The following is a 57,671-nucleotide window of genomic DNA, read 5'->3' on the forward strand; positions in this document are numbered from 1 at the left end:
ATAATTTCATCGTGCAATATATATAAAATGAACATGAATATGAAATTCTATTCTTTATAGAGAAGGGAAAATGGCATTTAGAATTAGGTGGATTTCAGCCCATTTAAGCAATCTTGCATTTTGAGCCTACAAGTTATCTTCCCAAAGGAGAAAAGTGAAAATATGAAAGCGAGAGAAATGTCTAAGCAAAAAGTAACGCTCCCATTGTTAGTGGAAGCGTTACCTTTTTTAAATTAAAATATCATAGCTGAACCTCAATATTAAGTTTACCGCCAAGTCCACGCTCTACAATATCAAACAATGTTTTGAGAGTAATATTCTCCCCATCATTTTCGACTTTTGATATAAATGTTCGTTTCTTGTCAATACGACTTGCAAGTTCTGCCTGTGTCAAATCCAATTTCTCTCTGGCACTTCGTATTTTGAAACCGATGCGCAAAGCCACAAGTTCTCGTTCGAGCCGATCCCGTTCCGGCATCCCGACTTTACCGTAATATTCATCTTTAATCTGATCTAATGTCTTTGTATTCATTTGAATGTCTCCTTTCCTTTTTCTTCGTAATAATCAGTCATCAGGCGTTCAGCTCTTTTTATTTCTTCGGAAGGTGTTTTTTGGGTCTTTTTTTGAAAGCCACTTAATAGAACTACCAACTTGTTACCATCGAAGAAACAAAAGATACGAAATATATTATTGCCAAGCTGTACACGAACCTCAAATAACCCATTAGTCCCCTCAATGTATTTTAGGTACGTCAAGGGTATTCGGTCTATCTGCTCGATAATATCTAATACTTTGATGATTTTATCACGAACCTTTTGCGGTTGTTGCTTGAAAAACTCATCAAAATAGCCTTTATATGTTACTACTTCTCTAACTTTCATAGAGCAAAGGTAATTTATAAATTACATGCATGCAAGAAAAACAAGATACTTTTTTAATATTGCATTGTGTTTAACATTCACGCAAAATAGGTAAATTGACAGGAAGGTAAGATTCCTTCCCCCAGTCACAGCAATACATCTGTGTCTTTTCTGCTTCATCTGGTTTTATTACATAGTTTTTAAGTTCTCTTACGTCATGTTGTATCTTTATAGAAAAGTCATAAAAACGGTTTGCATGGGGGAAAGAAAAAGAGGTTGTGCCAGCATTTTGACACAACCTCTTATTGAAATTACTTAGAAGAAATTAGGTTATTACTTAACTGGATCAATTACAATATCCAGGAACTGTACCTTCCTTCTCTAAAGATAATTAGTTACCCATTGTATTAATTACTTTGCAATCAACATAAGAACGGATAGTACCCCAATCGTAAGTAACATCAATAGGAATTCTAACATTGAATTCTTTCACATTGTTACCATTATTCTCATATTTGATTTGTCCGAGTGCAGCAACAATTGCATTGTAAGTTGCTACTGTACCGGATGAAGCTGCATTGTAAGCAGAAAGATTAAATGTCTTACTACCAACTTGAGAGAAGTTTACTTGTGTAGTTACACCACTTAACTTGTCCTTGCTGATATCATGACCGTTCATATCAGTGGTAATTTCGCTGATCTTAACGTCAACACCTTGTACTCCATAATAAGCGAATAACCAAACATTCTTGTAATCGGAAGTTACAAAGTAAACATCACGCCAATCTCTAAAGCTTAACAGATCTGCAATCTTCACTACAGAACCATTTGCTTCTGCATCAGTAAATTGTTTACCTGCAACAGGATCTGCATCAATAGGACGCAAGAAGCGAGCATTCATTTTCCAGTTACCAAGAACAATATCACAATCATTGAACGCCTTAATACCAACCTTGGCATAGTTAGACTCAGAGTTCTTGTATTTCTTGTCATGGCTAATAGCATTCAAGAATAATTTTGAAGTTGTATTATTGCTATAAGTCAATTCACCATTACTTTGTACAAGTGGGAGATAATTCTGACTGATAGTAGCAACATCTACACCATTTACAACTAAAACATTCTGAGTACCTCCATTGCTTCTAGATTGTAATTTGAACTTCGCTCCATTAATAGTCAGTTCACGAGCTGCAGCAGGAACGATTGGTTCGTCGAAGTAATAGATGTACTGGATATAGTCACCATTTTCATTAGCCCAATTACCCTTAAAGAGATCATTGGTATTATTAGTCAAATCAAACTTAATAGCATTAAAATGAAGTAAGCTATTTACCTCGAAAGCATTATCAAGGTCAACAATATAATTTAATGAATTACCATTATCCTTAGGGTAAGGAACATTCAAACGTTGATAAGTACTAGTCTCCTTATTGAAAGCATCAGTATTGTTATCTGAATACCAGTATTCAGCAATCTTCTTTTCAATATTAGCCTGAGGTTTAACAACTTGCAGTGTCAACGGAACATAAATACTTGGCAGGCCACCTTCTTCATTCAAATCAGCAGTTGGCTTGTAACGTAAGTATACAGTTACTTGATGATTGTCATTGGCTGCAAGAATACGATTTCGTTGAGCTAAAGTAAGATTCCAATGAATTTCATCATTGGCTACGCCTTGAATATTACCATACTCTTCGATATATCCATAATAGTAGTTGTCTTTATTAAACTTAGCCAAACCATCCATACGAACAAATTCATCGTTTTCTTTCACATAGATATTTGCATAATAATCATTCGTATATCCGTCGGGTCTGGTTATTTGTTGATATATCTTATCAAGCTCATATTGCTTTTCAAACTCTGCTTTAGATGAAACTGCAGCTAATTCAAGTAATTGATTTGACATCTGTGCCCAAGTTATTGCCTTGCTAGTCCACTCACAAATGTACGCAGCTTTTCCCATATCAAATGGATTAGCAATAATGGGTTCAACAGTCTTAGCTATCAGAATCTTCACAAATCCACCTAATACCACTTTCTTGGTGGTCTTATCAATAATTTCAACTCTTACAACAGGTTTCTTGCCTACAGCAGAGATACCAGTAGTACCATCAGAAGCGATAGAATTACCATTGCTATCAACATAGCGCGGTTCAAAATGACCGGTTGATTCATTTACATTACCATACTTGTGAACTTGGGTATTAGCTATACCTACAGTATATTCAACCAGTGAATATTTGTACTCCAAGTTATAAGTAGCTTCTTCACCATAAGCCCAAACTTTATGCTCGCCAGCGGTTTTTGTATCTGTAAGACCTAACGCTGCATTACTGCGGTTATAATGAATTGCAAGATAATCTTTTAATTCAAGAGCACCATTATATTCTACTTTCAAAGTCGGAGCATTTTCGATAGCGTCTTGCGCAGTCTCATAAACTTGATCAAAATCTGTATTGACACAGTTAACGGCTTTGATATTTTTTTGGCTATATGCAATAGCTTCAGCTGTAATCTTAGCCGGGTAAAGAACTGCATAATCAGAAGTGATAGTAGTGTCTTTTTCAGCTTTCTTTATATCTACTTGAAGTGCCATTGCAGAAACCAAATCTTTATCTGCGCTTATCTTCTTACCAATAGCTGTATATTGTACACCTAACATACCCGGTTTTGTTTTTATATCAAAACCTTGAACTGCCGGTGTTGCTACAGATTCATTACCAGCAGCACGAGTGATAGATTCAATATCTCTGGAAACAAAGCTTAATTGATCTTTACTGTCAATAACAGCACTTGATGGATTCATATGATACCATGCGGTCATAGTTGGGTTAAATTCCCACGCTGCAGTAGTAGGAGAGTATGAAACCACCTGTTTTGCAAGAATACTATAAGGTGTAGTTCCGTCATCGTATTTACCAGTACTGGCAGCGCTCAATGCTTTACTATCTAAATATACGTCCAAAGCAAACGGATATTCAGTAGACTCAATACCGTCAGTATACAAATCTGGATAAAAAACAATACTTCTCAATTCTTTTCCCAAGATTGTAACCAAGTCCTCATTAATAGCAGCAATTTGTGCAGAGATATCTGCCAAACTCTTTTCAACAGCCTTTATGCTTTTGTCTGCTGCATTTAATGTTTCATTGATAGCTGCAATAGCGTCATTAATCTTTCCAATTTCAGAAGAATTGGCATCAATCAATGCTTTGTAGCCTTTAAGAGCATCTAATTGAATTTTCAGTTGCTCCATAGCAGTTTTGACGTCATCTGCTCCAACTAACTTATTCAGTCCTGTTTCAATTGCAGAAATTTTAGAGGCCAAATCAGCTACTGCTTCTGCTGTAGGAGCATTTTTCATCAACTCATTCACCTTGTCGATAGCAGCTTGAATAGCTTCTGCTTTTGCAGTGGCAGCAGCTTCCTTAGCAGCATCAGCAGTAGACTTTGCTGCCGCGGCATCAGCTTTAGCAGCATCCAAAGCTGTCTGCAAAGCGGTAAGCTGTGAGCTCAAGTCACTGCTCTTCTTGTCCAAGCTTTCGATGTCGTCATCATAGTCTTTACAAGACGTAAATGTCCCTACAGAGCCAATCATTAAAGCCCCGAACAGGATTGCACTTAGAAATTTTTTGTTCATAATAAAAAAACTTTAAATTTATAAATTTAAAAAAATAAAGAATAATAAAAATTCATTTGTAAAACCTCACCTTCTTAAAACCGTTACTTTATAGGTAACAGAGTCTAAATCAAATAATTGATTTAACCTTTTCTAAGAAATGTAACTTCTCATAATTTTTAGCCATTAGCTATTGATATATTCTGTAAATTTTGAAGACTGCGATAATGTTGACATTGGCAAAAAAAGAGAAAACAAAGAGGTTTTCAAGCTAAAATACTTGGATAGAATATGCAATTAATTAATATTGAGCAATATGACGCAAAAAAACATTAGAAGAGTAGGGACACAAAAATATGCCCGAAGAATATTATTCCCCGGGGTGAACGTAAAACCGATTATTATTCTAATAAATCTCTAAACAATACTTGCGTATTCTTTCACATAAGAGATAACTTGCGAATTAGCATTATCTATTTTCTCATTTTGGAACGGTTTTAAGTAAGTTTCCGTCACTTTGATAGACGAGTGCCCCATCGCTTCTGATATAATACCTGGATGTATTTCGCAATAATATGCCATTGTTGCCCATGTATGCCTAATAGTATAGGAACTTAGATGGGCGGCAGTTTTAATATATTTTTTTAATCGGGATAATCGATAATTAAACACCCTTAAGGATGATTGATACTCATGATAAGCAGCTTCTGTACCTTCTGGGCTTGATAAAAAGGGAAAAAGATAAGGAGATTCCGGCTTTGTTTTAGCTACTATACGTATAAGTTTCATAGCATCAGGTGTCAACATTACAGTCAATAAACGTCCGGTCTTTCGCCTACGGTATCTTAGAGTATTACCTTGAATATCTGCTTTACGCAAATATGCCAAATCTACAAACGGAATACCGCGTAGTAAGAACATGAGTGCGAATATGTTCTTCGTAGTTTGCAACTCTATAGGTAAAGAACCACACGTGGATGCTTTTTCTGTTTCACAAAGCAGATTCCCTATATCAGAAACCTCTAAGGCCCTCCTTTGATCTGCACACACACTTGTATGCACATGCTTGAAAAGTCGTGGAACATATAAAGCATATCCATTGTCTACTGCTCGGTTATAAATAGCCCTTAATACTTTCATATAAGTAGAAACCGTATTCCAGCTACATTTGCGTTGACGAAGATATATCTCAAAGCTTTTTAATAAGTTAGGATCCAATTTGTAAAATGGTATATCCTTATTATTATTAAATGTAGAAAAAGAATTGCGGGCACTTCGATAAACGTGAGCAGTGCCCCATTGACCATTAGCACGAAGCTCCTGAATGGTGGTGGATAGCATTTCCAATAATAACTTTTGTTTCATAATCGAATGTTTTTTGAATACTATTACTCTTTTTTTAATGAATATCACAAAAAAAACAGCTTTATTTGCACAATTATATAAAATCAATTATATTTGCACGGTATTTTATGCCGTTACCTATAAAGTAACGGCGCTAAAAAGGTGAGGATTTACAAATGAATTTTTATTATTCTTTATTTTTTTAAATTTATAAATTTAAAGTTTTTTTATTATGAACAAAAAATTTCTAAGTGCAATCCTGTTCGGAGCTTTAATGGTAGGTTCTACAGGAACGTTCACGTCTTGTAAGGACTACGATGATGACATCAAGGACCTGCAGGGACAACTGGACAAGAAAGCTTCACTTGATGAATTGAACTCTAAGGTAAGTGCTTTAGAGGCTGCCATCAATGGAGCTAAGACTGATGCGACTGCTGCTAAGACAAAAGCAGAAGAAGCACTGACCAAAGCTCAAGAAGCATTGGACAAAGCTGGACAAGGGGGCTCATCTGCAGAAATCGAAGCTCTGAAAGCAGCTTTGGAAAAAGCACAGTCTGATTTGCAAAAGCAAATCGACAAATTGGCTTCTTTGGATGATGTAACAGCAAAAGTTGCTGCTCTGAAAAAAGAGCTCGAAGCAGACTTTGTTACTGATGAGAAGTTGCAAGCTTTATCTACAAAGGTTCAAACTTTGACTGATGAAGTAGTTAAATTGATCGGTCACCGTTTGACTAGTCTGGCTGTAATACCGACTACTCATATTAATGGTATCGCTGCTATCACTTTCACTACTTTGCAATATACTCCGCAGAAGTATCAAGTAGTAGCTGATCATGAATCAGGTGTACATGTAACTACTCCAGTTCTTGACCATACTGGTAATGGTTCTGCAGTTCGTTATATTTCTACAGAAAAGAACAAAGCTTACTTCCATGTAAGTCCGAGTGTAGGTATTCGTACTCAAGATATCAAATTGCCTTCATTCGACGGTTTGAAGTCTGAAAACATCATAACCAGAGCAGGTGTTGAAATTACTAACAATAAGCCTATCGAAGTTACTGGATATAGTATCAACGAAAAGGGTGTATTGGAAGTTACATTCAAGAAAGAAAAGAGCTTCTTGAATACACAGCTTAAGACTTCTAATCCGACTGGTACTAAGGAATCATTCTATATGGCTTCTTTGAAAGCTCCTATTGCAGAAGCTAACTACACAGAAGACGAAGCTAAGGATCTTGCAGCTGGTAAGATTGATGGTGTTTATGTAAACTCTGAATATGCTCGTATCGAGGAACTTATCAAGTTGCCTTACCTTACTAACATGAGAACTGATTACAGCAAGACAACTACTGGTAACTTTGCTGATGAAACTCAGACTGATGCTAACGGCAAATTCTATGTTCACTATCATGACTCTATCTGTCTGTATAAGTCTGATGCAAACTCTTTGATTGATGTTTATCAGCCCTACGACAAAGCTCTTGATCTGAAGACATTGGTGAAAGTTTGTGTAAGCGATATCAATAACGATCATAGCAAACATGAAGGTTTGGATAACTATGCTGACTATGGTTTGGCATTCCGTTTCCGTCTGGCTAATGCTGCTTACATTCCGCAGAACGATAATACAAACAAAACTGACCAACAGAAGTTTGCTCAAATCGATTCTCCTGAAAATGGTATCATGACATCTAAAGTATATAACATCCCTGAATCAGCTACAGCTGTAGGTCGTGAGCCTATCGTTTGCGTATCTTTGATCGATACTCAAAACGGTAACGCTTTGATCGCTCAACGTTATATCAAGATTAAATGGACTATGGAAGGTAAGACTCTGTCTGTTCCATTCCAGCCTACTCTGTTCAATTGCACTGTTGAAAACCGTGTTAATACAGAAATGATGAATACAATGATCTATGACAAGGCTAAGACTGGTGGTATGACTAAGAATGAATTCCATTCTATCTATACTCAGTTCGTAGATGGTACAGGTGCTGGTACAGCTATAGATATCGCTAATCCTGAAGAAGGTGTTGAATCTCACAATATCTTGTGGACATTGTCTGAAACTGATCTGGGCGTATTCTGGCCTACTCAGCAAGAAAAGACATTCACTAAGACTGTGACTTACAAAGATCCTAAGGGTATCAATGCTGACATTACAGTTGTAATGACAAGAACTATCTACATGCCTGCTCTGAACGTTTGGGGCCATATGGGTACTTACTGGAAGGGTGACAAGGTATATGAAGTATTCAACATCAACCCGATCGTTTACGGTACTAAGGAATCTAACCCGGCATGGAACGTAGTTACAGGTACTAACCCAACATGTAACATCTATACTGACCTGTTGAATGGCTTCTTGGATGACAGATATAAGAAACCGACTGACGGTGCTGCAGGTGTAGTATATTACACTGACAAGAATGTAGCTGGTAAGAAATTCTACTATCCTTCTTTCGGTCCTGCACAAGCTGGTGCTACTATGGGAGCTAACTCTAATGGTATCTATTACAATGATCTGGGTGTAAGATTTGTATTTGACAAGGCAAGAATTGCTAACTACAAGTATACTTGGAAAGACGGTAAAGAATACACAGCTACGTTGAAGAACAATGATACTGAATTGTGGATCAATGGTCAATTGGCTGCAACTATTGTGAACCATGCAGCTAACCTGTTGAACGCAGCTGAACAAACTTACAACATTAAGTTGGAAGAAGCTGTTCCTGCTCATCCTGTTACTGACTTTACTAATCAGCCGACAGAAGCTGCTAAAGCATTGGTTGGTAAGCTTGTTCCTATCAACTTGGTTGCTGACATCTGTGGTAATGGTAAGAATGTAGCTACAGTTAAGCAATATGAAGCTAACATCATCGAACCGTTGCAGGTTAAGAAGGGTGAAATTAAGAACTTCATCGATGCTCAGAACGAAGGTAGTACAATTGATGTAACTGATGCATTCACTTACTATTCTTGGAATGACAACAACCAGGTTGTTGCTAAGACTGGCAAGGGTGACTTAGCAGAAAAACTGTATGAGTTCTACCAAGTAAGAGAAGCAGGTTGGCCGTTGGTAGCTGGTTCTAGCACTTTGGATGTAACTAAGATCAAGACTAACTTGAAACCTGAAGGTGGTAACTTGGAACCTGTTGAAGGTTACACTCAAGGTAGCTTGCCTGCAAACGTTGAGATTAAGTACGAACAGAAACTTGTTGATGGCAAATTGAAAGATGTTCTGACTTATTACAACTATAGCGGTACTCCGGTTAACAAGGCATACAAGCTGTTTATCCCGGTTGAATATGGCTACAAGTGGAAGACTTTGATCAATGTTTATGAAGTAACTGTAGCTCCTAACTCAGGAACTCCTGGTAACTAAATAAAGATTAGATACTAAATAAAAAGAGTATGTCCTTCGGGGCATACTTTTTTTAAATAGAACAACTACTCTGTGAAGAATAGTCCTTTTTTTCACCATCGTGAAAAGTAAAATGTTGTTGTGTGAGGCTGTCCCCAGTGGGAGACAGCCTCACTCTTTTTATAGCCATTCACCCCCAACTACTCAAAAAGAAAAAAGGGTATACGTTATAATAAACAAATACAGAACAAGAAAAAGGCGGTGAAAATGCTTAAGCATTTTCACCGCCTTCCTTATAATAGAACCTAATTACTTTTCCGGTGTCTGTTCCAACGTAGCTACCAAGAAATCATAGAACTTGGAAACTGTAGGAATCAATGCACGTTCATCCGGTGAGTGCGGAGAGCGCAATGTAGGTCCGAAGGAAATCATATCCAATCCCGGACAGTTAGCACCAATAATACCACATTCCAAACCTGCATGAATTACTTTCACTGCCGGTTCTACACCGAATTGTTGCTTATAAGACAACTTCATGGCGTGCAGAATAGGAGAATCCACATTAGGCTGCCAACCCGAATAACCTCCGCTTAATTCCACCTTCATACCAGCCATAGCAAAACAAGCAGTCAGGCTGTCAGCCAGAAATTCTTTCATTGTATCGCAAGAGCTACGTGCCAGGATGCGAACTTCTGCTTTGCCACCACCAATAATAACAATAGCCAGATTAGAAGAAGTTTCCACTGTATCAGGCACAGTAGGAATCATACGCATCACGCCATCCTGACAAGCCATCAATACATTAATCATATTGTCTTGAATTTCCGCAGGAACAATAGCCGCAGGAAGATCAACAGATTCAATAGTCAAAGTGATACCGCTTTCAATCGGAGCGTATTCCGCATTGATCTGTGCTTCATATTCCTTAATATAATCTTCCAGCCCTTCCGTATCTTCAGGATTAAACACCAATACAGCACATGCTTCACGAGGAATAGCATTACGCATATTTCCACCCTCAAAACTTGCCAACTGAGAATCAAACTCAATCAAGACATCATGCACTACGCGAGCTAAGAGCTTATTAGCATTTCCACGACCCTGATTGATCTCCAGACCGGAGTGACCACCACGCAGACCTTTCAAAGTAACCTTACGGGCTACAAGATCGGCAGCAGGTGCTTCTTCTTTATATCCCAATGTAGCAGTCAGATCGATACCACCGGCACAGCCAATATATAATTCGCCTTCATCTTCAGAATCAAGGTTCAACAGGATTTCACCTTTCAGTGTACCCGGCTTCAAGCCGAAAGCACCATACATGCCTGTTTCCTCGTCTTTCGTAATCAAGGCTTCCAGCGGACCATGTTTCAGACTGTTATCTTCGAGCACAGCCATAATAGCTGCAACACCCAGACCATTGTCTGCCCCCAATGTAGTACCTTTAGCTTTCACCCAATCGCCATCGATATAGGTTTCAATAGGATCTTTTGTAAAATCGTGAACAGTATCATTGTTCTTCTGGGGCACCATATCCATGTGTGCCTGAAGAATGACGCCTTTGCGGTTTTCCATACCTGGAGTAGCAGCTTTACGAATGATAACATTGCCTATTTCATCGACAAATGATTCCAGACCTAAGCCTTTTCCAAAGTCTACAAGGAACTCGGTTATCTTCTCCATGTGTCCGGACGGACGGGGAATTTGAGTCAGCGAATAAAAATGCTTCCACACATTCTGTGGAGCTAATTGCAAGATTGTACTCATAACATTTTAAAAGTTAGTTTTCGCAAATATACATTTTTATTCCCAAACTATGCAAGAACCTAAACTTTTTCCTGTGAAAAACTAACATTACAATAAGCGCAAAGAAACACCCGAACCCTACATTAGCGAATCTATTTTGACCGATTTACCAACGACAGATGCAACCATCCATAAATACCCAGTACAATGACCAGCAATGTCTGTATACCATGCACTATCAACGCAAAAACTCCTGCATCGGTAGCATTGACACCATATAACATCATCATGGTAATAACAGCAAAGTGCCAGGGGCCTGCACCATTGGGAGTAGGAACAATAACTGCGAAAGTGCCGCCCACAAACATCACCAAGCCTGCCAGAAAGCTCAGATGCTCAGTAAAAGAGAAGCAATAGAAAGTGATATAGAAGTGATAGAAATAGCATATCCATATAAGTAAGGTATAGAGAATGAAAAGTGGTATATTCTTTACACTCTTCAATGACATCACCCCTTCCCATACATTCAACACCACGCCTTTTACTTTCTCAAAGAAAGAAAGCATGCGCAGAAGAAAATAGAGTAATACCAATACACCAATGATACTAAAAAGAACAACATAAAACCAGGGAGACGTCACCAGATGCACCAGCGAAGGAACTTTGGTACCCGTTTCTTCAAAAAAACGAAGGAAAACAGGCATCTGTATCAGAAAAATAATCCCGGTAATCAAAAGGATGGTCAATGTATCTATCAGACGTTCCGTTACCACTGTTCCAAGCGATTTGGCAAAAGAAACATCATCATATTTGGCAAGTACTCCGCAACGGGAAACCTCTCCTACCCGAGGAAGAATAAGATTAGCTGCATAAGAAACAAAGATAGCATCTACACAATCACCCGACTTGGGATAAGCACCAAGCGGGGCAAGTGTTTGCTTCCACCGCCAGCCACGAAACACATGACTCATCACACCAAAAAATAAAGAAAACAGCATCCATCCCCAGTTCGTTCCATGCAGAAGTACTTCTTTGGCGCGTGCAAAATCAAAATCTCGATACACCCAATACAAGATAAAACCGCCCAAAGCGACCGGCAAAAGGATCTTCAATGTCTTTTTTAATAGTTTATTCATGCAGAATTCGTTATTCTTCGTCGAAAAGGATTACCTTTGCGAGCTGCAAAGATAGTGCAAATAGGAAGCAGAACAAAAGAAGCTTGCTTATTTTTGACGCTAAAGTACGGCCTATATTTGCAAAGCAAAGAGAGTGCAACAGTAATGATTTAGTGGATAAATGAGACTAGTAAAGCCTAAAAAGTTTCTCGGCCAACATTTCCTGAAGGATCTGAAAGTGGCGCAGGACATAGCCGATACCGTAGACGTATGTCCCGGGCTTCCTGTATTGGAAGTGGGTCCGGGCATGGGGGTATTAACCCAGTTCCTGGTAAAAAAAGAACGTCCGGTGAAAGTAGTAGAACTGGATTATGAATCTGTTGCCTATCTACGTGAAGAATACCCGTCCCTGGAAGATAACATCATCGAAGATGACTTCCTGAAGATGAATCTGCAACGCTTGTTCGACGGGCAGCCTTTTGTACTGACAGGAAACTACCCTTATAATATTTCGAGCCAGATTTTCTTCAAGATGCTGGACAATAAGGAACTGATACCTTGTTGCACCGGTATGATACAGAAAGAAGTAGCCGAACGTATTGCTGCCGGCCCCGGAAGCAAAACATACGGCATTCTGAGCATATTAATACAGGCATGGTATCGTGTGGAATATCTTTTCACCGTACATGAGCATGTATTCAACCCACCGCCTAAGGTGAAAAGCGCTGTCATCCGCATGACACGAAACGAGACTCAAGACCTTGGCTGCGATGAAAAACTATTCAAGCAAGTGGTGAAGACCACTTTCAATCAACGCCGCAAAACCCTGAGAAATTCGATAAAACCCATACTTGGCAAAGACTGCCCACTGACGGAAGATGTTTTATTCAATAAACGACCGGAGCAACTATCGGTACAACAATTCATAGATCTGACCAACCGGGTTGAACAGGCTTTGAAAGAGATTAGAGAAAAAAGTAATGAAACCAATGAATGATATTTAGCAGGCAGAGTTCCAGCACTACGCTGATAAATAATCATTAAAGCAAGAGGAGGAAGATTATGGAAATGGACGAAGAATACATTGACAACGTCAAAAACCTCATAGAGCAAAAAGACGCTGAAAACGTCAAAGCGCTCCTGATAGACTTACATCCTGCGGACATTGCAGAACTGTGCAATGATCTGAGCCCGGAGGAAGCACGGTTCGTATACCGTTTGCTGGATAATGAAACCGCAGCAGACGTATTGATGGAAATGGATGAGGATGTCCGTAAGGAATTCCTTGAAATACTTCCTTCTGAAACCATTGCCAAGCGCTTCGTGGACTACATGGACACGGACGACGCCGTAGACCTGATGCGTGAGCTGGATGAAGAGAAACAGGAAGAAATTCTCTCGCACATTGAAGACATTGAACAGGCAGGAGACATCGTAGACTTGTTGAAGTACGATGAAGACACCGCCGGTGGTTTGATGGGTACGGAAATGGTAGTCGTGAATGAGAACTGGAGTATGCCGGAATGTCTGAAAGAGATGCGCCAGCAAGCTGAACAGTTGGATGAAATTTACTACGTCTACGTCATTGACGATGAAAACCGCCTGCAAGGGGTGTTCCCGCTGAAAAAGATGATTACCTCCCCTTCCGTATCAAAGGTGAAGCACGTGATGCGGAAAGACCCGATTTCTGTGCATGTCGACACATCCGTGGATGATGTGGTACAGATTATCGAAAAGTACGACTTAGTAGCTGTTCCCGTTATAGATAGTATCGGACGGTTAGTAGGACAAATCACCGTAGACGACGTCATGGACGAAGTGCGTGAACAATCGGAACGTGATTACCAGTTAGCATCCGGTTTGTCCCAGGATGTAGAAACGGACGATAACGTAATGCGTCAGACGAGTGCCCGCCTGCCATGGCTTATTATTGGTATGCTCGGTGGTATTGGTAACTCCATGATTTTAGGCAACTTCGATTCAACCTTTGCTGCCCATCCCGAAATGGCACTCTACATCCCACTGATCGGTGGTACGGGTGGGAACGTGGGAACCCAGTCTTCGGCTATCATCGTACAAGGCCTTGCCAACAACTCACTGGATGCCAAAGATATTTTCAAACAAGTCACAAAAGAGTCTGTAGTAGCCCTTATCAATGCTACTATTATTTCTCTATTAGTGTATATATATAATTTCGCCCGGTTCGGTGCAACCGCTACCGTCACCTATTCCGTTTCCATCAGTTTGTTTGCCGTAGTTATGTTTGCATCTATCTTCGGCACGCTGGTTCCTATGACTCTGGAAAAGTTGAAGGTAGACCCAGCCATCGCTACCGGTCCGTTTATTGCGATTACCAATGACATCATAGGCATGATGTTATATATGGGAATTACCGTACTTCTCTCCTAAAACAAGAAAAAAGAAAAAAAACTCAGGAAAAAAGTATGAAGTAATTGTTTTATTTCATTAATTTGTGACCTAATGTAACCCGAACGGGTAAAACCGTTTCTTAAAACGTATGTACAATGATGGACACTCATGACACTAATCTCCCCGAAAAGGCGGTAGAATTAGAAGAAGAAAAGAAAGCAGCCGAGGTTTCAGAGCCGGCTCTGACCGAAACTCCGGCTGAAGAAGCAACGCAGGAAGAAAAGCCGGTAGAAGCTATACAGAAGCTAAACAAGGAGGAAATCCTGGCTAAGCTTAAAGAGGTTTCCGCAGATGTGGAAAATGCCGGCAAACAGGAAATAGATGGTCTGAAACAGGCTTTCTATAAGCTGCATAATGCCGAACTGGAAGCAGCGAAGAAACTATTCATCGAAAACGGGGGAACAGCAGAGAATTTCATTCCGACAGCAGATGCTGTTGAAGAGGAATTCAAGAACATCATGTCCGTCATTAAAGAGAAGAGAGGTGCATTGTCAGCCGAACAGGAAAAACAGAAAGAGCTGAACCTGCAAATCAAACTTTCCATAATCGAGGAACTGAAAGAACTGGTAGAATCACCCGATGATGCCAACAAATCCTATACGGAATTCAAGAAGTTGCAACAACAGTGGAATGAAGTAAAACTGATTCCGCAAGCTAAAGTCAACGAACTATGGAAGAGCTACCAGCTCTATGTAGAGAAGTTCTATGACCTGCTGAAGCTGAACAATGAATTCCGCGAATATGATTTCAAGAAGAACCTGGAAATAAAAACGCACTTATGCGAAGCTGCCGAAAAACTGGCAGAAGAACCGGATGTAGTATCAGCATTCCATCAGTTACAGAAACTGCATCAGGAATTCCGTGATACGGGGCCTGTTGCCAAAGAACTGCGTGACGAGGTATGGAACCGCTTCAAAGCAGCTTCCACAGCCGTAAATCGTCGCCACCAGCAACACTTCGAAGCATTGAAAGAGGTGGAGCAACATAACCTCGATCAGAAAACGGTAATTTGTGAAATCATTGAAGCGATAGACTATAGTGAGCTGACCAACTTTGCAGCCTGGGATAATAAGACACAGGAAATCATTGCTTTGCAGAACAAATGGAAAACCATCGGTTTTGCACCGCAAAAGATGAATATAAAGATATTCGAACGTTTCCGTAAAGCATGTGACGAGTTCTTCCGCAAAAAAGGAGATTTCTTTAAATCCCTGAAAGAAGGTATGAACGTGAATCTGGATAAGAAACGTGCCCTTTGCGAAAAAGCCGAAGCTCTGAAAGACAGCACCGACTGGAAAGCAACTGCTGACGAGCTAACCAAACTGCAGAAAGAATGGAAAACGATCGGTCCGGTAGCAAAGAAATATTCCGATGCAATATGGAAGCGCTTCATTTCGGCTTGCGACTACTTCTTTGAGCAAAAAAACAAGGCAACTTCTTCTCAACGTTCCGTTGAAGTAGATAACCTGAACAAGAAGAAAGAAATCATCGAAAAGCTAGGTGCTATTGATGAGAATATGGATACGAATGAAGCCACACAGTTGGTACGCGAATTAATGAAGGAATGGAACAGCATCGGTCATGTGCCTTTCAAGGAAAAAGACCGCTTATACAAGCAATACCACGGACAAGTGGATAAGTTGTTCGACCATTTCAATATCAGCGCTGCCAATAAGAAACTGAGTAACTTCAAGTCTAATATCAGTAATATCCAGGAAGGTAGTCCGCAGTCGCTCTACCGTGAACGTGAGAAACTGGTACGTGCAGCAGATGCCATGAAGAACGAATTGCAGACATACGAGAATAATCTCGGTTTCCTGACGACTTCTTCCAAAAAAGGCAACAGCCTGCTGACGGAATTGAATCGCAAAGTAGAAAAATTGAAAGCAGATATTGAGTTGGTAAAACAGAAAATTAAAGTTATCGACGATTCTATTCGTAGCGCCGAATAATTGAGACCCACATACAAATAGAGGCTGTGTTAGCAATTAACGCAGCCTCTATTGTTTTATCTATATCCAGGTTCTATTAATGATGGAACAAACGGATACCAGTGAACGCCATAGCAATCCCATATTTATCACAGGTTTCAATTACATGGTCATCACGCACCGAACCACCTGCCTGGGCAATATACTCCACACCGGTTTTATGAGCACGCTCAATATTATCGCCAAATGGGAAAAAAGCATCTGAACCAAGGGATACTCCTCTCAGTGTATCCAGCCATTCACGTTTTTCTTCGCGGGTCAGCACTTCCGGCTTCTCTGTAAAGAACTGTTGCCAAACGCCATCAGCCAACACATCTTCATGGTCGTCACTGATATAAATATCAATCGTATTATCACGGTCGGCACGACGGATTTTCTCTACCCAAGGTAAGTTCAATACTTTCGGGTGTTGACGAAGATACCAAATATCGGCTTTATTTCCAGCCAGGCGGGTACAGTGGATACGGCTTTGCTGCCCTGCCCCGATACCGATTGCCTGCCCATCCTTCACATAACATACAGAGTTAGACTGCGTATACTTTAAAGTGATGAGAGCGATCATCAAATCACGCTTTGCAGCATCCGGAAAGCTCTTGTTTTGAGTAGGAATATTAGCAAACAGTTCATCGCCATTCAGTTTTATTTCATTACGGCCCTGTTCAAAAGTGATTCCAAACACATCTTTGCGCTCAATCGGAGCCGGTCTATAATTCGGATCGATCTTAATAACGTTATAAGTACCTTTACGCTTATTTTTCAGGATTTCGAGCGCCTCATCCGTATATCCCGGAGCAATAACACCGTCTGATACTTCCCGATTAATAAAACGGGCGGTTGCTGCATCACAAACATCACTTAAAGCGATGAAATCGCCATAAGACGACATACGGTCAGCACCACGGGCACGTACATATGCATTAGCCAACGGAGAAAGCGGCAGATCATCTGCGAAATAGATCTTTTTCATGATCTCATCCAATTCCAAGCCAATAGCTGCACCTGCAGGACTCACATGTTTAAATGAAGTTGCCGCCGGCATGCCGGTAGCTTCTTTCAGTTCTTTCACCAACTGCCATCCATTTAAGGCATCCATAAAATTAATATATCCCGGACGTCCATTCAGGACTTCAATAGGCAGTTCACCCTCCTGCATAAAAATGCGGGCCGGCTTCTGATTAGGGTTACAGCCGTACTTGAGTTCTAACTCTTTTGCCATAGTTTTAATTATTTGAATAGAATTGCCGCAAAATTACTAAATATAAAGCAAAATCAATCATTATAAATCCACAACAACGCGGATAAGCATGCAGTTGCTTCCTTTCATGGAAATTCCGTTTCCCCAAATGATAACTTTGTTAACCTCACACGGTAACTCCATTTACATGCCGGGGTAAAAGCCGTTACATACCGATGTAAAGCCCGTTACATGCTGGGGTAAAGGCCGTTACATACGGCAGTAAATGCTTTTACATCTTGCAGTAAATCATTGGTAAATGCTATCAATTGATTATCAACAAGCTAACAAAAAAATAGTCATTAGCAATCTTTACCTCATCCCCGTACTGGTCACTTCATTAGCATTCCCTAAGAGATTAGTTCCGCCAATGGGTTCATAATTATCGTTGTATGCAAAAAAATGCGACTCTGTTCTGAAAGTTTAGAGAATCAATACATTATAGTCTCTCTGAAAATCTTTATCTTTGCAAACCGTTTGAAAACAAAAGTGAATAATTAACGATACAATAACTTAAAAATAACCAGAATCAGATGAAGCAGGACATGATTGTTATCCTTGACTTGGGTAGTCATGAAAATACGGTATTGGCTCGCGCCATCCGTGCGTTAGGTGTATATAGTGAGATCTATCCTCATGATATAACCGTTGAAGAACTGAAGAAATTACCCAACGTAAAGGGTATTATTATTAATGGCGGACCGTGCAACATAGTAGACGGTGTTGCCATCGATGTAAATCCGTCCATCTACGAGGCAGGAATCCCTGTGATAGCTGCCGGTCACGACAAAGCAACTTGTGCAGTGAAACTGCCACAGTTCACGGATGATATCGAAGCCATCAAAGCAGCGGTTAAGCCTTTCGTTTTCGAAACGTGCAAGGCCGAAGCTAATTGGAATATGACCAACTTTGTGAACGACCAGGTTGAATTGGTACGTCGTCAGGTAGGCAACAGAAAAGTGTTGCTGGCTCTTTCCGGCGGTGTCGATAGTTCTGTAGTGGCAGCCCTGTTACTGAAAGCAATTGGTGACAACCTGGTATGCGTACATGTAAATCATGGTCTGATGCGTAAAGGTGAATCCGAAGATGTAGTAGAAATGTTCGGTAATCAACTGAAAGCAAACCTCATTTATGTAGACGCTACCGAGCGTTTCCTTACTAAACTGGAAGGTGTGGAAGATCCCGAACAGAAACGTAAAATTATCGGCGGAGAGTTTATCCGCGTATTCGAAGAGGAAGCGCGCAAACTGGACGGAATCGACTTCTTAGGTCAGGGAACTATCTACCCCGACATCGTGGAAAGCGGAACAAAAACAGCCAAGATGGTGAAATCTCACCACAATGTAGGCGGTCTGCCGGAGGATCTTCAGTTCGAACTTGTAGAACCACTTCGCCAACTTTTCAAAGACGAAGTACGTGCTTGTGGAGTCGAACTGGGCTTGCCTTATGAAATGGTTTATCGTCAACCGTTCCCCGGCCCCGGTCTGGGTGTTCGTTGCCTGGGTGCTATCACACGCGATCGTCTGGAAGCTGTACGCGAGGCTGATGCTATCCTTCGTGAAGAGTTCAGAATTGCCGGATTAGATAAGAAAGTATGGCAATATTTTACCGTGGTACCTGACTTCAAGTCAGTTGGTGTACGCGACAATGCCCGTTCCTTCGAATGGCCGGTTATCATCCGTGCTGTCAATACAATTGATGCAATGACCGCTACTATCGAACCGGTGGAATGGCCTATCCTGATGAAAATTACAGATCGTATCCTGAAAGAAGTAAAACATGTGAATCGTGTTTGCTATGATATGTCTCCGAAACCCAACGCTACCATAGAGTGGGAATAAAAAAACTTTTTAGATGATAAATTGATAGCCTCAGCTTCTTGTAAGTTGGGGCTATTTTTATATTTAGAGGAGAGAAATAAGAAAAGCTGTGAACTTATTATATTCACAGCTTTTCTTGAATGGTTGGGCTACCTGGATTCGAACCAGGAATGACAGGACCAGAATCTGTAGTGTTACCATTACACCATAGCCCAATAACAGGTCGTTCCCGTTTTGCGGTTGCAAAGATACAAAGAATTTGATAATCCAAAACAATTTCGCGTATTTTTTTATCTAAATTCTGCTAAGATGCCGTATGCCAAAGAAATATATACCTAAAAAAAATCAAAAATTAAAAGACTTTTCCTCTTTTAGGTGTTTCATACAAGAATTCAGCGTATATTTGTCAACTGTTTAATTTTAATAATAAGTAATGAACGAAACAAAGAAACTCATTCAACAAATAACCGAAGGTATACAAGATAAAAAAGGAAAAAATATAGTTATAGCAGATCTTTCTAAAATTGGCGATACTATCTGCAATTATCTCGTCATTTGCCAAGGAAACTCCCCAAGCCAGGTGACCGCCATTGTAGAATCCGTAAGGGAATTTACACGCAAAGGTGCCAACAGTAAACCATTTGCGATAGACGGATTGCGCAATGCCGAATGGGTAGCAATGGACTATTCGGACATACTGGTTCACGTTTTTCTGCCCGAAACGAGAGACTTCTACAACCTGGAGCATCTCTGGGCCGACGCCAAATTAACCAAAATACCTGATATTGATTAATAAGCCCTATGGACAATAATAATAACGCTAACAAAAAGCCCAATAAGGTTAATATGCCCAAGTTCAACCTGAACTGGTTGTATATGATCATAGCCATGATGCTTCTGGGCTTGTACCTGACCAACGAGAATAGTACAGGTACGAAAAACATATCTTATGACGAATTCCAGCAATATGTACGCAACGGCTATATGAGTAAAATCATCGGTTACGATGATAACTCGGTAGAAGCGTACATTAAGCCGCAATATGTAAAGAATGTATTCCAGGCAGACTCCAGCCGGGTAGGTAAGAATCCGATGATTACTACCGAAGCCCCCTCTCGTGAGAGTCTGGGAGACTTTCTGCAAAAGGAAAGAGACGAACAGCATTTCGACGGTTCCATCAATTACGAAAAGAAGCGGAACTACTTCGGCGTAGTGCTGTGGCAGATTCTGCCTATTGCTTTCCTAATTGGTTTCTGGATTTTCATGTCACGCCGCCTGAGCGGTGGTGGCGGTGGCGGCGGTGGCGGCATATTCAATGTCGGTAAGTCACGCGCCCAACTGTTTGAAAAAGGAACTCCTGTTAAAGTTACTTTCAAGGATGTAGCAGGACTTGCCGAAGCCAAACAAGAGGTGGAAGAAATTGTAGAGTTCCTGAAAGAACCGCAGAAATATACAGACCTGGGTGGTAAGATTCCTAAAGGTGCACTGCTTGTAGGCCCTCCGGGAACAGGTAAAACCCTGCTTGCCAAAGCTGTGGCAGGTGAAGCCAATGTACCGTTCTTCTCACTGGCCGGCTCCGACTTCGTAGAAATGTTTGTCGGTGTAGGTGCATCCCGTGTGCGCGACTTGTTCCGTCAGGCAAAGGAAAAAGCACCCTGTATCGTGTTTATCGATGAAATTGACGCCGTAGGACGTGCCCGTGCCAAAGCTGCCGCAATGGGTGGTAACGACGAACGCGAAAACACTTTGAACCAGTTATTAACTGAAATGGACGGTTTCGGCTCCAACAGTGGTGTAATCATCCTGGCTGCTACCAACCGTGTAGATGTACTGGACAAGGCTTTATTGCGTGCCGGACGTTTTGACCGTCAGATACATGTAGACCTCCCCGACCTCAACGAACGTAAAGAAGTATTCGGTGTACACTTGCGTCCTATCAAAATAGACAATACGGTAGACGTAGACTTGTTGGCACGCCAGACTCCGGGCTTCTCCGGTGCTGATATCGCCAATGTCTGCAACGAAGCAGCACTTATCGCTGCCCGTCATGGCAAAAAATTCGTAGGTAAGCAAGATTTCCTCGATGCCGTAGACCGTATCGTAGGTGGTTTGGAAAAGAAAACGAAAATTACCACTGAGGCAGAACGCCGTTCCATTGCTATCCATGAGGCGGGACATGCTTCCATCTCCTGGTTATTGGAATATGCCAACCCACTGATCAAGGTGACCATCGTTCCGCGTGGCCGTGCACTGGGTGCCGCCTGGTATCTGCCCGAAGAGCGCCAGATCACTACCAAAGAGCAAATGCTCGACGAAATGTGTGCCACACTGGGTGGTCGTGCTGCCGAGGACTTATTCCTGGGACGTATCTCAACCGGTGCCATGAACGACTTGGAACGCGTAACGAAGCAGGCTTTCGGCATGATTGCCTACCTCGGTATGAGCGAGAAACTGCCTAATCTTTGTTATTACAATAACGAAGAATATTCTTTCAATCGTCCGTACAGTGAAAAGACTGCCGAACTGATTGACGAGGAAGTTAAGAACATGGTGAATGAACAGTACGAGCGTGCCAAAAAGATACTCTCCGATCATAAAGACGGACACCAGAGACTTTCACAGTTACTGATAGACAGAGAAGTGATCTTCGCAGAGGATGTGGAAGAGATCTTTGGAAAACGTCCTTGGGCTTCCCGTTCAGAGGAGATCAGTGCCAATAAGATATCAGAAGACCTGAAGAAAGCCGAAGAAGCAGCTGCAAAAGAAGCTGCGAAGAGCGAAAAAGAAGTAAAAGCGGAAGAGGAAAACAATGTTGAAAGCGGAAATGAAACCGGTAATACCAAGATTTCCGCAGAAGGAACCAAAGTTTCTGTAGAGCGACCCGGACCCGCAAAAGAATAAAGAACTTAAAAACGGAATTACCGTGAAAAGCAATTTCTTACAACGCGCCATCACAGGTGTGTTATTCGTAGTAGTATTGGTGGGCTGTATCCTATACAGCCCCCTTTCATTCGGTATCCTGTTCACCATTATCGGTGCACTGAGCGTACACGAATTTGGGCACTTGATAAACCAAAGCGGTGAAGTACAAATCAATAAGACGATCACCGCCCTCGGAGGTGCTTATCTCTTCCTGGCCGTAATGGGGTTCTGCCAGTCAACCATCGGAGCGCAGGTATTCCTGCCTTATCTGGCTTTACTGCTTTACCTGATGATTACGGAACTCTATCTAAAAAAGAAGAATCCTATCGGCAATTGGGCCTTTTCTATGCTGAGCCAGTTATATGTGGCACTGCCGTTTGCATTACTCAATGTATTAGCTTTCCAGTATAGCCCTACAGAAAGCAGTGTGACCTATAACCCTATCCTGCCGCTTTCCATCTTCGTATTTATATGGCTGAGCGATACAGGTGCTTACTGTGTAGGTTCCCTGATTGGCAAGCATCGCTTGTTCGAGCGTATTTCCCCTAAGAAATCCTGGGAAGGAAGCATCGGTGGCGGTGTGTTCTCTATAGCTTCTTCATTTGTATTTGCACACTACTTCCCATTCATGCCTGTTTGGCAATGGGCAGGACTGGCATTGATCGTTGTTATATTCGGCACATGGGGAGACCTGACAGAATCACTGATGAAACGCCAGTTAGGTATTAAAGACTCGGGACATATCCTGCCCGGACACGGAGGAATGCTCGACCGCTTCGACAGCGCTTTACTGGCAATCCCCGCGGCAGTGGTCTACCTCTATGTATTGACCTTGTTATAAAATAAAAAAAGCCGGAGGAATTCACATTCACCCGGCTTCACACAAAACACTTTACTCTACTTCAATTGCATCTTTGAGAAATCTAAGTTCGAAGCTTCTTCAGCATTATTTGATTGTTTTTCAAATACTATTTCTATTTCTTTGTTCACTTCCGAATTAAGTTTCAGCTTGATACCCTTCATCTCAGAAGTCAATACTTCTTTCAGATTGAAAGATACTAATCCGGCAGCACGGCGTCCACTTACATCACCGTAATTATTATAGCGAAGTTCGAGATGGAGATATCCGTCATCTTCACTCACAGCATCTGCTGTAGCTTCAGCAGGTTGCACCAGACTGATACGATGTTTCGTATCCGGATCCTTCGGCAAGTTCTGCATAAAAACAATATTCATATAACCACCACTGACCGTCAGATCTCCTTTATAAATCAGTACCGGATCATTACCATACTCTTCCTCGTTCTCAGCAGTCAACGGTTCCACTACTTTCGTCAGGGCATGCTCTAGACGTAATATCTTCACAGCATGATCATATCCTTCATAATTATCATAAATAGGATTGAACACCGTAACCACACGTTGCCCGTCTACCGGCTGATACCAACCCATATCCGTATTGATAGGCCAAAGTGTTCCCCAAGTATCACTCTCCATATAGAAAGTATTCCCCTTTACACGTATAGTAGCCCAGTTCGGATAAGAAAAGTCCCCGATTGAGTATCCGCTGTCGAGATCATCGCATGACTGCAAGGCAGGTAGCACCGCCAGACACATCATCATAAATAACCAATGTAATTTCTTCATAATTAAAGTCCTCTTGTTTGTTACCGTAATAATTATTAGTTCATATCGCATGTTCTGACTATAAAATACGAAAGCCGGGCTATTACTGCACCGGCTTTATCTCTTTTAACAATTTTATAGTCTTTTGAAACCCAAGAGGTTTCATTATGTAAGAAGAATCACTTTCGTAGCAAACGGACCATCTCTTGTGCCGCCCGCTTCGGAGCACCTGCATCACCCAGGCGTGCCGCCATGTATTCATATCCATCAAGCATTCGCTGCCGATAATCTTTATCATATAGAATACGTTCCAGTTCGGCACGTGCTTGTTCAACTGTCATTGTATCAGCTACCAGCTCCTTCACTACTTCACGGTTCGCAATCAGATTTACCAGCGAAATGTACTTCACCGTCAGTATATGGCGGCGCAGGAAAGAGACGACTTTTCCTATCGGCGTATGATAACAGACAGCTTGCGGCACCCGGAATAAAGCGGCCTCCAATGTAGCAGTCCCCGAAGTCACTAACGCCGCCTCAGCTTGTTGTAGCAGGCGGTAGGTCTGACCGAAAAGGATCTTCACCTTCGCATCACCTATATATTCGTGATAATAATCGGGAGAAATACCGGGTGCACCAGCCAAAACCAACTGGTATTCCGGGAAAGCAGAAGCTGCCCGAAGCATATCGGGCAGATTATCCTTTATTTCCTGCTTCCGGCTACCTGCCAGCAAAGCAATGATTGGCTTAGAATCCAAGTTGTTTTCACGAACAAAGCCGTCAAAGGTTTCAGGGTACTCTGCACGGAAGAGGGTCACCTCATCTACCGTAGGATTACCTACATAATGTATCGGGTAGTGATGTTTGTCTTCAAAGAATTCCACCTCGAACGGTAGAATAGAAAATAATTCATCCACATCCCGTTTGATATTCTTGATACGGTATTCCTTCCAAGCCCATATCTTCGGAGAGATATAGTAATAGACAGGGATATGTGTCTTCGCCCGCAAGAACTTGGCTATACTCAGGTTGAAACCGGGGTAATCCACCAATATCACCACATCGGGCTGCCAAGCAACGATATCTTCCTTGCATCGCTTCATATTGGCAAAGATGGTACGCAGGTGCAACAACACAGGGATAAATCCCATATATGCCAACTCCTTATAATGCTTCACCATCGTTCCGCCAACCGCAGCCATCAGGTCTCCCCCGAAGAAGCGGAATTCCGCTTGTGGGTCTTCTACCTTCAAAGCAGCCATCAGGTGAGACGCGTGCAGGTCACCGGAAGCTTCACCGACAATCAAGTAATACTTCATAAAATTAAAATTTTATGAAGTTGAGAGTTGAGAGTTGAGAATTGAGAGTTACTATGCAGCGTCATAATACAACTAACTCTCAATTCTCAACTCTCAATTCTCAACTTCTCTAAAACCAAGATTGTAACTCATCAATAAGATTGTAAGCCGTAACATCCACCGTAGTCGGAGTGATGGCTACATAGCCGTTATCGAGTGCCCAATGGTCGTTCTTCTCATTATCGGGGTCCGTATTCTGGAATTCACCGGTCAACCAATAATAATGAGTATCGCCACGATGTGCAAAGTTTTCCCATTCATTCGTCCATTGTCCTTTGGATTGCTCACATACTTTGACACCTTTCAGCTCTTTTACATTAGGGAAGTTCACATTGAGACAAGTCAACGGTGGCAGTCCTTTTTCCAGAACCTGACGGGCAATCTCACGGATATAAGGGCCCGAAGGTTCAAAATCAGGGTTCGGATCGTGACAGCAAAGAGAGTAACCAATAGAGGGAACTCCTTTGAGGCAACCTTCAATTACCACTCCCATCGTACCGGAATAGTGTACATTCACGGCAGAATTATCTCCATGATTGATACCGCCGACTACCAAATCCGGTTTACGGTCGAGCACTGTATGGAAAGCAAGCTTCACACAGTCTACCGGAGAGCCGGAACATTTGTAAATCGTAAGTCCTACGTCTTTACGTACCAACTGATAATGAATAGGTTCAGTCACTGTCAGCGCACTTGCATTGCCCGAACGCGGTGCATCCGGCGCCATTACTACGATTTCTCCCAACGGACGGAGAAACTTTATCAACTCACTAATACCTTTCGCAATGACTCCATCGTCATTGGATATTAATATCAAAGGTCTCTGATTTTCCATATTTATCCTAATTTTCAGTGCAAAAATAGCAAAAGAGAACCGGATATCAAGCTTTGAAGACTTAATATATTAAACAGGAGTAAAGAAGAGATGAAGGAAAGAATGAGGATTAGTGATGTCCATCATCTCCTCCCGTTGTACTCAACACTATGTTGCGTGCAACATGAGCTTCATTTCCGGCAGCATCCGTACAATAAACCATCAGATGATAATCTCCCGGAGTAGCATTAGCGGGTATCACGATATCATGGTGATGAATATGCGCCGTTCTTTGTTCCGACACATCATACGACCTGTTAAAAGTGAAATCCACGGTAGTCCCCGTAACCCGGGTATCATGCGAATGATGATCGAAATTATTATGAATCTCTATCTTATACGATTTTAGCATAACATCATCCGATAGCTCCATCTCAAAATGCACACCGTGCTCACTACCTATTGCCAGCACCTGACCTTCGGTGGGTGAATTAAGATCAATTACCGGCTTTGTAGTATCACTAAGCGGATTATCACTATCACTACAAGCCGTAAACAACGACATAACCATCACTAAAAGGGAAAGAATCATCGGAAAATAAAATTTTGTTTTCATTTGAATCGTTTTTTAAAAGGTACTTTAATTAATAATTGAAAGTTTCGTCCCGGTTCAGGGATCTCCACTTTGCGGTAAAAACTGAGATGATTGTAATAACGCGTATTGAATATGTTCCGGACGGCCAGAGTGACCTCCACCTTATTTCCGGCAACAGGTAAATCAAGAGAGCCACCTATATGGAAAAGGTTCGCACCCGGAGTACGATCTTCGTTACGGTCCACCCGATTTTGACGGGCTATGTTTTGCCATTCGGCATACAGCATATAACGTTTCTTCTGCCAGGTCAGCGTATTGTGCAAAGTGGCAGGCGGAGAAAAGCTCAAAGGAATATGTTCATCACAATTATAGGTATAGACATACTCACCGGATATGCGATAACTGAAAGCAGAAGAAATACGAACCTCTGCACCTGCCTCTGCTCCTGCAAACAACGCCTCCGTCTGTGTATATCGATAAATCTGTCCTGTATGGGGTAATACGGACCATTCCCCCGTAGGGCGTAGAAAGATATAATTGCTGAACCAATTGACGAACGGAGAAACATACAGGGATAATCGTCCGTACTTCAACTGATAAGAAACATCCATTTGCCAGCCTTGCTCGGAAGAAAGTGTGGCGTCCCCTTGTTCGTGGCGGAATGTGCCATGATGTACCCCATTCGAAGCCAGTTCATTCGCACCCGGCAGACGGAAGCTCCGCCCAACGTTTACCTTCAGCTGATGCCGTACAGAAGGTGTCCACACCACTCCCAGTGACAGAGAATAGTCTCCGAAGTTTCTGTTTACACGACGGCTGTTCCAGCGATAGGATTCCACCTGCTCATCACTATATCCCTGCTCCTGCAGGTAAGTTGCCAGATACGGATCATCGTGAGCGAAAACACGCATACGCCCATAATCATACCGTATGCCTCCACTAACAGCAAGTACATTGTGCGGACGATACGTTGTAAGCCAGGATACCCCGGTAGTGAAACGCTCATATTCCGGCAGCAGAAAAGAATAGCCTGAAATTGTGTTTCTTTGAAACTGAGAATCCCATCCCATCCGATGTTCCCAGGAAGAAGAACCGATAAGCCGCCCTTTCGCAGAAAAGCTGAAAGTATTCAGATTAAACCCCAGTTCCTTATCCGGATTTGTTTCCGGCAAAGGCTGGCTGCCGTAATGGGTATGGAATGCACTCCATTCTTCACGATGATTATTCTGATACCCCATATCACCCGACAGGATAAACTTCTCCCAGGCATATTGCTGATGAGTAGTCACTTTCAGATGGTTCACTTTACTATAGGGAAGCTCTATGTTCCGGCTATCACCGTCATCTTCCAGACGCGACACATCGGGAATTCCATGTGCACCGGGAAAGAAACCTGTCTTCTGAAATACATTGGACACGGCATAATTCGACTTATACCCTTTCTTTTGGTATTGGGTAAAGAAATTGATATTACGCTCCCACCCTGCCGTATTCTTCAGCCGACGACCATGGACCGGCATCTTCTGAGTCAGGTAGATTATCGTATCCGCCGGGATACGGTAATCCCCGAATCGCTGTTCGGAATAACGCAGCTTCGTATACCAGGCATTCTTTTTGATGCCCAACATCAGCGAAGCGCCGAAAGTCTCGTTGACAGACTTTCCCAGAAGCGTTACATCACCAAACAGCATATTCTCTGCCGGAACCTGTACGGGAGCAATGTCAATCACTCCGCCCATGGCATCGCTGCCATAAAGCAACGAAGCAGGGCCTTTCATCACATTCACGGCATCTACATTGAAAGCATCGAGTTCCAGACCATGATCTGCTCCCCACTGCTGCCCTTCTTGTTTGATACCATTCTCCAATACGGCAACCCGGTTGAAGCCCATTCCACGGATCATCGGTTTAGAAAATCCCGAACCGATATCCATAGCTTGCACGCCCGGAATATTCTCCATCGCCTGCATAAAGTTACCTGTAAAATGTTTCCGCAAGAAATCCCGGTCAGCCACTTCAAGGGTAAGTGCAGTCTTCTTATTCTGAAGTTGTTGGTAAGTTTCCGCCACCACTACTTCAGGCAAAGCTACATTACGGACTGAATCGGATTCTTGCGCATGGGCGGAAAGAGCTGTACACAACACCCCTAACACGCCCGGAATAATTCCTATACGCATTGATTACAATCTTTTAGAATAAAACAATGAGAGGCAGGCTGTCAAGAAAGCCCGTCTCCACACGAGAACCACTATGTAATCAAGCTGTGGGAGGTGCGCGCAGGTGATGTGAATAAGACAGTGCATAAACTATCTCATCCTGGTGAACAACCTGCTCAAAAGGTATGGGCGTTAAGATACAATGGAAGTCAACAAATTGCGCTTCCGTGAAAAGGGAAAGAGAGAAGTGACAAATAGCACAATCATCGGGCGAATGACGCGGATGATCGGCATGAGAACAAGAAGCAGCATGTTCTTCCTCGTGATGGTGAAAGGCTTTCACCACGAAGAACGGCATAAGTGCCATCATCAGCACCCACGCTATAACTACCCTCTTCTTCTTACTGTTATTCACTTCTTATTGCAAATAGTTGAATTGGGCACGAAGATATGTATCTCAAACAGAAAACACAAATTCCGGTACTTAATATGTGTTATGGCACCGGATTTTACTTATATATAGGTATATGGGTTCATTATCTATAGGGTTTTGAGGGAAAGTTGACGAGTTAACAAGTTGACAAGGGGACAAGGTTCCATGCGGCACAGAAGCATTGCGCAGCCCCTTGTTCCCTTGTCAACTCGTCAACTGGTTTCCTTCCTTTCTTTTTCGTCTTGATTCAAACAAAGCCTCTCTATCTCATCTATTATAAACTCTTGCCTACGTTTTCAACCCAGAGAAGATTGGTTTACAAATCTTAATCTTCTGCAAGCGAGACAAAAAAGGTGTTTCATTTCAAGATAATTACGTATATTTGCGAGCTAAACAAGAGAACGAAAAGCGCCGAAACGAGTCGGAATGAAATAAAACGACCCGGAGTTATTAACAAAAAGGGCGACTTATCAACAGATTTTGCAATCTTTCTCTTTTTTAGTAGGTGCAATACGGAATTATCACTTATTTCGCTGCCAATAAACACTAAGATTATGGGAAAAATTATTGCTTTGGCAAATCAAAAAGGCGGTGTAGGGAAGACTACGACTACGATTAATCTCGCAGCTTCACTCGCTACCCTGGAAAAGAAAGTGCTCGTTGTGGACGCAGACCCGCAGGCAAATGCCTCTTCCGGTTTGGGTGTCGACATCAAGCAGGCGGAATGCACTATATACGAATGCATTATCGACCGGGCCGATGTTCGCGAAGCTATCCATGACACGGAGATTGAGACACTGAAAGTGATATCCTCACACATAAACTTGGTGGGCGCCGAGATAGAAATGCTCAATCTGAAAAACAGGGAAAAGATACTGAAAGAAGTACTTGCCCCATTGAAGGAAGAGTTTGATTATATCTTGATAGACTGCTCGCCCTCTTTGGGACTGATTACCATCAATGCACTGACGGCAGCCGACTCCGTGATTATCCCCGTACAAGCGGAATACTTTGCACTGGAAGGTATCAGCAAATTATTGAATACCATCAAAATTATCAAGTCTAAACTGAATCCGGCACTTGAAATTGAAGGTTTCCTACTGACTATGTACGACTCGCGTCTGCGCCAAGCCAACCAGATTTACGACGAAGTGAAACGCCACTTCCAGGAACTGGTGTTCGACACTGTCGTTCAACGTAACGTCAAGCTGAGTGAAGCTCCCAGCTACGGTCTGCCTACCATCTTATATGATGCAGACTCTACAGGAGCCAAGAATCATATGGCACTTGCCAAAGAACTGATCAGCCGTAATAATTAATTCAAAACGAAGAACCATGGCACAAAAAAGAAATGCATTAGGACGCGGGCTGGACGCCCTGCTTTCAATGGACGAAGTGCAGACCGAAGGCTCTTCTTCCATCAACGAAATAGAGTTGTCGAAGATTGTCGTCAACCCGAACCAGCCCCGTCATGAATTTGACGAGACAGCGCTTCAGGAACTTGCCGACTCAATCTCTGAAATAGGTATCATTCAGCCCATTACCCTACGCAAGCTGTCGGACGATGAATATCAGATCATCGCAGGCGAACGCCGTTTCCGTGCTTCACAACTCGCCGGACTGAAAAGTATTCCCGCCTATATCCGCACTGCCGATGACGAGAACGTTATGGAAATGGCGCTTATCGAGAATATACAACGTGAAGACCTGAACTCTGTGGAAATAGCCCTTGCCTACCAGCATCTGTTGGAGCAGTACGGGCTCACACAGGAACGCCTTAGCGAACGTGTCGGTAAAAAGCGTACAACAATTGCCAACTACCTGCGTTTATTGAAACTGCCCGCCCCCATTCAGATGGCGTTGCAGAACAAGCAGATAGACATGGGACATGCCCGTGCGCTTGTAACACTGGGTGATCCGAAGTTGCAAGTGAAGATATTCGAAGAAATCATCGAGCATGGATATTCCGTACGTAAGGTGGAAGAAATAGTAAAATCCCTGAGCGAAGGCGAAGCCGTGAAAAGCGGCGGACGAAAAATAGCTCCCAAACGAGGAAAACTGCCGGAAGAATTCAACATGCTGAAACAACAGTTATCAGGCTTCTTCAGTACCAAAGTGCAGTTGACCTGTTCGGATAAAGGAAAAGGTAAAATCAGTATCCCGTTCAATAACGAAGAAGAATTGGAACGTATTATCGGCATACTCGATACTCTAAAAAAATAAATGACGAAAGGAACAAGAACATATCAATGGTGTATCGCCCTGCTGCTTTGCTTCGTGCAGACGGCAGGGATTGCTATGTATGGGCAGAACCGTCCGCGTGCCGCTGCCAAACGGCAGCAATTGGAACATGCAGACTCACTGAAAAGACTGCCGCAAGTAGCTCTGGACAGCCTGAATGCACAAACAGAATCTGCCCTGCAACGGGTTTCGGCTGCTGACAGCCTTGCCTTAGCCGACAGCATTGCTGCCGAAAATAAAAAGCGTCTGCTGGAAATGACTTCCAGTACTACCCCACAAGTGTCTCCTACACCAACAGACAGTATAAACGGGGCACTTAACAAGAAAGTATTTATCCCCAACCCGACCAAGGCAACATGGCTCGCCCTGGTTATCCCCGGTGGTGGACAAATCTATAACCGTAAATTCTGGAAGTTACCTATTATATATGGTGGATTTGCAGGATGTGCTTATGCACTAACCTGGAACAACAAGATGTATAAAGACTACATGCAGGCCTATAAAGATGCCGCTCTTGGCAACTGGGAAGCCAACAGTATTCATGACCTTTTGCCACCCGGATATTTGGACAGAACCCCAAAAACGCAGATAACAGAAACCCTCCGAAAGCAAAAGGATACGTACAGGCGCTATCGTGACCTGAGTATTTTCGCTTTCATAGGTGTTTACCTGATATCGGTTATTGATGCCTATGTAGATGCGGAACTATCCAATTTTGATATAACCCCCGACCTAAGTATGCGGGTAGAACCTGCCGTAATCAACAGTCAATACAGCATAGGCAGTTCCAACAAATCTGTCGGAGTGCAATGTAGTTTCCGTTTTTAATGAATTAAGCTATACCAAAGAATAATCACACATGAAGAATAAATCTGTAAATATGAAGAAGTTTATCGCTACTCCGTTTCTGTTTTGTCTATCACTTTTCGCTTTCCAGGCGCAAGCTCAGGAAAGTGTAGAAGTAGTGATCCGTGACAACGGAACAGAACGTCAGGAAAGCATTGAACTTCCCCAAAGTATGACTTATCCGCTGGACAGCCTGCTCAATGACTGGAAAGCCAAGAATTACATTGATTTAGGTAAAGATTGCAGTACCTCCACAGAGAACCCGCTCTTTAGTGACTCTGTTTATATCGACCGTCTCAGCCGTATTCCTGCTGTAATGGAAATGCCTTATAATGAGATTGTACGTAAATTCATCGACATGTACACAGGACGTTTACGCAATAACGTATCATTCATGTTGAGCGCCTGCAACTTTTATATGCCCATCTTCGAAGAAGCACTCGATGCCTATGGATTACCGCTCGAGCTCAGATACTTACCTATCATTGAATCAGCACTGAATCCTTCTGCCAGATCCCGTGTAGGTGCTTCCGGTTTGTGGCAGTTCATGCTGGCTACCGGAAAGATGTACGGATTGGAAAGCAACAGTCTTATCGACGAACGTTGTGATCCTATCAAGGCCACGTGGGCAGCTGCCCGCTACCTGAAAGACCTGTACGCCATTTATCAAGACTGGAATCTGGTGATCGCCGCTTACAATTGCGGACCAGGCACTATAAACAAAGCAATCCGCCGTGCCGGAGGTAAAACTGATTATTGGGAAATTTATAATTTCCTGCCCAAAGAGACCCGTGGATATGTGCCTGCATTCATTGCCGCCAATTATGTGATGACTTACTATTGTAAGCACAACATCTGTCCCATGGAAACTAATATCCCCGATGCTACAGATACCATACAAGTAACAAAAAACTTACATTTCGAACAACTTGCCGACATTTGTGGCGTTAGCATGGAAGAAGTTAAAAGCCTTAATCCTCAGTATAAGAAGAATATAATTCCCGGTGACAGCAAGACGCAAACTCTTCGTCTGCCTATGAATTACATCAGTACATTTATCGACAGCCAAGATACTATTTATGCCCACCGTGCGAATGAATTATTCAAAAACCGTAGAACTGTAGCCATCTCCGAACCCCGTTCTACAGCAAGACGCGCTACAACCGGCAGTGGGAATCTGACTTATCATAAAATACGAAATGGCGAAACATTGGGTACTATTGCACGCCGCTATGGAGTCACCGTAAAACAACTTCAAAGTTGGAATGGGTTGCATAACACCAAGATTTCCGCCGGAAAGCAATTGAAGATATATAAATAAGAGCACAAACGCTTGCACGGTGTTGAAATTTGCTTATTTTTGCAGCAATAGAAGAAAGGAGACAGGGATATGGAAGAGAATGTGAGCCAGAAAGATAAAGAAAAAGTCGAAGAGGAAATGATTGAACAGGCTTTCCAGCAACTGTTAAACGACTATTTGGCAACCAAGCACCGTAAGCGCATTGAAATTATAACAAAGGCATTCAACTTTGCCAACCAGGCACATAAGGGCATCAAACGCCGCTCAGGCGAGCCCTACATTATGCATCCCCTGGCCGTGGCACAGATTGTTTGCACCGAAATAGGTCTGGGGTCTACATCCATTTGTGCCGCATTACTGCACGATGTGGTAGAAGATACAGACTATACCGTAGAGGATATAGAGAATATATTCGGTCCGAAAATCGCCCAGATTGTAGACGGACTGACTAAAATATCCGGTGGTATCTTTGGTGACCGGGCTTCGGCACAGGCAGAAAACTTCAAAAAGTTGCTGTTGACGATGTCCGACGATATACGTGTGATCCTTATCAAGATAGCGGACCGTCTGCATAATATGCGTACATTGGGGTCCATGCTTCCGAACAAGCAATTCAAAATTGCAGGTGAGACCTTATACATATATGCTCCTCTTGCCAACCGTTTAGGACTTTATAAGATAAAAACCGAACTGGAGAACCTGAGTTTCAGATACGAACACCCTGAGGAATATCACGAAATAGAAGAAAAACTGGCAGCTACGGCTACCGAGCGCGATAAAGTATTCAAAGAGTTCACTGCTCCGATAGGCGCACAGATGGACAAGATGGGACTGAAGTATCGCATCCTGGCACGCGTCAAATCCATTTATTCCATATGGAACAAAATGCAAACCAAGCATGTTCCATTCGAAGAAATTTATGACCTGCTTGCCGTACGTATTATTTTTGAGCCACGTAACGCGGACGAAGAATTGAACGACTGTTTCGATATCTACGTCTCTATTTCTAAAATATACAAGCCCCACCCCGACCGCCTGCGCGACTGGGTGAGCCACCCCAAAGCAAACGGCTATCAAGCTCTACACGTTACCCTCATGGGCAACAATGGACAGTGGATCGAAGTACAAATCCGCAGTGAGCGCATGAATGACGTAGCCGAACAAGGTTTTGCCGCACACTGGAAATACAAAGAAGGCGGTGGTAGCGAGGATGAAGGTGAGTTAGATAAATGGCTGCGCACCATCAAGGAAATTCTCGATGATCCGCAACCGGATGCCATTGACTTCCTCGACACTATCAAATTGAACCTGTTTGCATCGGAAATCTTTGTATTCACTCCGAAAGGTGAAATCAAGACCATGCCACAGAACTCTACCGCACTGGATTTTGCATTTTCCCTACATACAGATATAGGTAGCCATTGTATCGGCGCAAAAGTAAACCATAAACTTGTACCACTCAGCCATAAATTGCAAAGTGGTGATCAGGTGGAAGTTCTGACATCCAAATCACAACGGGTACAGCCGGAATGGGAAGTATTTGCCACTACAGCCCGTGCCCGCGCAAAGATAGCTGCCATCCTGCGCAAAGAACAAAGAACAAACCAAAAAGAAGGTGAAACCCTTCTGAACGAATTCTTCAAAAAAGAAGAGTTACGATTGGACGATGTGCTGGTTGACAAACTAGTGAAAGCTCATAACATGAAGAGCAGGGATGAGTTGCTCATAGCTATCGGCAATGGAAAAATCGTCTTAGGTGATCTGGATAAAAATGCTTTAAAAGAAAAACAAGGAACCAACTGGAAGAAATTCCTCACATTTTCATTCGGTAGCAATAAAGACAGCAAAGAACCTGTTGAAGAAAAGATACCGCAGGAAAAGGAGAAGATCAACACTAAGCAAATTCTGAAACTGACGGAAGAGAATATCCAGAAAAATTACATCATGGCAGAATGTTGTCACCCTATTCCGGGTGATGATGTATTGGGATATATCGACGAAAACGACCGGATTATTATCCATAAACGCCAGTGTCCTATTGCTGCGAGACTGAAGAGCAGCTACGGCAACCGTATTCTTGCCACACAATGGGATACACACAAAGAGTTATCTTTCCTGGTGAATATCTATATCAAAGGCATAGACGCCATGGGATTACTGAACGAAGTGACACAAGTCATCTCCCGCCAGTTGAACGTAAACATCCGTAAACTATCCATCGAAACAACGGACGGCATCTTTGAAGGAAATATCCAGCTGTATGTGCATGATGTGGATGATGTGAAGACTATCAGCACTAACTTGAAACAAATACAGAACATCAAACAAGTAACCCGAGTAGAAGCATAAAACTATAAAAGTACATTTCATATGTTTAATTCGAAAAAAGGAATTGACGACAAGGTAAGTAATAAATTAACTACACTTTCCTGTCAAAGTTTAATAAAAGGTGATTGTTCTATCGATGGAGATATGCGCATCGACGGAATCGTAGAAGGAAATATTCAATGTACAGGTAAAATTGTTATTGGCCCCGAAGGAAGAATACACGGAAATCTTTCTTGTACACATGCCTGTCTACATGGAACTATCATCGGTGATGCTTATATAAAGGAAGAACTCACTCTGAAAGCTAATTGCGTGATGCAAGGTAATATTTATACCAGTAAATTGGAGATAGAATCACAAGCTAAATTCAATGGAACCTGTAACACGAATGATACCAATAATGAGATAAAATTATTGGAAGCAGTTACTGAATAACATTATTTACAATAGATTCAATTTAACAAAACCACCTTTCTGAAAAAAGTTTTATCTTATATAGGCGTTCATTATTAATATAAAATAGCTACTTTTGCAGTATATATCAATGAAGTATACTATGATAGTCGGCAAATATATAAATTTGGGAACGCTCCAGAAACTACTGTTTAATGGTGAGAAGGTGATTATTTCTGATGAATGTATTCAAGAAGTAGATAAGAGTTTCCGTTTTTTGAAGGATTTTTCAAGTGATAAAATTATTTACGGAATAAATACAGGATTCGGGCCTATGGCTCAATATAGAATTGAGGATAAATCATTAACAGAACTACAATATAATATCATCAGAAGCCACTCTACCGGAGCAGGTAAACCATTACCTCCTCTTTATGTAAAAGCAGCAATGATTGCCCGACTATTCACCTTTTTACAAGGAAAATCAGGTATACATACAGAATTGGTAGAACTACTTGTTAAATTCATTAACCTGGATATTTTTCCGTATATACCGGAACACGGCAGTGTAGGTGCCAGTGGCGATTTAGTGCAATTGGCCCATATAGCATTGACTTTGATCGGCGAAGGAGAAGTGTTCTATCAAGGACAACTACAACCTACCGCCCAGGTGCTTGAGAAGAATCATCTCAAACCTTTCTCTATCCACATTCGTGAGGGACTTTCAGTAACAAACGGTACTTCCGTCATGACGGGTATCGGCATTGTTAATCTGATTTATGCACGCCAATTACTAAACTGGTCCGTATGCGCCTCAGTAATGATGAATGAGATTGCCGCATCCTATGATGATTTTGTTTCTCAGCCGCTAAACGATGCCAAGCTTCATAAAGGACAGCAGAAAATAGCTGAAGCTATGAGAGCCTGGATGTCGGGCAGCCAATGCACACGCAAGAGAGAAAATGAACTGTATGGACAGAAACACGAGGAAAAGATCTTCGAACATAAAGTACAGCCTTATTATTCGCTAAGATGTACTCCACAGATACTGGGACCGGTTTATGACACATTGATAAATACGGAAGAAGTCTTAATCAACGAAATCAACTCAGCCTGTGACAACCCGATTGTTGATCCGGAAACCCAAAATGTATATCATGGTGGAAACTTTCATGGTGATTATATCTCTTTCGAGATGGATAAATTAAAAATTGCCATTACTAAATTGACAATGCTAAGTGAACGCCAGTTGAACTATCTGTTCCATGATCGTATCAACGGAATACTTCCCCCATTTGTCAATCTGGGAGTGCTGGGACTAAACTATGGATTGCAAGCTTCGCAATTCACGGCAACTTCCACTACTGCAGAGTGTCAGACACTATCCAACCCAATGTATGTGCATAGTATCCCTAACAACAATGACAATCAAGACATTGTGAGCATGGGAACGAATTCTGCATTAATAGCCAAAACAGTTATTGAGAATTCTTATCAAGTCATGAGCATTCTGTTTATGGGGATTGTACAGGCGGTGGATTATTTAAAGATACAAGATCAATTGAGCACGGAATCACGCAATGTGTACAATGAAATCCGGGCATTCTTCCCTGTATTTTCCCAAGATACTCCTAAGTATAAGGAAATAGAGGCTATGAATGAATACTTGAAAAATAAGAAATTCAATTTATAAATGAAATACGCATTAATTACAGGCGGAAGCCGGGGCATAGGACGTGCTGTCAGCATCAAACTGGCAGAAAAAGGATATACCGTGCTGATTAATTATCAAAGCAATGATAAGGAAGCGGCTAATACCCTGCAACTCGTTCGAGAGCAAGGAGGAGATGGAGAACTACTAAAGTTCGATGTAAGCAGCCCGGCAGCAGTATCCGAAGCGTTAAACACCTGGAGTGCCCAACATCCGGATGAATATATTGAAGTACTGATTAACAATGCAGGAATTCGCAAAGACAATTTAATGCTCTGGATGACCGAACCTGAATGGAACGGAGTACTGAATACCAGCTTGAATGGATTCTTTTATGTCACCCAGGCATTGCTTAAAAACATGTTAGTCAAACGTTTCGGCCGCATTGTCAATATAGTTTCGCTATCAGGTATCAAAGGTATGCCCGGACAAACAAATTATTCTGCTGCTAAAGGGGGTGTCATTGCCGCTACCAAAGCATTAGCCCAGGAAGTGGCAAAGAAGCATGTAACAGTCAATGCTGTGGCCCCCGGATTCATCCGTACGGAAATGACCGAAGACATCAACGAGAACGAATGGAAAAAGCACATCCCTGCCGGGCGCTTCGGTGAACCGGAAGAAGTGGCTGATCTTGTAAGTTTCTTAGTTTCCCCCAACGCCTCTTATATCACAGGTGAAGTTATTTCAATCAATGGAGGACTGCATACATGAGAAGAGTTGTCATTACAGGAATGGGAATTTACTCGTGCATCGGCAAGAATCTGAGCGAAGTAACATACTCATTATATAACGGTAAATCGGGAATCGGCATCGATCCCCACCGGAAAGAAATGGGGTATATTTCTGCACTGACTGGTCTGCTGGAACGCCCTGATCTTAAAAAAATGCTGGACAGACGGAAACGTCTCTGTTTGCCTGAACAGGGAGAATATGCCTATCTGGCAAGTGTAGAAGCTTTCAAAAATGCAGGCATTGATGGAGCATTCCTGGAAGCAAATGAAGTAGGAATACTGTATGGAAATGACAGTAGTACTGCACCGATTATTAATGCCGTAGATATTATCCGGGAAAAGAAGAATACCGTTCTGGTAGGTTCCGGTTCTATTTTCCAGTCGATGAATTCGACTGTATCTATGAACCTGTCGGTCATCTTCAAACTCAGAGGAGTAAACTTCACAATCTCCGGTGCTTGTGCAAGCGGTTCACACGCCATTGGCATGGGTTATCTGCTTATCAGGTCAGGATTGCAAGAGTGTATTCTTTGTGGCGGTGCACAAGAAGTAAATCCATTCTCAGTAGGTAGTTTCGACGGATTAAGTGCATTCTCTACCCGGGAAGATGAGCCTCAGCAAGCATCCAGACCCTTTGATAAAAGCAGGGACGGACTTGTGCCCAGCGGAGGTGGCGCCAGCCTGGTACTGGAAAGTTATGAATCAGCAGTTAAGCGAGGAGCACCCATATTGGCAGAAATTATCGGCTACGGTTTTTCATCCAATGGAGATCACATATCTGTTCCTAATATAGACGGACCCAAGCGTTCACTGAAAATGGCTATCCGGAATGCTGGAATCGCATTGGATGAAATTAAATACATTAATGCGCACGCCACTTCTACTCCGATAGGTGATTTGAATGAAGCAAAAGCCATAGCAGAAGTATTTGAAGGACACCACCCGTATGTGGCTTCCACCAAGTCTATGACCGGTCACGAAATGTGGATGGCGGGTGCCAGCGAGGTTATCTATTCTACTTTAATGATGCAGAATAACTTCATTGCTCCCAACCTGAATTTCGAAGAGCCGGATGAAGCCTCTGCCCAACTTAAGATCCCCGCCCAACGAGTAAATATGGAATTTGATACATTCCTGTCGAACTCATTCGGATTCGGAGGGACCAATTCTACATTAATTATTAAAAAAGTAAAGTAATATAAGTATGACCCACGAAGAAATCATTGAAAAGATAAGAGAAACCTTATCCGAGGAATTTGAAGTAGATATCGATCTTATCCAGCCTGATGCTCCGCTCATGCAAACCCTTGAGTTAGACAGTCTGGACCTGGTAGATATGGTAGTGTTGATTGAAAAGAACTTCGGTTTTAACGTAACCGGACAAGATTTTGTCGGAATAAAAACGTTCCAGGACTTCTATAATCTCGTCATTACACGTATGGCCGAAAACAAAAACGAATAGACAAGATGTGGAAAGGTAAAACCCGTGGCGGCGTATCCGGATACCTGTTTTTCATTTATATGATCAGGTATTGTGGAGTAAAGGCTGCTTATGGTTTTCTGTCTCTGATTGTTCTTTATTTTATCCCTTTCGCTCCTAAAGCAACAAAGAGTATTTGGCAATATGCCCGCCGTATCTTAAAACGGAACCGCATACAATCGGTGGGTTTATTGCTAAACAACTATTATCGTTTGGGACAGATACTCATAGACAAGGTAGCCATTGGAAATGGAATGATCGACAAGTATCATTTCAAGTTCAATCACTATCAGGAGTTTCTAAATGTATTGGATGGAGATCAGGGAGTAATTATGATCGGCGCACACGTTGGTAACTGGGAAATCGGAACACCTTTTTTCAATGACTACAGTAAGAAGATGAATGTGGTGATGTACGATGCCGAACATCAAAAGATTAAAGAAATACTGAAGAAGAACGGACAGCAGCAACCTTACAAGATTATACCGGTCAACGAAGATAATCTGGCACATATATTTAAAATTACAGAAGCGCTGGATCATAAAGAATACGTCTGTTTTCAGGGAGACCGTTATCTGAATGCAGACAAACTGCTGACCTGTAAATTTATGGGACACGAAGCTTGTTTTCCAATCGGCCCTTTCCTATTGGCATCACGGATGAAAGTTCCTGTAGTTTTCTATTTTGCAATGAGAGAGGCTAAGCAAACCTATCATTTTCATTTTATACTGGCAGAAAAGGTATCCGGCTCAAAAGAGAAAAGGGCAGAGCAATTACTATTAGAACAATATGTGAACGCTCTGGAAAAAGTAATCAGCCAGTATCCCGAACAATGGTTCAACTATTATCCTTTCTGGAAGTCGCTTGAATAAACTAAAATCAACAAAATGAAACTATTTCCTTCTTTACAAAAGAGATACACCAAAGAACGATTCACCGCTGTGCAAGCACAGCGGTTGGCACAAGAAATCGCTTTTGGTCCCATTGTATTCCAAGTTTCACGCCTGATGCTGAAATTCGGTATTTTCCGCTTGCTTTCCGACAACCGGGAAGGTCTGTCACTGGAACAGATCAGCCAGAACACCGGATTGTCAAAGTATACCGCACAAGTTTTACTGGAAGCCTCACTCACCATAGGTACTGTATTGGTAAAAGACGATCAATATATACTGGCAAAGGCCGGATGGTTCCTGTTGAATGATGAGATGGCACAAGTGAACATGGATTTTAATCAGGACGTCAACTACAAAGGTCTGTTCCATCTGGAAGAAGCATTGCTAAATGGTCGCCCCGAAGGTTTGAAAGAATTGGGAAACTGGCCCACGATTTACGAAGGATTATCCAGTTTACCCGAGCAAGTGCAGAAAAGCTGGTTCGGCTTCGACCATTTTTATTCAGACAATTCTTTCGACCAGGCACTCGAAATCGTATTCAGCCACTCTCCCCGGACTCTGCTCGATGTAGGAGGTAATACAGGTAGATGGGCTACTAAATGTGTGCAATACAACGAGAAAGTAGAAGTTACCATTATGGATTTACCCCAACAACTGGAAATGATGAAACAAAAGACGGAAAATATTTCCGGGCACGAGCGTATTCATGGACATGGTGTAAATCTTCTCGATGAAAATGTACCTTTCCCGAAAGGTTTTGATGCAATCTGGATGAGCCAGTTTCTGGATTGTTTTTCCGAGAAAGAAGTTATCAGTATACTCTCACGGGCTGCTCAGTCCATGTCTACAGAAGGACGACTTTACATTATGGAAACATTCTGGGACCGACAGAAGTTCGAAACTGCTGCCTACTGCCTGACACAGATCAGTATATACTTTACTGCTATGGCAAATGGTAACAGCAAAATGTATCACTCCGACGATATGGCACGGTGCATTCAAGAATCAGGGTTGGAAATAGAGGAAATATATGACAACTTGGGATTGGGACACAGTATTGTAAAATGTAAGCTGAAATGAAAAAAGCTCCTATCATATCCGGTGAAGGAATCCTGAACCTGATACCACAACGACCGCCAATCGTTATGGTAGATTCATTCTGTGGCATTGAAGATAATTGTTCCTATTCAGGTCTCACAGTCACTGACGATAATATCTTCTGCCAGGAAGGCAAATTGCAGGAAGCAGGTCTTGTTGAACACATAGCCCAATCGGCGGCGGCACGGATTGGATATATCTATTTACAGAAAAATGAACCGGTGCCCTTAGGTTTTATTGGTTCGGTAGATAAATTAGCCCTTCATCGTTTGCCGGAGATAGGACAGGAATTATTCACTGAAATTACAGTTATTCAGGAGGTATTCGATATTACTTTAGTATCTGCTTGTGTTAGTACTACGGAAGGAGTGATTGCAGAATGCCGGATGAAAATATTTTTAGATAAGAAATGAGGCAAAAAACGAATCTGCATACACCTGCACTCATTGACCGCACCACAATAAAGGTACGTTTCAGTGAAATAGACTCCATGCAAATCGTATGGCATGGTGAATATGTACGCTATTTTGAGGATGGAAGGGAGTCTTTCGGGAAACATTATGGCTTAGGATATATGGATATCTACAGTGAAGGATATATGGTACCCATCGTTGAGTTAAACTGCCAATTTAAGCAATCCTTATCCTTCGGTGAAGAAGTTATCATTGAAACCCGATACATCTCTTGTGAAGCTGCCAAGATTAAATTCGAATATGTACTATACCGGGCTACAGACAACAATATCGTTGCTACCGGAAGTACGACTCAGGTTTTTCTAAATACTAACAGGGAGCTGGAGTTAGCAACTCCGGCTTTTTATCAGGAGTGGAAAAAGAAATGGAACATCCTATAACTGTATATATCACAGCTGATACTCTGATCAGTTCCTTAGGAGCAAATACCCGGGAGAATATAAAAGCAATCCGGGAATATCGAAGCGGAATCACCAGGCATGAAGCAGGAATCATATCTGATACCTCTATATTAGCTGCCACGATTCAACCGGAACAATGGGAAAGAGCAAAGAATTTGGGTACGTACACACGTCTGGAACAACTATTCATACTTGCCATTCAGGATATTCTGTCCCATTCCGAAATGAATCTGGCGGATGAAGATTGTGGCCTCATCCTATCCACTACTAAAGGTAATATCGACCTGTTGGCCAATCATCCCGACGACCTTGATATCAGAGTTCATCTATGGGAAATGGGAAGAAGAATAAGCGAATATTTTCAGGCCGGCAACCGGGTAGAAGTTATTTCTAATGCCTGCATATCAGGAGTATCCGCTTTGATTGTAGCAAAGCGATGGATCGAATCCGGCAGATACAAAAAAGTCATAGTAGTGGGAGGTGATATCCTCTCCCACTTCATTACCAGCGGATTTCTATCTTTCAGATCCATCAGTCCCGAAAGATGCTGCCCTTATGATGCCCGGAGAGACGGACTCAATTTAGGAGAGGCTTGTGGTGCTATCCTGCTGAGTTCGGAAGGAAACGATACGGATATCATCCTGTCCGGAGGAGCCATTAGCAATGATGCCAATCATATTTCAGGCCCGTCACGTACAGGAGACGGACTTTACCTCGCCATACGGCAGGCTATGGAAGAAGCCGCAGTCCTTGCCGAAGACGTTAGTTTCATGAACACACATGGAACGGCTACTGTCTATAACGATGAAATGGAATCGAAAGCTATTCATTTAGCCGGATTGGAAACCGTTCCGGTTCATAGTTTGAAATCTTATTTCGGTCATACTTTAGGGGCATCGGGAGTGATTGAATCTATTATCTGTATTCACGAACTAAAGGAAAACGTACTATTCGGTACATTAGGCTATGAAAAGCCCGGTGTCAGCATGCCTATTCTGGTGCAAGCTGACCATCAGGAAATACCCATGAAGCATTGTATCAAAACAGCATCCGGTTTCGGAGGTTGTAATGCTGCTATCGTATTGACACTTCCCGCATATCAGAAACAGCCCTCAAGCGTACAATCACCGGTGACAGTTCATACAACCGCAACTGTTTCCATTGAGTATAGCTGTTTAAGTATGAATGGAGAGACCGTTTTTTCATCATCTGCCTCAAACTTTGCACAATTTATCCGCGAAGCATACAAAAATACAGGTGGAAGTAATATGAAATTCTACAAAATGGACGACCTTTGCAAACTGGGATATACTGCTGTTGAATATCTGTTGAAGGAGAAAAACTTTCAACCGGAAGAAATAGGGATATTGCTGGTTAATGCTGCTGCCTCGCTGAATACGGATATTCGTCATCAGATGATTATCAATCAGGAAGGTGACCATGCAGCCAGTCCGACGGTATTTGTATACACTCTGCCTAACGTTGTAGCAGGTGAGATATGTATCCGTCATAAAATACAAGGAGAAAATACTTTCTTCATAGAAAAAGAATTCGATGCGGACAAATTGGAAGAATATGCACGAATTATAATGAAGAAAGGTAATTTGAAAGCTTGCATCACCGGATGGTGCAACCTTTTAATGGAAGAGTATAAAGCTGATTTTAAACTAATAGAAGTACAACATTGATATGGAAGAATTAATAGAAAAACTAAAAAGAGAATTAATAGAAGAACTGAATCTTGAAGAAGTCACACCCGAAGAGATTAATCCTGATGAACCTCTGTTTGGTGACGGTGGTTTAGGACTCGATTCTATTGACGCACTTGAGATTATTCTTATTTTAGAGCGTAACTATGGAATCAAAATAAAGAATCCTGCAGAAGGGAAACAGATATTCTACTCAATACGTACATTAGCGAACTATATTTCTGAAAATCAGAAACAATGAAGATATATGTAACCGGTTTAGGTGTTGTTTCAGGTATTGGTCTGAGTGTTGCAGAAAATATAGCTTCACTCAGGAAACATCAGCATGGTATGAGGAAAGTCACTCTTTTCCCTACGGAACTGAATGTACCCGTATCAGAGGTAAAATACAGCAATGAAGAACTAAAACGGTTACTCTCTTTAGATATACAAAAAACGTTTTCACGAACAGCCTTATTAGGCATGTTAGCTGCCCGGGAAGCAGTTGATGACGCCCGATTAGATTTGAATTCTTTGCGTATAGGTCTCATATCTTCCACCTCTGTAGGTGGCATGGATTTGAGTGAACATTTCTACAATGCCTTTAAAAAGGACAATAGAAAAGGAAGATTACGGGAAGTCATCTCTCATGACTGCGGTGCAAGTACTGAAATGATAGCGGATTATCTGAAAGTAAATGACTTTGTAACCACTATCAGTACAGCCTGCTCATCAGCAGCTAATGCTATCATGTTAGGAGCCCGCATGATCAGGAATGGACAACTGGATGCTGCCATTGTAGGAGGTACGGACGCCTTGTGCAAGTTTACCCTCAACGGCTTCAACTCACTTATGATTTTGGATAAGGAGCACTGCCGCCCTTTTGACGTATCCCGTGCAGGCCTCAACTTAGGAGAAGGAGCCGGATATATTGTGCTTCAATCAGAGAAACTACTCCGGAAAGAGCCTTATTGCTTATTAAGCGGATATTCGAATGTGAATGAAGCTTTTCATCAGACCGGCAGTTCACCCGAAGGAAATGGACCATTCTGGTCCATGACAGAAGCCATAGCTAAAAGTGAAATTCTTCCCGAAGAGATTGATTATATCAATGTACATGGCACAGGAACTCCAAGTAATGATCTTTCAGAAGGACTTGCTATCCAACGGATTTTTGGCGATAAGATTCCTCCGTTCAGCTCTGTCAAAGCGTTTATCGGTCATACATTAGGGGCTTCGGAAGGAATTGAAGCGGTTTATTCTGTTCTCTCCGTATATCATGGTTTCATCTATCCCAATCTGAACTTCAAAGAACCTATAGAAGAAAACATATTGATGCCTGAAACCTCATTCCGCGAGGGACTACCTATTCGTAATGTACTATCGAATTCTTTTGGATTCGGTGGAAATGATTCTTCGATCCTGTTTTCCACATTAAAAGAGAAATGATGCAACCTGTCTATATCAATCATATTGCTTCTATTCACGCGGATACTGCTTCCGGAGAATCCCCTTATTTATCCGCTAACGAACCGGATTACAAGAGTATTATCACAAATGCCGCACTACGGAGGCGTATGAGCCGGATCATCAAAATGGGAGTTGCCTGCGGACTGGAATGTATCAGTACCCTACCTTCCGAAAAAGTACATGCGATCATCACTGCAACCGGACTCGGATGCCTGGCAGATACAGAGAAGTTCCTGAATACAATCATTGAGAATGAAGAACAACTACTGAACCCAACACCCTTTATCCAGTCAACCTTCAACACCATCGGAGCGCAAATAGCATTACTCCGCCAGATACATGCTTACAACATGACGTATGTACACCGGGGATTGAGTTTCGAAAGTGCACTATTGGACGGTATGATGAGAATCTGGGAAGGTGATGAAAATGTCCTCGTAGGAGCTATTGATGAGATTACCCCTAACAGTCACGCTATACAACAACGCCTGGGACTGCTAAGGGGCATACAAGCAGGCGAAGGTGCCCAGTTTTTCCTGCTGGGACGAGAAACCACCGAATCCACATTAGCAGAACTTGCCGGTATATCAACTTTTATTCATGCGAACAGTACACAGGAAGTAGCCGAAAAGATTCATTGCTTTTTGCAAAGTAACCGATTAACAGCCGGACAAATCGATTGGTTTGTTACCGGTAAGAATGGAAACCTGAAAGAAGATGTCCTGTATACTGATTTAGAAAACAGCCTGTTTCCCACAGCAACATATACCACCTTTAAGAATGAATGTGGTGAATATCCTACGGCATCTTCCTTTGCTTTATGGAAAGTGGCTAAAACTTTTGAAGATAATCTAAATCCGGGACAGACGGCTCTGATATATAATCATTATCACTCCATTAACCATTCACTTATTTTAATCCGGAAAAGACAATGATAGTGGAAATCCTGATCATATTAATAATTATCTTTCTCGTCTACGCATCTTGCAGTATCCGTTCTAACATCTATCTCAAGGTATTTTGCAAGAAACAGACTGAGGAGAAAATTGTAGCTATCACCTTTGATGATGGACCGGACGCGATACAAACTCCCAAAGTATTGCAAGTACTCAGAGAACAACAAATACCGGCTTGTTTTTTCTGCATCGGTCATAAAGTGCAAGAAAACGAAGAGTTGATCCGGCAAATCATCAACGAAGGACATCTGATTGGTAATCATTCTTTTACCCATACCAATCATTTTCCCTTGTACAGCCTGTCGCGGATGAAAAAAGACTTGCAAGCTTGCCAGTTTGCATTAGAACGAGTAACTTCGCAGAAAATCAAGTTATTCCGCCCACCGTTTGGAGTCACGAATCCTACTATAGCAAAAGCTGTCCGTATATTGGGATACACTCCTGTTGGCTGGAATATCAGAACACTCGATACACTACAACCTTCGAAAGAGAAGGTTTTGAAGCGTATTCAGAAAAGGTTACGCCCCGGTTCTATCATCCTTCTACACGATCGGATGCCGGACAGTGACCTGTTATTAAAAGAGATACTTAACTTAATTAAAGAACAGGGATATACAGTTGTCCGTCTGGACAGCATGTTGTAAAAGCATTATGAGAACCATACTAATAATATTATCAATCATATTGGGCATTTCCTATACCCATGCCCAGACAATGAAGAAGCTAATCCATACCCAGGATTTTGAAAACCGTCTGGCAAAGGAAGCACAAACCATGCAGTCCATTGAAAGTGACTTTACACAAGTGAAGTACCTGGATATTCTGGATGAGAAAGTAACCTCCAAAGGAAAGTTCTATTATCAAAAGAGCGGCAAAATACGTATGGAATACGCCCAACCCGTCAACTACCTAATAGTGATAAACGACTCCCGGCTTAAAATCGTATCGGACGGTAAAAAGAGCGTTATGAGCCTAACTGCCAATAAGATGATGAATCAAATGCAAGATATGCTCACAGCCTGCATGATAGGCGATCTCTCAAAAATGTCTTCCGACTACAAACTGGAATATTTTGAAAATGATTCCTATTATATAGTGAAGATTAAGCCGGTCAATAAAGCCATACAAGCCTACATTTCGGAAATTGAAATATACCTGGATAAGAAAGATATGTCGGTTTACAAATTGCGTCTTTCCGAAACAGCCACCAATTATACGGAATATGAGTTCTACAACAAGAGATTTAATGCTTTGAAAGATGAAACAAAGTTTTCTATTCGCTAATCTGATCTTTATTCTGTATCTATTCACTTCCTGCGGCTCCTCAAAAACAATAGCAGGAGATGCCACATCTCATGTGACACCTATTATTTGCGCTGAAGAATATTCGCAAAAATACAATATGCAGTTAGACTTCATGAAGCATCACTTCAGCGGTCTATTAATTGTACGGAAATTGCCGGATAATGAAATAAGAATATTGGCATCTACTTACTTTGGACTCAGTCTTTTTGATTTTTCACTCCGGAAAAATGAATTTCACGTCAACAGCTGCATAGAGCCCATGAAGAAAAAGAAAATGCTGCTATTACTGGAAACAGACTTTAAGAATCTATTTTTAAGTGGAAAGAATATCCGCATCAAAAAGAAAAGCGGTACCTTTGAAAAAAGAGTCACAGGCAGAGGATTCGGAAAATCAGTATTCTATCTATCGGAGTTCAATTTAGGACATCCCGAACAGATAAAAATCAAACATCCCTGGTTGCGGCTAAGTATACAGTTGGACAAATTAAAAGAAAACCCAAACTAATATGGCTGAACTTCTTCACAATTTCTATAAGATTACGTACTCTGAGCATATCAATGAAACAGACTGGGCAGTGCAAGTCATGCTCAACCCACAACATGCTATTTATAACGGACACTTTCCACAACAACCCGTAGTTCCGGGCGTTTGTATGCTGCAAATAATAAAAGAGTGCATAGAGAAAATACAACAAGCTCCCCTGCAATACAAGCATATAGCATCATGCAAGTTTCTTTCTGTTATTAATCCGAATGAAACACCGGAATTAAAGCTCTCATTGACTATCAAGAATAACGAAACGGATACATTCCAGATTCTGGTTGAAGGAGCATCTTCAAAAGATATCTGTATCAAATTAAAAGCACAACTAATCGGCAAATAAACATGGAAGAACGTAGCGAGGAACTATGGCATGAGAAAGCCAGGCAACTTGGTATTGTAGTTATTATACCTACCTACAATAATGAGAAGACGCTGACTACCGTAATTGAAGATGTACTCTTCTATGTAGAAGATATCATCGTTGTCAATGACGGCTCTACCGATAGCACCCCTACCCTTCTGGAAAACTATCCGAACCTGCATATCATCACCCATCCTACCAATAAAGGAAAAGGAACTGCCTTAAAGAACGGATTGAAGCAGGCCAAAGCAGCCGGCTACCGATATGCCATCACTATAGATTCCGATGGACAGCATTTTGCTTCGGACATTCCTATTTTCATGGAAGAAATAGAAAAAGAACCGGATACGTTGCTGGTAGGTGCCCGTAATCTGACTTCGGACAATATGCCAGGCAAGAATACTTTTGCCAATAAGTTCTCCAACTTCTGGTTTAAACTTGAAACCGGAGTCAAGCTTCAGGATACCCAATCGGGTTACCGGCTCTATCCATTACATAAAATCAATGTGCAGAGATTCTACTATACCGCTAAATATGAATTTGAGCTTGAAGCACTGGTCTTTGCAGTATGGGGAGGAACCACGGTCCGCAATATACCCATACATGTCTATTATCCGCCCCAGGAAGAACGTGTCTCACACTTCCGTCCTTTCCGGGATTTCACCCGCATCAGTATATTGAATACCTTCTTAGTGTTCATCACTTTCCTTTGGATTTATCCGCGTAACTTCTTCCGGAAACTAACCTGGAGCAATTGCCGGAAATTCTTCCGAACTCACATTACACAGTCCGAAGAATCGAATCTGAAGATTACCTATGCCATTATGTTAGGTGTATTTATGGGAATAGTCCCGATTTGGGGATACCAGATGCTTGCCACTTTATTTTTGGCTCATGTGCTTAAACTCAACAAAGTAATAGCCATTGTAGCAGCTAATATCAGTATTCCTCCCATGATTCCTTTCCTATTATATGGCAGTTACCTGACAGGGTGTAAAGTACTGAACAGACCGGTTGAACTTCATCTTACCAATATTTCATTTGAAAATGTGAAATCGGTTTTAGAGCAATATTTAATTGGAAGTGTTATCTTTGCAACCGCTTGTAGTATACTGGCAGGTATTATAACGATCAGCCTGCTTACTATATACAGAAGGCCGAAAACAACATGACTCAGTTCTTTATCAGACTATATAATTATTTTCAAAGACACAAAGTTCTCTTCTACTTGTCACTCTGTGTTTGTGTCCTTTTTATGGGGTACTTCGCCTGGCAAGTCAGGTTTGAAGAGAATGTGACCCGTTTCTTTCCTGATACGAAGAACAGCCAGAACATCACCAAGGTATTTGATAACCTAAAAATAAAGGATAAGATTATCATCTTAATCTCTCCTGCCGACTCTACAGTAACTCCGGATCTAATGATAGAGGCCGGAGACCAACTGAAACAAAACTTATTAGAAGAGTCTAACCAAACCTGGATTAAAGATATCTTTTCGGAAGTAGATGAAACAACCATTGAAAAAGCAACAGATTTTGTTTATGAAAATCTTCCGCTGTTCCTGACGGAAAAAGACTATCAGCACTTCGACTCACTTTTAACGCAGGAAGGCATAGAAGCCATTATGCGAAAGAACTATACCAACCTTCTTTCTCCCGCAGGTATAGCATTGAGAGGTTATATACAAAGAGACCCGTTAGGACTTGGAAATAACGTCTTAAAGCATTTGCAGGATTTTCAATTGGAAACCAATTATGAAATAAACAACGGACACATCTTTTCGAAAGATGGAAACACATTGCTGATGTTTATGACTCCGGTATTCGGAACAGGAAGTACCGGTGAGAATGAAAATCTGATCCGGATACTTGAAAACGAGCTACAACAGATTCAGAAAGAGTATCCTTTCATTCACGCATCTTACTTTGGAGGTCCCTCGGTCAGCGTCTATAATGCGCGACAGATTAAAAAGGATACCATTATTACTTCTTCGATTGCACTGCTGATTATCATTGTTTTCATCTCGCTGGTGTTTAAGCACAAGAAATCAATCCCTCTCATTGTCACTCCCGTTTTATTCGGGGGATTGTTCGCTTTATGCCTGATCTATTTCATCCAGGGATATATTTCTGCAATCGCCGTAGGTGCCGGATCGGCTATTCTGGGTATTGCACTGAGTTATTCCATACACATGCTGGCCCATCAAAATCATGTTTCTACTGTCCAGCAATTGATTAAAGAAATAACTTATCCGCTTACAGTAGGCAGCTTCACTACAATAGGTGCATTCTTCGGACTTACTTTTACCACGTCCGAATTGCTACGCGATTTCGGTTTGTTTGCTTCTCTGGCACTTATCGGTACTACTCTTTTCTGTCTTATTTACCTTCCACATTTTCTGAAAGGACAAGCTGATGTGAAGCAAGGCAGGGTCTTATGCTTTATTGAAAAAATCAATGCCTATCCTTATGAAAAGAACAAATGGCTAGTAGGCATCATCGTTATTATTACCCTCATCGGCTTATTTACTTCACAGAAAGTCAAGTTTAACGAAGACATGATGAGCCTCAACTATGAACCTCAGCACTTAAAACAAGCAGAGGCTAAACTGGAACAGCTTTTCAATGCCCAAGAGAAAACCGTACTTTTTGTCAGTGTAGGTAAGAACATGACAGAAGCACTCGAAAGCTATGCAAATACCAATCAGCACTTATCCGCTTTTAAAGAGCAGGGACTTATTAAAGCGTATGCATCTGCCGAGCAATTCTTAATTTCACCGGAAGAACAGCAAAAGCGTCTGGAACAATGGAACCAGTATTGGGGAGAGTCGGGAAAGATATCAACTATTCGCAAATACATAGAAGACGCCGCCCGTACCTATCACTTCCGGGAAGGTAGTCTCGATACATTTTACCAATGGTTGGAACACCCATTCCAGCCCTATAATTATCAGGACGATACAAATAGTATCGCCACTACCCTACTGAACGAATGGCAAACAAGTGCTGACTCCATCACGATGCTCGTTACCCAGGTACGCATCACTGATGATAATAAGGAAGAAGTCTATCAACAATTCAAGGATAATACGGATGTTGTAGTCTTCGACCGGAGTTATTTCACTAATCAATGGGTCTCTGCCATCAATAACGACTTTTACCTGATACTTTATATTTCTTCATTCCTTATATTCCTGGCCCTATTGATTTCGTACGGGCGTTTAGAATTAACCCTGATCAGTTTCCTGCCTATGCTTATCAGCTGGACCATTATTTTGGGCCTGATGGGGATTCTGGGTATCGAATTCAACATTATCAATATTATCCTCTCTACTTTCATTTTCGGTATCGGAGACGACTTCAGTATCTTCATCATGGATGGACTCCAAAACAAATACCGGACAGGAAAAGCGATCCTGAATTCCCATAAGACAGCTATTTTCTTCTCTGCATTCACAGCCGTTGTGGGAATGGGAACTTTAGTATTTGCCAAACATCCCGCCCTGCAATCCATTTCACTGATTTCCATCCTTGGAATGGCAGCGGTGGTATTAGTAGCCTATACCATACAACCTATTATTTTCCAGTTCTTTATTGCTAAACCGGCTTCTAAGGGACTGCCCCCGTATACCTTGATAGGCTTACTCCGCACGATCATCCTTTTCATGCTCTTCGTTACAGGATGCATCATTCTGAGAATTTTCATTATCTTATTATACCTCATTCCGGTACGCCGCAGTTATAAGCAGCAGCTTGTTTGCCGGATTATCAACATTACTTGCAAAGGTATATTGGTAGTGGCAACATTTGTACGTAAAGAACACGTCAACGTAACCAATGAGACATTCAAAAAGCCGGCTATCATAATAGCCAATCACCAGTCTTTCATTGATATCCTGGAGTTATTATCTTTTTCCCCGAAGATTATCATGATAACCAATCACTGGGTATGGAACTCTCCGGTATTTGGAAAAATTATTCAATATGCAGGCTTCTTCCATGTAGACGAAGGATATGAACTTTGTGTGGAACGGATGCGGGAAAAAGTAAGAGAAGGATACTCCATCGCCATTTTCCCCGAAGGTACCCGGACCTATGACGGCAAGATGAAACGTTTTCATAAAGGCGCTTTCTATTTATCAGAAACTCTACAATTGGATATTATTCCTATTCTGCTATACGGCAATGGAGAGATTATAGCCAAGGCACAACCTTTCTATGTCCGCAAAGGCATTATTTACTCTAAAATATTGCCTCGCATACTTTATAACGATGCTTCATTCGGAACGACCTATCAGGAACGTACCAAGCGTATTTCTTCCTATATGAAAGAAGAATATGCACGTATTTGCCTGGAAAAGAATACACCGGCGAATCCGGCATTTTATGAGGCGTTGGTACTGAACTATATCTATAAAAGTCCTGTCATCGAGTGGTACATCCGCATCAAAGTAAAGATGGAACACAATTACCAGTTATTCAATCAACTGATTCCGATGAAAGGACAGATTACGGATATCGGTTGTGGTCTGGGTCCTCTGTGTTATATGCTGTCTATGATATCCAAAGAAAGGCAAATATTAGGAATCGATTATGACGAAGATAAAATAGCTATAGCTCAACACGGCTGGCTTCGTGGCGAAAACCTTCGTTTTGAACATGCTGACGCATCGGTTTATGAGTTCCCGGAAAGTGATGTCTTCATCCTGAATGACGTATTACATTACATGAATTATGAACATCAACATGACTTGTTAGTGAGATGCGCCAATCTTCTTCGTCCTGAAGGAATGATTATCGTACGTGATGGAAATTCCGCTGAGACCCATAAACATCGGCTAACCCGCCTCACTGAAGTTCTCTCTACCCAAGTTGTCAAGTTCAATCGCACTACGGATGAGCTCTGCTTCACTTCCGAAACTCAAATTCAAAGCATAGCCCGGGAGTGTGGAATGGAAGTAAAGACTATCCGCAACGATAAATATACATCGAATACCATCTATATACTTAAAAAGCAATTGCCATGAGTAAGTATGACATCATCATCATCGGAAGCGGATTAGGTGGCCTTGAATGTGGAGCCATACTTAGTAAAGAAGGGTATAACATATGTGTGCTCGAAAAGAACGAACTGTTTGGAGGATGCTTTCAGACCTATCGCCGGAAAGGGCATTTGTTGGATACAGGAATTCATTATATAGGTAGTCTGGACAAAGGACAAGTCATGAATCAGTTTTTCCGGTATATAGGAATCATGGATCACCTCAAAGTCCGGAAACTGGATGAAAATGCTTTTGATAAGATTTTCTATAAGAATCGCGTATATGATTACGCAATGGGATACGAACGTTTTATCGATACCCTTTGCCAATCATTTCCTCACGAAAAAGAAAATCTCCGGCAATATACAACGTTACTGAAAGAAGTAGGTAATCTGATCAGTGTGGACAATCTGAAGAAAGGCATTATTTCTACTGAAGGAATGAAGTTCTTCAATACCTCAGCGGCAGGAATGATAGATAAGATTACCACCAATCCTGATTTGCAATCGGTATTGGCCGGCTCGGCACTTCTGTATGGTGGTTTAAGAGAACATTCCAACTTCTATGAACACGCCATGATTAACAACTCCTACATACAAGGAGCCTATCGGTTCATTGACGGAAGTATGCAAGTGGCCTCTGAGATGATCAATGTGATTCGCACTCATGGCGGAACAGTTTTGAACAACAGTGAAGTCACCCGTATCATTGTAGAGAACAACCAGGCAGCAGGGGTAGAGATAAACCATGCAGAACGAATAGAAAGCAAATACATCATCTCTAACGTACACCCCAAACAAACATTAACCTTGCTGGACAAAACCCGCTGTATCAAAAATGCCTATATCTCCCGTATTAATTCTTTAGAAAACACATACGGCATTTTCACTCTTTATCTGATTATGAAAGAGAAAAGTTATCCGTATCAGAATCAGAACCTCTATCTGCATGGAGACAATGATGTATGGTATGATAAGAAAGTCAATATGGGATATACCACCAATTGCATGATCTCCACACAAGCATCTTCCCGCAACAGTAATTATGCAGACGTCATATCCATTCTGACTCCCATGTATATAGATGAACTGTCTGCTTGGCAGGATACACTTCCCGAACAACGAGGTGAAGACTATAAAGCCTTCAAAATAGAAAAAGCCAGGCAATTGTTGGAGTTCATCAAAAGTCACGGAATCGATTTTACTGATCATATAGAGACAATGTATACCACTACTCCACTTAGCTACAGAGACTTTACGGGTACTTGCGACGGTTCCGCCTATGGGATTATCAAAGATTACAAATGTCCGCAAATCGGCTTTGTTTCCACCCGAACCAAATTGGGAAACTTATTTCTCACAGGACAGAACCTAAATGTCCACGGTGCTTTAGGAGTAACATTAACCTCCATCATCACTTGTGGCGAATTACTCGGACATGAATATTTAGCTAAACGAATAGGCCATGCATAAGATATTAAAGAAAACAATTAAATATACGGCATGTGGCATAGGGGTGCTTCTCCTTGCCATTATCCTCTTTGTTAGCATCCTCTATTTCTCTGCGGATATGCTGACTCCCGACTACACCCCCAAGGCCAACGGAGAATTGGTACAGACAGATAGCCTTCGGGAATATGCAGGCAATTATCTGCGGCAAAGCAACAGTGGCCTGTGGGAATTGAAAGTGAGTGGCGACGCATTCCAGCGCGGTGAAGCCATAGGCAAACTTTCTTCTGATTTACTATATTATCAGGAGAAAGTCTTTGTTGACCAGATACGCGAAATCGTACCTTCTGACAATTATCTTAAGTTTCTCCGCTTCTTCATCGTACTTTTCAACCGTAATTTAGGAAAGAATGTCCCGGAAGAGTTCAGAGATGAAATTTACGGCATTTCGCTCTCCTGTACCCATGAGTACGACTTTATCGGTACTCCCTACGAGCGCCAGCTCAATTATCATTCGGCTCACGATCTGGGACATGCCATGCAAGATTACATGTTGGTAGGTTGCAGTTCCTTTGCCACCTGGGGAGAAAACAGTGCCGACTCTTCCCTCATCATCGGACGCAATTTTGATTTTTACATGGGGGATAAGTTTGCACACAACAAACTGGTATCTTTTTATCAGCTCGAGCAAGGCTATAAATTTGCATCCGTGGGTTGGCCAGGTATGATCGGTGTACTTTCGGGCATGAATGAAACCGGACTCACGGTGACTATCAATGCTGCAAAATCGGATATGCCGACTGCTTCCGCCACTCCCATCTCTATCCTGACCAGAGAGATACTGCAATATGCCTCAACAATTGATGAAGCTTATGCCATCGCTTTGAAGCGGAAAACATTTGTTTCCGAATCCATACTGATTGGTTCTGCACAGGATGGCAGAGCCGCTATCATTGAAAAGTCACCGGAGAAGACGGCACTTTTTACAAGTAGCGGTAATCAGATTATTTGTACCAACCATTATCAATCAGATACTTTCCGCAACGATGAACGCAACCTGGAAAACATTGCGACTTCCGATAGTCCCTATCGTTTTGCCTGTCTGCAAGAACTGTTGAAAGAGAATAAGCCTATCGACCCGATGAAAGCTGCTTCCATACTCCGCAACCAAAAAGGATTGGACAATATTGATTTGGGTATGGGTAATGAAATGGCTATCAATCAACTCATAGCCCATCACTCTGTTATTTTCCTACCGAAGAAACAAATCATGTATGTATCCACTTCTCCCTGGCAATGCGGCAAGTACATGGCATACGATCTAAACAAAATATTCAGCGATACTGTAGATTTCCATCACGAAATCGCCACTTTGAGTCTGACTATTCCCGAAGACAACTTTATCAGGCAAGCAAACTACAAACAGTTCATGGCTTATAAACAGCTAACGAAGCTCATTCGGGAAAAGACCCAGCGAAAAGAAACAATAGAAACAAAGGTCCTGAATCTTTATGAGGTATCCAATCCTTCATTCT

The 57,671-nt window shown here is 41.9% G+C and carries 47 protein-coding genes and 1 tRNA gene (1 of these 48 running past the window's edge); 34 read left to right on the forward strand and 14 right to left on the reverse strand.

All coding sequences use genetic code 11. From position 1 onward, the window contains the following. Nucleotides 1-241: 241 nt before the first annotated feature. The 4 genes from DWW10_RS19685 to DWW10_RS19700 all read right to left on the reverse strand — a co-directional run bounded on the left by DWW10_RS19685 (nucleotide 242) and on the right by DWW10_RS19700 (nucleotide 5,848). Nucleotides 242-532, reverse strand: a complete 291-nt coding sequence (locus DWW10_RS19685) for a helix-turn-helix domain-containing protein (protein ID WP_118422437.1) — start codon at nucleotides 530-532, stop codon at nucleotides 242-244. Continuing rightward, nucleotides 529-882 carry a type II toxin-antitoxin system RelE/ParE family toxin gene (locus tag DWW10_RS19690; RefSeq protein WP_007667031.1) on the reverse strand — a complete coding sequence of 118 codons (354 nt, stop codon included), beginning with the start codon at nucleotides 880-882 and terminating at the stop codon, nucleotides 529-531. The genes DWW10_RS19685 and DWW10_RS19690 overlap by 4 nt, the downstream gene beginning before the upstream one ends. A 370-nt stretch (nucleotides 883-1,252) precedes the next feature. Continuing rightward, entirely contained in the window at nucleotides 1,253-4,504 is a 3,252-nt protein-coding gene (locus DWW10_RS19695; protein ID WP_118487246.1) for a hypothetical protein, read from the reverse strand. A 396-nt stretch (nucleotides 4,505-4,900) separates the two neighbouring features. Next, nucleotides 4,901-5,848: a tyrosine-type recombinase/integrase gene (locus DWW10_RS19700; protein ID WP_022392913.1), complete on the reverse strand. Its 948-nt coding sequence runs from the start codon at nucleotides 5,846-5,848 to the stop codon at nucleotides 4,901-4,903. 211 nt (nucleotides 5,849-6,059) lie between these two features. Here DWW10_RS19700 and DWW10_RS19705 point away from each other — a divergent pair, with 211 nt between their 5' ends. Beyond that, nucleotides 6,060-9,212 (forward strand): hypothetical protein, encoded by a 3,153-nt coding sequence (locus DWW10_RS19705; RefSeq protein WP_022392912.1) that lies wholly within the window; start codon nucleotides 6,060-6,062, stop codon nucleotides 9,210-9,212. Nucleotides 9,213-9,500: 288 nt separating this feature from the next. On the opposite strand, the gene DWW10_RS19710 is transcribed toward DWW10_RS19705, so the two are convergent. Then, nucleotides 9,501-10,958: an aminoacyl-histidine dipeptidase gene (locus DWW10_RS19710; protein ID WP_022392705.1), complete on the reverse strand. Its 1,458-nt coding sequence runs from the start codon at nucleotides 10,956-10,958 to the stop codon at nucleotides 9,501-9,503. Nucleotides 10,959-11,089: 131 nt separating this feature from the next. Further along, nucleotides 11,090-12,073, reverse strand: coding sequence for a lysylphosphatidylglycerol synthase transmembrane domain-containing protein (locus tag DWW10_RS19715; RefSeq protein ID WP_022392706.1), 984 nt, complete (start codon nucleotides 12,071-12,073; stop codon nucleotides 11,090-11,092). A gap of 160 nt (nucleotides 12,074-12,233) precedes the next feature. Here DWW10_RS19715 and rsmA point away from each other — a divergent pair, with 160 nt between their 5' ends. The 3 genes from rsmA to DWW10_RS19730 all read left to right on the forward strand — a co-directional run bounded on the left by rsmA (nucleotide 12,234) and on the right by DWW10_RS19730 (nucleotide 16,434). Beyond that, complete coding sequence (rsmA, locus tag DWW10_RS19720; RefSeq protein WP_022392707.1) at nucleotides 12,234-13,049, forward strand: 16S rRNA (adenine(1518)-N(6)/adenine(1519)-N(6))-dimethyltransferase RsmA; 816 nt, start codon at nucleotides 12,234-12,236, stop codon at nucleotides 13,047-13,049. Nucleotides 13,050-13,120: 71 nt separating this feature from the next. Beyond that, nucleotides 13,121-14,461 carry a magnesium transporter gene (gene mgtE, locus DWW10_RS19725; RefSeq protein WP_085930054.1) on the forward strand — a complete coding sequence of 447 codons (1,341 nt, stop codon included), beginning with the start codon at nucleotides 13,121-13,123 and terminating at the stop codon, nucleotides 14,459-14,461. Nucleotides 14,462-14,577: 116 nt separating this feature from the next. Beyond that, on the forward strand, nucleotides 14,578-16,434 hold the full coding sequence (locus DWW10_RS19730; protein ID WP_022392708.1) for a DUF349 domain-containing protein: 1,857 nt from the start codon (nucleotides 14,578-14,580) through the stop codon (nucleotides 16,432-16,434). A 76-nt stretch (nucleotides 16,435-16,510) separates the two neighbouring features. Here the strand turns inward: DWW10_RS19730 and DWW10_RS19735 are convergent, their stop codons facing one another. Beyond that, the gene (locus tag DWW10_RS19735) at nucleotides 16,511-17,689 is read right to left on the reverse strand and encodes a phosphoribosylaminoimidazolecarboxamide formyltransferase (RefSeq protein WP_022392709.1); all 1,179 of its coding nucleotides are present in this window, start codon (nucleotides 17,687-17,689) and stop codon (nucleotides 16,511-16,513) included. Between the two features lie 551 nt (nucleotides 17,690-18,240). On the opposite strand from DWW10_RS19735, the gene guaA reads away from it, so the two are divergent. Further along, nucleotides 18,241-19,548, forward strand: a complete 1,308-nt coding sequence (gene guaA / locus DWW10_RS19740; RefSeq protein WP_022392710.1) for a glutamine-hydrolyzing GMP synthase — start codon at nucleotides 18,241-18,243, stop codon at nucleotides 19,546-19,548. Nucleotides 19,549-19,668: 120 nt separating this feature from the next. Here the strand turns inward: guaA and DWW10_RS19745 are convergent. After that, nucleotides 19,669-19,742: transfer RNA gene (locus tag DWW10_RS19745), tRNA-Gln, on the reverse strand. A gap of 218 nt (nucleotides 19,743-19,960) precedes the next feature. Here DWW10_RS19745 and rsfS point away from each other — a divergent pair. From rsfS to DWW10_RS19760, 3 genes are read left to right on the forward strand one after another with little or no spacing between them, the layout of a single operon-like run. Beyond that, nucleotides 19,961-20,320 carry a ribosome silencing factor gene (gene rsfS, locus DWW10_RS19750; RefSeq protein ID WP_022392711.1) on the forward strand — a complete coding sequence of 120 codons (360 nt, stop codon included), beginning with the start codon at nucleotides 19,961-19,963 and terminating at the stop codon, nucleotides 20,318-20,320. A gap of 8 nt (nucleotides 20,321-20,328) precedes the next feature. Continuing rightward, a complete protein-coding gene (gene ftsH / locus DWW10_RS19755; protein WP_022392712.1) occupies nucleotides 20,329-22,428 on the forward strand; it encodes an ATP-dependent zinc metalloprotease FtsH in 2,100 nt (699 codons plus the stop codon). Nucleotides 22,429-22,450: 22 nt separating this feature from the next. Beyond that, nucleotides 22,451-23,290, forward strand: coding sequence for a phosphatidate cytidylyltransferase (locus tag DWW10_RS19760; protein WP_022392713.1), 840 nt, complete (start codon nucleotides 22,451-22,453; stop codon nucleotides 23,288-23,290). A gap of 56 nt (nucleotides 23,291-23,346) precedes the next feature. Here DWW10_RS19760 and DWW10_RS19765 read toward each other — a convergent pair whose 3' ends face one another. The 6 genes from DWW10_RS19765 to DWW10_RS19790 all read right to left on the reverse strand — a co-directional run bounded on the left by DWW10_RS19765 (nucleotide 23,347) and on the right by DWW10_RS19790 (nucleotide 29,365). After that, nucleotides 23,347-24,096 carry a NigD1/NigD2 family lipoprotein gene (locus DWW10_RS19765; protein ID WP_022392714.1) on the reverse strand — a complete coding sequence of 250 codons (750 nt, stop codon included), beginning with the start codon at nucleotides 24,094-24,096 and terminating at the stop codon, nucleotides 23,347-23,349. Between the two features lie 158 nt (nucleotides 24,097-24,254). Beyond that, on the reverse strand, nucleotides 24,255-25,391 hold the full coding sequence (gene lpxB, locus DWW10_RS19770) for a lipid-A-disaccharide synthase (RefSeq protein WP_022392715.1): 1,137 nt from the start codon (nucleotides 25,389-25,391) through the stop codon (nucleotides 24,255-24,257). Nucleotides 25,392-25,500: 109 nt separating this feature from the next. Beyond that, on the reverse strand, nucleotides 25,501-26,265 hold the full coding sequence (gene surE / locus DWW10_RS19775) for a 5'/3'-nucleotidase SurE (protein WP_007667080.1): 765 nt from the start codon (nucleotides 26,263-26,265) through the stop codon (nucleotides 25,501-25,503). Nucleotides 26,266-26,374: 109 nt separating this feature from the next. Further along, nucleotides 26,375-26,860 (reverse strand): DUF4625 domain-containing protein, encoded by a 486-nt coding sequence (locus DWW10_RS19780; RefSeq protein ID WP_022392716.1) that lies wholly within the window; start codon nucleotides 26,858-26,860, stop codon nucleotides 26,375-26,377. Next, nucleotides 26,857-29,016: a TonB-dependent receptor gene (locus tag DWW10_RS19785; RefSeq protein WP_118421878.1), complete on the reverse strand. Its 2,160-nt coding sequence runs from the start codon at nucleotides 29,014-29,016 to the stop codon at nucleotides 26,857-26,859. Before DWW10_RS19785 ends, DWW10_RS19780 begins: the two co-directional genes overlap by 4 nt. A gap of 79 nt (nucleotides 29,017-29,095) precedes the next feature. Next, the gene (locus tag DWW10_RS19790; RefSeq protein WP_259320509.1) at nucleotides 29,096-29,365 is read right to left on the reverse strand and encodes a hypothetical protein; all 270 of its coding nucleotides are present in this window, start codon (nucleotides 29,363-29,365) and stop codon (nucleotides 29,096-29,098) included. Nucleotides 29,366-29,982: 617 nt separating this feature from the next. On the opposite strand from DWW10_RS19790, the gene DWW10_RS19795 reads away from it, so the two are divergent. The 26 genes from DWW10_RS19795 to DWW10_RS19920 form a co-directional block, all read left to right on the forward strand. Then, nucleotides 29,983-30,747 (forward strand): ParA family protein, encoded by a 765-nt coding sequence (locus DWW10_RS19795; RefSeq protein ID WP_022392719.1) that lies wholly within the window; start codon nucleotides 29,983-29,985, stop codon nucleotides 30,745-30,747. A gap of 16 nt (nucleotides 30,748-30,763) precedes the next feature. Beyond that, a complete protein-coding gene (locus DWW10_RS19800; RefSeq protein ID WP_022392720.1) occupies nucleotides 30,764-31,651 on the forward strand; it encodes a ParB/RepB/Spo0J family partition protein in 888 nt (295 codons plus the stop codon). Beyond that, a complete protein-coding gene (locus tag DWW10_RS19805; RefSeq protein WP_022392721.1) occupies nucleotides 31,652-32,497 on the forward strand; it encodes a DUF5683 domain-containing protein in 846 nt (281 codons plus the stop codon). Between the two features lie 31 nt (nucleotides 32,498-32,528). Beyond that, a complete protein-coding gene (locus tag DWW10_RS19810; RefSeq protein WP_022392722.1) occupies nucleotides 32,529-33,836 on the forward strand; it encodes a lytic transglycosylase domain-containing protein in 1,308 nt (435 codons plus the stop codon). A gap of 69 nt (nucleotides 33,837-33,905) precedes the next feature. Next, complete coding sequence (locus DWW10_RS19815; RefSeq protein ID WP_022392723.1) at nucleotides 33,906-36,164, forward strand: RelA/SpoT family protein; 2,259 nt, start codon at nucleotides 33,906-33,908, stop codon at nucleotides 36,162-36,164. A gap of 21 nt (nucleotides 36,165-36,185) precedes the next feature. Further along, nucleotides 36,186-36,578 carry a bactofilin family protein gene (locus tag DWW10_RS19820; protein ID WP_007667103.1) on the forward strand — a complete coding sequence of 131 codons (393 nt, stop codon included), beginning with the start codon at nucleotides 36,186-36,188 and terminating at the stop codon, nucleotides 36,576-36,578. 121 nt (nucleotides 36,579-36,699) lie between these two features. Then, nucleotides 36,700-38,229: a flexirubin biosynthesis tyrosine ammonia-lyase FlxA gene (flxA, locus tag DWW10_RS19825; protein WP_182021482.1), complete on the forward strand. Its 1,530-nt coding sequence runs from the start codon at nucleotides 36,700-36,702 to the stop codon at nucleotides 38,227-38,229. Further along, entirely contained in the window at nucleotides 38,230-38,958 is a 729-nt protein-coding gene (gene flxB / locus DWW10_RS19830) for a flexirubin biosynthesis SDR family reductase FlxB (protein ID WP_022392725.1), read from the forward strand. It abuts the gene before it with no gap. Next, entirely contained in the window at nucleotides 38,955-40,175 is a 1,221-nt protein-coding gene (locus tag DWW10_RS19835; protein WP_022392726.1) for a beta-ketoacyl-[acyl-carrier-protein] synthase family protein, read from the forward strand. Before flxB ends, DWW10_RS19835 begins: the two co-directional genes overlap by 4 nt. Nucleotides 40,176-40,182: 7 nt before the next feature. After that, nucleotides 40,183-40,440, forward strand: coding sequence for an acyl carrier protein (locus tag DWW10_RS19840; protein ID WP_007212332.1), 258 nt, complete (start codon nucleotides 40,183-40,185; stop codon nucleotides 40,438-40,440). A 5-nt stretch (nucleotides 40,441-40,445) separates the two neighbouring features. Continuing rightward, nucleotides 40,446-41,330, forward strand: a complete 885-nt coding sequence (locus DWW10_RS19845) for an LpxL/LpxP family acyltransferase (RefSeq protein WP_022392727.1) — start codon at nucleotides 40,446-40,448, stop codon at nucleotides 41,328-41,330. Between the two features lie 15 nt (nucleotides 41,331-41,345). Further along, a complete protein-coding gene (locus DWW10_RS19850) occupies nucleotides 41,346-42,431 on the forward strand; it encodes a FlxJ family methyltransferase (protein WP_022392728.1) in 1,086 nt (361 codons plus the stop codon). Next, a complete protein-coding gene (locus DWW10_RS19855) occupies nucleotides 42,428-42,862 on the forward strand; it encodes a hotdog family protein (RefSeq protein WP_022392729.1) in 435 nt (144 codons plus the stop codon). Before DWW10_RS19850 ends, DWW10_RS19855 begins: the two co-directional genes overlap by 4 nt. Next, nucleotides 42,859-43,302 (forward strand): acyl-CoA thioesterase, encoded by a 444-nt coding sequence (locus DWW10_RS19860; protein WP_007215125.1) that lies wholly within the window; start codon nucleotides 42,859-42,861, stop codon nucleotides 43,300-43,302. Before DWW10_RS19855 ends, DWW10_RS19860 begins: the two co-directional genes overlap by 4 nt. Then, nucleotides 43,287-45,011, forward strand: coding sequence for a beta-ketoacyl synthase N-terminal-like domain-containing protein (locus tag DWW10_RS19865; RefSeq protein ID WP_022392730.1), 1,725 nt, complete (start codon nucleotides 43,287-43,289; stop codon nucleotides 45,009-45,011). Before DWW10_RS19860 ends, DWW10_RS19865 begins: the two co-directional genes overlap by 16 nt. 1 nt (nucleotide 45,012) lies before the next feature. Beyond that, on the forward strand, nucleotides 45,013-45,273 hold the full coding sequence (locus DWW10_RS19870) for a phosphopantetheine-binding protein (RefSeq protein WP_007212326.1): 261 nt from the start codon (nucleotides 45,013-45,015) through the stop codon (nucleotides 45,271-45,273). Continuing rightward, the gene (locus DWW10_RS19875) at nucleotides 45,270-46,460 is read left to right on the forward strand and encodes a beta-ketoacyl-[acyl-carrier-protein] synthase family protein (protein ID WP_022392731.1); all 1,191 of its coding nucleotides are present in this window, start codon (nucleotides 45,270-45,272) and stop codon (nucleotides 46,458-46,460) included. The genes DWW10_RS19870 and DWW10_RS19875 overlap by 4 nt, the downstream gene beginning before the upstream one ends. Beyond that, entirely contained in the window at nucleotides 46,460-47,416 is a 957-nt protein-coding gene (locus DWW10_RS19880) for a beta-ketoacyl synthase chain length factor (RefSeq protein ID WP_182021484.1), read from the forward strand. The genes DWW10_RS19875 and DWW10_RS19880 overlap by 1 nt, the downstream gene beginning before the upstream one ends. Then, nucleotides 47,413-48,081, forward strand: a complete 669-nt coding sequence (locus tag DWW10_RS19885; protein WP_022392733.1) for a polysaccharide deacetylase family protein — start codon at nucleotides 47,413-47,415, stop codon at nucleotides 48,079-48,081. Before DWW10_RS19880 ends, DWW10_RS19885 begins: the two co-directional genes overlap by 4 nt. Nucleotides 48,082-48,088: 7 nt before the next feature. Next, entirely contained in the window at nucleotides 48,089-48,721 is a 633-nt protein-coding gene (gene lolA2 / locus DWW10_RS19890; protein ID WP_007215121.1) for a flexirubin biosynthesis/transport protein LolA2, read from the forward strand. Continuing rightward, nucleotides 48,696-49,247: a flexirubin biosynthesis protein LolB2 gene (gene lolB2, locus DWW10_RS19895; protein ID WP_022392735.1), complete on the forward strand. Its 552-nt coding sequence runs from the start codon at nucleotides 48,696-48,698 to the stop codon at nucleotides 49,245-49,247. The genes lolA2 and lolB2 overlap by 26 nt, the downstream gene beginning before the upstream one ends. Before the next feature lies 1 nt (nucleotide 49,248). Next, entirely contained in the window at nucleotides 49,249-49,626 is a 378-nt protein-coding gene (locus DWW10_RS19900; RefSeq protein WP_022392736.1) for an ApeI family dehydratase, read from the forward strand. A gap of 2 nt (nucleotides 49,627-49,628) precedes the next feature. Beyond that, a complete protein-coding gene (locus DWW10_RS19905) occupies nucleotides 49,629-50,819 on the forward strand; it encodes a DUF2062 domain-containing protein (protein ID WP_022392737.1) in 1,191 nt (396 codons plus the stop codon). Continuing rightward, nucleotides 50,816-54,673, forward strand: a complete 3,858-nt coding sequence (locus DWW10_RS19910) for a trifunctional MMPL family transporter/lysophospholipid acyltransferase/class I SAM-dependent methyltransferase (protein WP_022392738.1) — start codon at nucleotides 50,816-50,818, stop codon at nucleotides 54,671-54,673. Before DWW10_RS19905 ends, DWW10_RS19910 begins: the two co-directional genes overlap by 4 nt. Then, nucleotides 54,670-56,160, forward strand: a complete 1,491-nt coding sequence (locus tag DWW10_RS19915; RefSeq protein ID WP_022392739.1) for a phytoene desaturase family protein — start codon at nucleotides 54,670-54,672, stop codon at nucleotides 56,158-56,160. The genes DWW10_RS19910 and DWW10_RS19915 overlap by 4 nt, the downstream gene beginning before the upstream one ends. Further along, nucleotides 56,153-57,671 carry the 5' portion of a C45 family autoproteolytic acyltransferase/hydrolase gene (locus tag DWW10_RS19920; protein ID WP_022392740.1) on the forward strand. Its footprint extends 149 nt past the window's final position, so the window shows 1,519 of its 1,668 coding nt (coding positions 1-1,519); the start codon lies at nucleotides 56,153-56,155; its stop codon lies beyond the right edge, outside the window. The genes DWW10_RS19915 and DWW10_RS19920 overlap by 8 nt, the downstream gene beginning before the upstream one ends.

The sequence above is a fragment of the Bacteroides intestinalis genome (assembly GCF_003464595.1).
GTDB classification, from domain to species: Bacteria; Bacteroidota; Bacteroidia; order Bacteroidales; family Bacteroidaceae; genus Bacteroides; species Bacteroides intestinalis_A.

Coding starts and splice junctions, on each gene's coding strand:
- DWW10_RS19685 (WP_118422437.1), bottom strand. CDS start 532: ATGAATACAAAGACATTAGATCAGATTAAAGATGAATATTACGGTAAA.
- DWW10_RS19690 (WP_007667031.1), bottom strand. CDS start 882: ATGAAAGTTAGAGAAGTAGTAACATATAAAGGCTATTTTGATGAGTTT.
- DWW10_RS19695 (WP_118487246.1), bottom strand. CDS start 4,504: ATGAACAAAAAATTTCTAAGTGCAATCCTGTTCGGGGCTTTAATGATT.
- DWW10_RS19700 (WP_022392913.1), bottom strand. CDS start 5,848: ATGAAACAAAAGTTATTATTGGAAATGCTATCCACCACCATTCAGGAG.
- DWW10_RS19705 (WP_022392912.1), top strand. CDS start 6,060: ATGAACAAAAAATTTCTAAGTGCAATCCTGTTCGGAGCTTTAATGGTA.
- DWW10_RS19710 (WP_022392705.1), bottom strand. CDS start 10,958: ATGAGTACAATCTTGCAATTAGCTCCACAGAATGTGTGGAAGCATTTT.
- DWW10_RS19715 (WP_022392706.1), bottom strand. CDS start 12,073: ATGAATAAACTATTAAAAAAGACATTGAAGATCCTTTTGCCGGTCGCT.
- rsmA (WP_022392707.1), top strand. CDS start 12,234: ATGAGACTAGTAAAGCCTAAAAAGTTTCTCGGCCAACATTTCCTGAAG.
- mgtE (WP_085930054.1), top strand. CDS start 13,121: ATGGACGAAGAATACATTGACAACGTCAAAAACCTCATAGAGCAAAAA.
- DWW10_RS19730 (WP_022392708.1), top strand. CDS start 14,578: ATGATGGACACTCATGACACTAATCTCCCCGAAAAGGCGGTAGAATTA.
- DWW10_RS19735 (WP_022392709.1), bottom strand. CDS start 17,689: ATGGCAAAAGAGTTAGAACTCAAGTACGGCTGTAACCCTAATCAGAAG.
- guaA (WP_022392710.1), top strand. CDS start 18,241: ATGAAGCAGGACATGATTGTTATCCTTGACTTGGGTAGTCATGAAAAT.
- rsfS (WP_022392711.1), top strand. CDS start 19,961: ATGAACGAAACAAAGAAACTCATTCAACAAATAACCGAAGGTATACAA.
- ftsH (WP_022392712.1), top strand. CDS start 20,329: ATGGACAATAATAATAACGCTAACAAAAAGCCCAATAAGGTTAATATG.
- DWW10_RS19765 (WP_022392714.1), bottom strand. CDS start 24,096: ATGAAGAAATTACATTGGTTATTTATGATGATGTGTCTGGCGGTGCTA.
- lpxB (WP_022392715.1), bottom strand. CDS start 25,391: ATGAAGTATTACTTGATTGTCGGTGAAGCTTCCGGTGACCTGCACGCG.
- surE (WP_007667080.1), bottom strand. CDS start 26,265: ATGGAAAATCAGAGACCTTTGATATTAATATCCAATGACGATGGAGTC.
- DWW10_RS19780 (WP_022392716.1), bottom strand. CDS start 26,860: ATGAAAACAAAATTTTATTTTCCGATGATTCTTTCCCTTTTAGTGATG.
- DWW10_RS19785 (WP_118421878.1), bottom strand. CDS start 29,016: ATGCGTATAGGAATTATTCCGGGCGTGTTAGGGGTGTTGTGTACAGCT.
- DWW10_RS19790 (WP_259320509.1), bottom strand. CDS start 29,365: ATGATGGCACTTATGCCGTTCTTCGTGGTGAAAGCCTTTCACCATCAC.
- DWW10_RS19795 (WP_022392719.1), top strand. CDS start 29,983: ATGGGAAAAATTATTGCTTTGGCAAATCAAAAAGGCGGTGTAGGGAAG.
- DWW10_RS19800 (WP_022392720.1), top strand. CDS start 30,764: ATGGCACAAAAAAGAAATGCATTAGGACGCGGGCTGGACGCCCTGCTT.
- DWW10_RS19805 (WP_022392721.1), top strand. CDS start 31,652: ATGACGAAAGGAACAAGAACATATCAATGGTGTATCGCCCTGCTGCTT.
- DWW10_RS19810 (WP_022392722.1), top strand. CDS start 32,529: ATGAAGAATAAATCTGTAAATATGAAGAAGTTTATCGCTACTCCGTTT.
- DWW10_RS19815 (WP_022392723.1), top strand. CDS start 33,906: ATGGAAGAGAATGTGAGCCAGAAAGATAAAGAAAAAGTCGAAGAGGAA.
- DWW10_RS19820 (WP_007667103.1), top strand. CDS start 36,186: ATGTTTAATTCGAAAAAAGGAATTGACGACAAGGTAAGTAATAAATTA.
- flxA (WP_182021482.1), top strand. CDS start 36,700: ATGATAGTCGGCAAATATATAAATTTGGGAACGCTCCAGAAACTACTG.
- flxB (WP_022392725.1), top strand. CDS start 38,230: ATGAAATACGCATTAATTACAGGCGGAAGCCGGGGCATAGGACGTGCT.
- DWW10_RS19835 (WP_022392726.1), top strand. CDS start 38,955: ATGAGAAGAGTTGTCATTACAGGAATGGGAATTTACTCGTGCATCGGC.
- DWW10_RS19840 (WP_007212332.1), top strand. CDS start 40,183: ATGACCCACGAAGAAATCATTGAAAAGATAAGAGAAACCTTATCCGAG.
- DWW10_RS19845 (WP_022392727.1), top strand. CDS start 40,446: ATGTGGAAAGGTAAAACCCGTGGCGGCGTATCCGGATACCTGTTTTTC.
- DWW10_RS19850 (WP_022392728.1), top strand. CDS start 41,346: ATGAAACTATTTCCTTCTTTACAAAAGAGATACACCAAAGAACGATTC.
- DWW10_RS19855 (WP_022392729.1), top strand. CDS start 42,428: ATGAAAAAAGCTCCTATCATATCCGGTGAAGGAATCCTGAACCTGATA.
- DWW10_RS19860 (WP_007215125.1), top strand. CDS start 42,859: ATGAGGCAAAAAACGAATCTGCATACACCTGCACTCATTGACCGCACC.
- DWW10_RS19865 (WP_022392730.1), top strand. CDS start 43,287: ATGGAACATCCTATAACTGTATATATCACAGCTGATACTCTGATCAGT.
- DWW10_RS19870 (WP_007212326.1), top strand. CDS start 45,013: ATGGAAGAATTAATAGAAAAACTAAAAAGAGAATTAATAGAAGAACTG.
- DWW10_RS19875 (WP_022392731.1), top strand. CDS start 45,270: ATGAAGATATATGTAACCGGTTTAGGTGTTGTTTCAGGTATTGGTCTG.
- DWW10_RS19880 (WP_182021484.1), top strand. CDS start 46,460: ATGCAACCTGTCTATATCAATCATATTGCTTCTATTCACGCGGATACT.
- DWW10_RS19885 (WP_022392733.1), top strand. CDS start 47,413: ATGATAGTGGAAATCCTGATCATATTAATAATTATCTTTCTCGTCTAC.
- lolA2 (WP_007215121.1), top strand. CDS start 48,089: ATGAGAACCATACTAATAATATTATCAATCATATTGGGCATTTCCTAT.
- lolB2 (WP_022392735.1), top strand. CDS start 48,696: ATGAAACAAAGTTTTCTATTCGCTAATCTGATCTTTATTCTGTATCTA.
- DWW10_RS19900 (WP_022392736.1), top strand. CDS start 49,249: ATGGCTGAACTTCTTCACAATTTCTATAAGATTACGTACTCTGAGCAT.
- DWW10_RS19905 (WP_022392737.1), top strand. CDS start 49,629: ATGGAAGAACGTAGCGAGGAACTATGGCATGAGAAAGCCAGGCAACTT.
- DWW10_RS19910 (WP_022392738.1), top strand. CDS start 50,816: ATGACTCAGTTCTTTATCAGACTATATAATTATTTTCAAAGACACAAA.
- DWW10_RS19915 (WP_022392739.1), top strand. CDS start 54,670: ATGAGTAAGTATGACATCATCATCATCGGAAGCGGATTAGGTGGCCTT.